Below are 45,723 nucleotides of genomic sequence, written 5' to 3'. Positions count from 1 at the left end.
GGAAAATCTCGTCCCGCGCGTCGATCTCGTCAATCACACCGGCCAGCTGTTTGCACGGCACCGTGGTGACAAAGGAGATACCGTTGGCGACAAGATCATCCGTGATCTTTTTGTCTATGTTCATAGCAGAGGAGGCCTTTCTAGGTTTGGGAGGAGCGCAATGTCAGGAAGACGCGCGATGTACGTGAACGGCGCAACCGGCATGACGCACGACGCGTGATGCGGTTGAACCAAGGAAATAGTCGGACAGCCCCGGCTTGTGAGATCCGATCACAATACAGTCGACGCCGTGAGAGGCGGCATAGTCGATGATCGTGCGAGAGGAATGCCCTTTGACGATTACGGGGGTCACGTCCGGGTGGTCTGACAACTTGTCCTCCAGCTCGGCGCGCGCCTTGTCAAAACCTGCAGCAACGGTTGCTTCGTCCAGATAGGCGCTCACGGACCCTTGCGGAGCTTCATGAACATGCAAAGCGATGATCTCGCCACCGCTGGAACTCAAGGCGTTTGCAATCCCAAGCGTGTGGGTCGAAACGCCGTGATCCAGCGCCATCGGAACGAGGATTTTATTGTACATGTTGCGTCTCCAAACGGATTGTTGCTGTTGTCATGCCCACGGGTCCAGAATGATCTTGGGCGCCGCCACAGCGCCTGCGCGCAAGGCCGCAAAGGCTTGGGGGCCGTCCGTCAGGCTGCGCTGTTCGGTCCAGTCGAGCGGTCCAAGCGATCCGTCGAAGATAGCGGCACAGGTGTCGCGAAAATCCTGGGATGTGTAGGTGTAGGTCCCGATAAAAGTGATTTCCTGCAAAGTCATGCGCCGGACATCAAGACCACCAAGATCTTCGCCCAGCCCTATGTGGACGATCACACCGCCGGGGCAGCATCGCTCTGACGCGATGGCGCGGGTGGCGGCATAGCCCACAGCGTCAATGACAATGGCATGGCTGCCCGTTCCGACCGCCACGGCATGTTGCCCGCACCGCTCGATCAGGTAGGCGCGGCGCGCATCGTTGGGTTCGGCGATGGTCACGTCTTGGATGCCTTGCGCCTTGAGCGCCAAAGCAGCTGCCAATCCAATCGCACCCCCTCCGATCACCAGTGCACTTTGTCCCAAACCATGATCCATCGCCTCAAGCCCCAGACGCACCGAATGCCAGCTCACGGCCAAGGGTTCAGCCAATGCCGCCCTTTCCAGCGGCACATGGTCTGGCACCACGATCAGATTCTCGTCACGCATCGCGACATATTGGGCAAAGGCCCCCTCGCGCGGTGGCATCGAAATAATCAAACGCTCTGGGCAAAGATTTTCGCGCCCTGCACGACATGCGGTACAGACACCGCAATTGACCAGCGGATTAATCGTCACCCTGACACCTTCGCGGGGGCCCCCTTCGATGACACCTGCGGCCTCATGACCAAGGATCAGCGGCGCGGGCCTGCGTGCATCATGACCCAGATATGCATGCATATCCGAACCGCAAATGCCCGAGGCAGCGATGCGGACCAATGACTGGCCATCGTGCAAGTCGGGCATGGGCACATCTCGTACCCCCAGCGTTTCAACGCCTTCATACACCAGTGCTTTCATTTTGCTGTGAACCCTCCGTCAACCATCAGCGTTTGGCCCGTAACATAGCCAGAGGCATCCGAGCACAAAAACAGAATGGGTCCGTCCATATCTTCGAGCCGCCCGTTGCGCCCAATACAGGTCTGCGCCGCGTTGCGTTTTGCGCGCTCGGGGTCAGAAAACACAGCGTTGGTGAGTTCGGTTGGAAAAAAGCCAGGGCCAATGGCATTGGCGGTGATCCCATGAGACGACCACGCCTCAGCCATGGCGCGGGTCAGCTGTGCAATGCCTGCTTTGGTCGTGCCGTAAGCGATGCCGCCCGGGAAAGCCCGTGTCGTTTGCAGCGAGGCAAAGTTGACGATCCGCCCCCACCCTTTGACCTTCATGGCTGGCACAAGGGCCTGGCTCAGGAAAAACGGGGCCGAGATGTTGAGGGCGACAGTCTGATCCCAGCCTTCGGGCGTGACGTCATCGGCGGCTTGGCGTGTGTTGATACCTGCCGCATGGATCAGGATATCAGGACTGCCAAACGGGACTGAGATAGCCTTGGCCAACTCTGGGATTGCGTCCCGGTCCGCCACATCCGCGACAACCGCCGCCGCCTGTGCGCCGATTTCATTCGTGAGACTATCGAGTGCTTCTGCGCGCCGCGCGACGCCCACGACGTGCGCTCCGGCCGCAGCAAGAACGAGGGCCGCCCGCCGTCCGAGGCCGGAACTGGCCCCGGTGATGCAAGCAACCCGACCTGTTAAGTCAAAGATATCGCGTGGATCAGCCATTCGCAGTCAGATCAAACTCTTCATCGGGGAAGTATTTGGCCAGACGCACATCTGCGGCCCGAGCATGTCCTTCCATCCCTTCGAGGCGCGAGATGCGGGCGGTGGCCTCGGCCACTTGTTTGGCGCCATCACGGGTGGCGCGCTGCCAAGTGACAATCTTCATGTACTTGTGGACAGACAGACCACCGGTGTAATTGGCGGCTCCGGATGTCGGCAAGACGTGGTTCGTTCCTGTCGCTTTGTCGCCGTAAGACACAGTCGTCTCTTCCCCCAGGAAAAGCGAGCCGTAGCAGGTCAACCGCTCCAACCACCAATCGAGGTCGTCGGCTTGCACCGTCAGATGCTCAGGGGCGTAATCGTCAGAACAGGCTGCCATTTCTTCGCGATCTGCGCATAAAATCACCTCGGCATAATCGCGCCATGCGGCAAAGGCGTTTTCGCGGTTCACATCTGGCAGATCATCGATCAGGCCCGGAACCAAGTCCATCACCTTTTCGGCAAGATCGCGGTCATCCGTGACCAGCCAAACGGGCGAGTTGTAGCCGTGTTCAGCCTGGCTCACGAGGTCGGTTGCCACGATATGTGCGTCTGCAGTTTTGTCAGCCAGAACCAGACTGTCTGTCGGGCCGGCAATCATGTCGATGCCGACGCGGCCAAACAGGATCCTCTTGGCTTCAGCCACGAATTGGTTGCCGGGGCCCACAAGGATGTTGGCCTTGGGCAGGCCAAACAGGCCGAAGGTCATCGCAGCAACACCCTGAACACCGCCCAATGCCATGATCTTGTCGGCACCACACAAGTGCGCCGCATAGATGATAGCGGGCGCTACGCCTACGCCCGGACGGGGCGGCGAACATGCGGTGATGTGACCACACCCTGCCACTTTGGCCGTGGTGACCGTCATGATGGCGGATGCGATGTGACTGTAGCGTCCACCGGGCACATAACAGCCCGCAGCATCCACCGGGATCGCTTTCTGGCCTGCAACCATACCGGGCACGATCTCGACTTCAACGTTAGATACAGTGCCTTTTTGAGCCTCAGCAAAGCGTTTGACATTGTCATGGGCGAACTGGATGTCGGCCTTTAGCTTGTCTGGAACAAGCGCTGCGGCTGCTTCGATCTCTTCGGCCGTCAGCATGACGTTGCCTTCGTAGCGGTCGAATTTGGCGGCATATTCCTTTGCCTTGGCGTCCCCACCCGCCTCGATATCGGCAAGGATGGTCTTGACGGTTTCATGGACTTCCGACGCATCAGATTTGGCCGTCAGGGTCGCTTTCTTGAGGTATTCGCGTGTCATTGTCTTGAGGTCCTACTGGTAGATTTCAGGCAGGAACGTCGTCGACAGCGCTGGCACATAGGCAATCAGCAGCACGACGAAGAACATGCACAGAACGAAGGGAACGGCGCGGACGGCGATCTTGAGAATAGATTCTCCGGTGATGCCCGACACCACAAAAAGGTTGAGCCCAAGGGGCGGTGTAATAAAGCCAACTCCCAAAGCGGTGATCATCATGATGCAGAACTGGATTTCGTTCATGCCGATGTTGTCTGCCAGCGGCTTTAGGATCGGCGCAAGGATCACGATGTTCGGCGTTGTTTCCATGACGCAGCCCGCTGCGATCAGGATGCCGATCATCAGGAGGATCAGCAGCCAAGGTTCGTCCGTGAGGCCCGTCACCGCCGTGACAAACCCTTGCGGTACGCCCATAATGGCCAAGGCCTCGGCCAAAGGTGCCGAAAAGGCGATAATGGGCAGGATGACACCGTTCACTTTGGCTGAACTGACCAGCATGGCCGGGAAGTCCGCAAAGCTGAGGGTACGCAGGATAAAGCCCATCAGGATGGTCACCACCACGGCGGTTGCACCCGCCTCGGTCGGCGTCAAACGGCCTGAGAAGATGCCGTAAAAGATAATGCCGGGCACGATGAACGCGTACCAACCTGATTTCAGCGACCGACCCAGATTACCCAGCCACTCGCTGAACGTCATCTGACCGCCGCCTTCATAGGAATAGATGCGATTTACGATCAGGTTGGTGATCAGGATCGAGATCAGGATGCAAAGCCCAGGAATAAGCGCGGCCAAGAACAGGGTCGAGGCGGATATGCCGAGCACAAGACCGATGATAATGTAGGCGATGGAGGGCGGGATCAGGATGCCGGTACAGGCACCCGCGGCAACCAGTGCGCAAGCGTATGGTCGGGGGTAACCCGACTCAACGAGACGCGCGATGGTCATGCGTCCGACCGCAGCCGCACCCGCAGCATCAGAGCCGGAGATCGCAGCGAACATGCCGCAGACAAGAACCGTAGCTGACCCAAATCCGCCCTTGGTAAAGCACGTCAGAGCCTCAGCCACATCGAGGAATTTTCGACTGAGCCCGGTGCGCACAAGCACATCGCCCGTCAGGATAAAGAGGGGGATGGCCGTCAGTGCAAAAGCGTCGATGCCGGTAAACAGCTTTTCGCCGACGAGGCTCAGAGGCAGATCACCCGACATCACCAGCATCATGATCGCGGAGGTTCCAATGGCCGCCCAGACGGGCACAGCCAGCGCAATGAGGGCAACAAAAATGATGACCGGAAGGTAAAAGTCCCAGCCAAGTTCGACCGTTTGTTCAAAGGTTTGCCAAAGCATCTAAATCAACCTTCTTCAAACAGTGTGTCGCCTTCAAACACGGGCTTGCCCGTACGAAGACAGTGAAAATCACGGATCATGGATTGGATCAGTCGGAACACGATCAAGCCAAAGCCCAATGGTACAGCCATCAGGAACCAAACCTTGGAGACGCGTAGCCCGTCTGTTACCGAGCCGAACTTGGCAGAGACGTGAACCGCCTCGTATGACCAATAGAGCGCGATGACGGCAACGCCGAACATCACAAGATCGCCAATGATATACAGCAGCGCCTTTGGTCGCGGACTAAGGTAGTGCATGATCACGTCGATACGGATGTGCGCACGTTCCTTTACAGCGGCCGCAGCCCCTATCCACGCCAGATAGATGAATGAGTAGCGGACAATCTCTTCGCCCCAGATTGAGGAGAATGAGAATATTTCGCGGCGCAGCACTTCGATGGCCATTGTGATGACCAGCATCACGTAGAAAACCAAAAGCAACCAGCGCTCGGCATCGCGATCAATTCGGCGCAATAAATCCATATTGGAACCTGCTGACTAGCCGAACAGAACAATCACGCCTCGGCGCGTATCTCATTCTGTGGCGGAAAAGGGATGTCGGGCGCCCGCGTGGCGCGCCCGATCTGGCAGCTTACGCGTCGTGCACGTAGTACTTGCCTTGCGTGCCTGCGGCTTCTTCCATCTTGGCGAAGTTGTCCATGGAACCGGCAAGCTCGACCTTGAACTCGTCCCATTCGGAACGCTGATAGCCACCTGCGGCTTTCCATTCGGCCAACTGGTCTTCGCTCAGCGAGTGGAACTCGACGCCTGCCTTGACCAGTTCCGCCATCGCATAGGCGCGGGCCGAAGGTACTTTGGCAAGGTTCTGGTGCGCGGTCATTTCTGAGCCCCACATGATGCCTTCCTGCACGTCTGCTGGCATTGAGTTGAACCATTCGAGGTTGCAGGAATAGACTTGGCTGTCAGGCACGGCTTGCGTGAAGGTTACGTGGCTTAGGATGTCTTTGAAGCCAAAGACTTCCAGCGCACCAACCGAAGGATCCAATGCATCGGCAACGCCCTGTTTGATGGCCGATGGTGTCTCACCCCAGGCCACTGGCGTCGGGTTGGCTCCAACCATCCGGTAGTACTGTTGCAACATTTTGGAACCGGGCACACGGAACTTCACGCCTTCCAGATCGGACGGTGTGATGACAGCGCCAGCGCCGCCTTTGCGCACAGCGACGACGCGCGGATCGATGTTCACGTAGAAAAGCGCCTTGAAGCCGTTTTCTTCAACTTTGGGCTCCACGGCTGTTTTCCAGAATTCGGAATTGACGAGGTTGGTGAAGCGTTGGTTCGAGCCGCACAGATAAGGCATGTTGATCAGGTCAACGGTGGACGCAAAGGGTGCGAAATTGGACAGAGAGTGTTGCGCTGCCTGGATCGTACCGCCTTGGACGGCCTGAACGAGGGCACCGCCTGCACCGAGCTGACCGCCGGGGGCGAGCTTGACATAGACTTTGCCGTTGGTGGCGTTCTGGATGTTCTCTTTGAGGTCCAGCTGCATGATCGGGTAGCCGCGTGATGCGCCGACAGGGTAAGCCGTGGCCAAGACCATGACGTGTTCGGCCGCGGCCTCGCGTGCGCGTTCTTCATTCGCGCTTTGGGCTGCGGCTTTGGATGACCAAAGCATACCACCGGCCCCAGCGACCATGGCTGCAGTAAACCCGCCTGTCGCTGTCAGTTTCAGAAAATTCCGGCGCTCGGCCGACGCAAGTTCCTTGCGGTCTTCGTTCATTTGGTTTCCTCCCAGAAAGTCCTTAACTGCCGTTTTTGTTATTTCGGTCAGCTTCTTTTTGAAGAATGGCGACGACAAACAGGATCGACGCGGCAAACAGAACCAGCATTTCACCGACATCCCCCAGAAATGCGCTTGAGGCATATGCCCCGAGAGCGACGTTGGCGAAGTACACGACAAAGACGATCAGGGAAGCGACAAGGAACATGAGAGAAGGCCCGAAATGATTATTGTTCTGACGCTATTGTAAGCGCTTACATTTGATTCGTGCAAGCGCTTACATATGAGATGAACTCTTTGACTTTTTGAAAGATTGCGTTCAAGAAAACTGAAACCCAGACAGGCGGGATAATGTCCACGACTCGAACCGTTCCAACGCTAGACGATGTCGCTAGAAAAGCAGGCGTGTCGACCGCCACGGTATCGCGCTGTCTGAATACTCCGGAACGGGTTGTGGAGCGCACCCGTACTCGGGTGATGCGTGCGGTTGAGGAACTCGGTTACACGCCGAATTTCGGTGCGCGGGTCATGGCCGCCAAGCGTACTTTCACGATTGGGGCCATTATCCCAACCATGGAGAACGCCATTTTCGCACGTGGGTTACAGGCTTTTCAGGAAGAGTTGCATGCACGCGGCTACACACTGCTGGTGTCCAGCACCTCGTACAAACCCGAAATCGAGGCCGAGCAAGTGCGCGCACTTGTGGCGCGCGGCGCTGATGGCTTGTTGCTGATCGGATATGCCCGCAACCCCGATATCTATGACTACCTCGGCCAGCGCGCGATTCCTGCCTTACTTGCCTGGGCGTTTCTACCTGGCGCTGAACCGGCCTGTATCGGTTTCGACAATCGCAGATCAATGCAAGCCTTGGCGAACAAGGTGATTTCGATGGGTCATCGGGACATAGCGGTCATTTCCGGCATCGTTGAGGGCAATGACCGCGCCGAGGGTCGCCGACAGGGCATCATGGATGCAATTTTGGAAAATGGCCTCGACCCCGCAAAGATTCCAATTGTCGAAACCCCGTACGATATTGAGAATGGGGCACTGGCCTTTGATCAGTTGATGGAAGGCGAAACACGACCGACGGTCGTGATGTGCGGCAATGACGTTCTGGCCGCCGGTGCAATGCGCCGAGCACGCGAACTGGGCTTTTCCATTCCGGAAGACATTTCAATAACTGGGTTTGACGACATTGAATTGGCCCGCATTCTCACTCCCACCTTGACCACGGTACACGTCCCCCACCGGGAAATGGGACGCCGCGCCGCCGCCGAACTGGTCCGCATGGTCGAGCAACAAAGCAATGGCCTGTCCGAACAGTTGGAAAGCTCTCTCGTGCTGCGTGAGTCCCTCAAGGACCTAAACTAATCTTGCAGAGTTGATGCAGCTCTGAGTGCTCAATTTGATTGTCCTATCGGGAGCTGCTGAACGTCGCTTCGTTTGGTCTCTCGCACTTTGGCGCCGCAGCTTCAGCTCCCCAATCGATATCGTCGACGTCGAAGTTATGGTTTCATGTACCCGTAACAGCGCTGCATGACTTGGGCAAAAAGTTCAAAGAATTTGGGGTAAAAGTAAATGCAAAGTTGCGCACCCAGGTCGCATTGGAAATGCAAGCCATGAAGGCTGGGGCATTCTTCGGCTAACCGTTTTCTTGCTAACCCGCTTTCGGTGGAACCGCGCCGTTTTGGACAAACCATGACGCATCTACGCTCAATCCAACCACTGGGAAGCCACCAGCAACAATTGAGCCGAGCCTAAACACATTCGGAATGAACCACCACTTATTAGTAAGCTGCAAATCTCGTCAGCGGAGCAATCGAGCGCTCATTACATTCCGACCGTTCATCGATTGACTTGTCACTGCACTGCGGCCAACCGCAAGCCGCCTTTGGTGGTGGATGAGCCTCCCCCTTAATCTCCGAAACACGTAACGCGGCGTTCAGTGCGCTCTTTCGTGAAATACGCGTCGCAAGCTTGCACAAAGTGCTGGACGATGCGCCTCGGCTGCGCCCGATCGTACCCGACGGCAAGGGTCAATGGGCGCAGCGGGTCTGATATCGGCCGGCTCACCACTCCAAGACCGCTGTAAGCTTCTTCTGTTAGCGGCCGCATATTGAGAACTGCACAGCCATGGTCTTGGCTCACCAGGCTTCGAACCATCTCTGTCGAATTGGCGTAGGCGGCTATTTTGATATCAGCTCCAAAATCCTTGAAGAGCTTTTGATAATAGGACGCAACCACGGGTCGGTCGAGAACGACGAGTCGCTCCTGCGCAATCTGCGCAAGGCTCACAGTATCCTTGCAGGCCAAGGGATGTGACGTGGGAAGCAAGCAGTACGGTGGTGCCTCGATCAGAACATCGTAGTCGACAGACGCCTTTGTCCCTTCCGTGACAAAAAGAATGACGTCGAAATCGCCGTTTAACAGCCCGTCCTGCGCTTGATCGTTGTCGCATTCCTGAAGATGCAGAATTGCGCCGCTGTTCTTGGGCAGGAATTTCGCAAAGATATCTGGCAGAAACGCAGGCGCAACAGGCGCGTAATAGCCAACGCGCAAGTCGCCTCCGAGAGATTGTTTCAGTTCTGCCCCCTCTAAAAGGATAGACTGGTAGTCCTCCAGAAGCCGGTCGAATTTTTGAGCGATCAAACGGCCGTTGGTGTTCGCAGTGATCCCACGCGATCTTTGCCGGGTGACCAGCGTCAACTCGAAACTTGCCTCAACCTGATCGATGGCTGCGGACACAGCCGAGGCGGCGATGTTCAGCTGTGCAGCAGCTTTTGAAATGCTGCCAAGCGACACCGCTGTGCTGAAATACTGCATGGATTTAAGAGAAACAGACGTCATTCATCAGAATTTCCGAGCTACTTCGTAGATTAATTCTGTTTGCTGCAGGAATGCGGTCGTGTCAATGTTGCGCAAACAACCTCAAAGGCGACGGCATGTCCGAAGAGCAACTCAAAGGGTGGAACCATCTGCCCGAACTCCCGTTGAAAACTTCTCCGTTTTTCATCTGGCCGCTGAACCTGATTGAGATGTTCAAATGGGTCTGGAATTCCTGGTTTCTGATCACTGAAAAGCTGATCATCGTAGGGATCGCCTTTGTCTGCTACATCTGGTTTCAGCCTTCGCTGGAGACGGTTCAAACCTTCGAATGGGGTTGGGTCGCTCAGATGTATCTCCGCAACATCGTACTGACCCTGCTGGTCGCAGGATCGTTGCACTTGTGGTTCTACACCTACTCCGCTCAAGGCAAGCAGCTGAAGTTTGATCCGCGTCCTCTGATGATCAACGGGCGTCAGTTCACTCTAGGCGGTCAGGTTCGCGACAACATGTTCTGGACGCTCGGCACAGGCGTTCTGATCTGGACAGCCTTTGAGGTTCTGCTGTTCTGTGCGCTGGCAAACGGCCACATGCGCTTGATTACTTTTGAGGCGAACCCGATTTGGTTCATTGCAATCTTCTTTCTCATCCCCATTTGGGAGAGCTTTTATTTCTATGTCATCCACCGTGCCCTGCATGTCCCGTTTCTGTACAAGCACGTCCATTCACTGCATCACCGCAACATCAACGTCGGGCCATGGTCCGGCATGTCGATGCATCCGGTCGAACAAATCGTTTTCCTAGGTTCGGTATTCGTGCACCTGATAATCGGGGCGCATCCGGTGCATATTCTGTTCCACCTGCAATATTATTTCCTGACTGCCATTACGACACACACAGGCTTTCAGGGGCTACTTGTAGGCGACAAGAATCGGCTCGCCTTGGGCACGTTTCACCACCAGATGCATCACCGCTATTTCGAGTGTAACTACGGCAGTCTCGATATCCCCTGGGACAAGTGGTTTGGATCGTTCCACGATGGGACAGTTGCCGCCAACGAAAAGATGCAAGAACGGCGAAAAAGGATCATGGGCAAATGAACGGATCGCTCACCATCATGGACCTGCGCGCTCTCAAGGGCGTTCGGCAGATCAGTTATGTTCAGGTGGCGCGTGAGGAAGAGGCGATTGCCGCAGCCGAAGCAGGCATGGACATGATCGGGACGGCTTTCGTTCCCGAACGTGCGCATTTCGCCAAAGCTGTGCCTCAGACCCATTTTCAGTTTGGCCTGCCGTGGGGCAAACATGCCGACGCCACAGAAGCGTTGCGTGACGCCATGGCCGCAATGCAAGCGGGCGCGCAATCGGTTTATTGCGGCTATAGTCCGACCTTGGTTGAGGCGCTGGCGCGTGAGGGTGTACCGGTCATCTGCCACGTGGGTCTGGTGCCGCCCAAGGCCACGTGGACGGGCGGTTATCGGGCGGTAGGAAAGACCTTGGATCAGGCTCAGTCGATATGGCAGTCGGTTCAGGACTTTGAACAGGCGGGTGCGTTTGCTGTGGAAATGGAAGTGGTCGCTGCCCCCCTTGCCGCTGAAATTACCAAGCGCACGTCGATGCTGACGATCTCGCTGGGCTCCGGAGGCGGCTGTGACGCACAGTACCTCTTTTCGGCGGACATCCTGGGTGAGAACCGCGGCCATACCCCCCGCCACGCGAAGACCTACAGAAACTTTGCGGCTGAGCGCGATCGGATGCAGACTGAACGAGTCGCGGCCTACAAGGAATTCATCGCGGATGTGAACTCGGGCGCTTTCCCGGAAAACAAGCACAGTGTCGGCATGGACGAACAGGTTCTCAAAAAAGTTTGGAACGGCCAACCAAACTAAACTCGCACCCAATTCGGCCGAAACCCTATCCATTTCCCGCCAAGAACAACATTGGCGCCTCGTGCTGCATATTATGGAATCGAATGAGTGCAATGCGGACACAACATCTTGTTGCTACTTCAAAGACTACTCTTACCGCTTTGCACCTCAGCCGCCCTTGAATCTTCCACTGCATCGCGACCGGCTTTAAAGATGCGGACGCTCGATCCAGTCGCCAAAGACCGAACTGACGCTACGACGCTGATTAAAACAGAGATTTCAGCAATTCTGTGGTGTTTTCTTTGTTCATCCCAATCGGATTTCCGCCCGTGCTCGGATCAGCCAGAGCGCCCGCAACGATGCGTTCGATATCCGGACTTGTGACGCCAAGGTCTGTGAGAGTTTTTGGCACGCCAAGCCGAGCATTCAACGCGTCAACATAAGCGCAGAACCCATCAAAACCGCCCGCAATGCCCAAATAGTTTGCAGCATCAGTCAGAACGCCAGTGATGGCCGGTTTGTTGAATTGCAGAACGGCGGGCATGCAGACTGCATTCGTTGTGCCATGATGGGTGTGATAGATCGCACCAATTGGGTGAGATAAAGCATGAATCGCGCCCAGACCCTTTTGAAAGGCTGTGGCCCCCATCGCAGCGGCCGACATCATGTGCGCGCGTGCTTCCAAGTCACTCCCATCGTCATAGGCACGCGGCAGGTATTCTTTCACAAGCCGCATGCCTTCCAATGCCATGCCTTGAGACATCGGATGATAGTGCGGCGAGCAGAATGCCTCCACACAATGCGCAAAGGCGTCCAGCCCTGTGCCTGCGGTGATGAACTTTGGCATACCAACGGTCAGTTCCGGGTCACAAATTACCACTGCCGGCAGGAACTTGGGGTGGAAGATTATCTTTTTTTCTTCTGTTTCCGAGTTGGTAATGACCGACGCGCGGCCTACTTCGGACCCTGTTCCAGCCGTTGTCGGCACCGCCACGATGGGCGCGATGGCACTCGCATCAGCGCGGGTCCAATAATCGCCAATATCTTCAAAATCCCAAAGCGGTCGGGTCTGTCCAGCCAGAAACGCAACCAGTTTCCCAAGGTCCAACCCAGAGCCGCCGCCGAACGCGACCACCCCGTCGTGTCCACCGTCTTTGAACGCCTGAACGCCAGCAGCGGCGTTCTTTTCGTTTGGGTTCGGATCAACATCGGCAAATATTGCGCGGCCCAACCCGGCGGCCTCCAGCAAGTCGAGCGTTCTTGAGGTAATCTCCATTTCAGCCAAGCCGCGGTCCGTGATCAGCAGCGGGTTTTTGATTCCGGCGGCCACGCAAGCATCACCGATTTCCGAGATACGCCCCGCCCCAAAACGGACAGCAGTTGGGTAAGACCAATTCGCGATAAGAGACATGGGATTACCCCTTTTTGAGATGATAGGATTTTGGGCGCGTCAGGTTGTGATAACCGATGACGGACAGCCCACCGCCACGCCCGGTGTCCTTGCACCCGGTCCAGCATAGTGCGGGATCAAGATAGTCGGCACGGTTCATAAATACTGTTCCCGTCTGAATCTGATCTGCGATGTTTTCGGCCCGCGCGACCTCTTGTGTCCAGACTGATGCGGTCAAACCAAACTGGCTGTCATTCATCAGCTCAATCGCCTGTGCGTCATCCTTCACAGGCATGATACCGACAACAGGCCCAAAGCTTTCGTCGCGCATCACGCGCATATCGTGGCTCACGTTCGTCAAAATTTGCGGCGTTAGGTACGCGCCGCCGTCGTCCTGAGCAAAAGTTTCGATGTGGGCGGTTGCACCGGCTGCTATGGCCTCCGCAATTTGTGCGCGCACCTCATCGGCAAAGCGTTTGTGTGCCATCGGTCCAATCGTGGTCTCAGCATTCAGAGGATCACCAAGTGTATAGCCGTTGACGATCTTGATCGCCTTTTCAACGAATGCATCAAAGTGGCCTTCAGCCACATATATGCGCTCGATCCCGCAACAGCATTGACCCGAGTTGAACATCGCACCGTCGATCAAAGTTTCGGCCGCAGCATCGACGTCTGCGTCGTCGCAAACATAGCCCGGATCTTTCCCGCCCAGTTCAAGCCCGAGCCCGGTGAACGTACCTGCGGCGGCGCGTTCGATCGCCTGACCGCCTCCAACCGAACCTGTGAAATTCACAAAACCAAACGATTTGGCGGCGATAAGGCCCGCGGTCGTTTCATGATCGAGGAATACATTCTGAAACACGTCTTCCGGTATACCTGCGGCATGAAACGCCTCGGCCAAGTGTTCACCAACGAGCGGCGTTTGGCTTGCATGTTTCAGCATGACTGTGTTGCCCGCAATCAGGGCCGGCGCGACTGTATTGATCGCAGTCATATATGGGTAGTTCCAAGGTGCGACGACCAGAACAACGCCATGTGGCACACGTTTGATCACACGGTGGAACGCATCGCTGTCTTCTATTGTGATGTCCGCCAAAGCCTCGGTTGCGATGTCGGCCATATAGCTGGCACGCTCCTCAAAGCCACCGAACTCACCGCCGTAACGCACTGGTCGCCCCATCTGGCGCGCCAGATCCGGGACGATGCGGTCATTCATATCGCCGATAATCGCGACCGCAGCACGCACCAGCGCAATGCGGTCGTCTAGCGGCCGCGCTGCCCAGTCGGATTGTGCGGCGCGAGCGCGTTCGGTTACAGCTTGGGCCGCCTCATAACACAGTGTTTCGCGTTCGGCAAAAACGCTGCCGTCGATGGGTGAAATACAGCGGATCATGTCAGGCCCTTTCAAAACCACGCGCGATTTCCCAATCGGTCACGACGCGGTCATACTCTTCTTGTTCCCATTCAGCGCAACGGGTGTAGTGGTCAATCACAGCGTCCCCCATCGCTTCGCGCAAGAATTTGGAATTGCGCAACGTTTCCGTCGCCGCGCGCAATGTCTGTGGGATGTCAGCAGCTTTGGAAGCTTCGTAAACATCGCCTTTGGTTGGTGGTGCCAGTGACATTTTGTCTTCGATCCCCTTGATGCCGGCAGCCAGCATCGCGGCTTGCGCCAGGTACGGGTTCAAATCCGACCCACCAATACGACACTCAACGCGCACGCCTTTGGTCCCGTCCCCACACAGACGGAAACCGGCCGTGCGGTTGTCTACGGACCAAACCGTTTTTGTCGGGGCAAAGGTGCCTTTGGCGAAACGCTTGTAGCTGTTGATATAGGGAGCCAGAAAAAACGTGTAATCTGGCGCATAGGAAATCAACCCGGCCATGTAGTGTTGCATCAACTCTGACATGCCAAGGTCAGCGTTCTCGTCATAGAACATCGGCTTTCCGTCTTGCCACAATGACTGATGCACGTGGCTGGAACTGCCGACTTTGTCGTGGTGCCATTTGGGTAGGAACGTCGCGGCATGGCCCTGCTGCCACGCGATTTCCTTGATGCCGTTTTTGGCGATCGTGTGGTGGTCTGCGCAATCAAGTGCGGCGCTGTAGCGGATGTTTAACTCTTCCTGACCGGTCTCTGCTTCGCCTTTTGAGTTCTCAATCGGCAGACCCGCATTGAAAAGGTGATTGCGGATCGGACGCATCACGCCTTCTTCTTTTGTGGTCTGCAAAATAGCGTAGTCTTCGTTGTATCCGCTGATCGGGACTAGATCCCGAAAGCCGCCTTTTCGGATGTCGTCAAAGGAGTGTTCGAACAGGAAAAACTCAAGCTCGGTCGCCATCATCGCATCAAACCCAAGCTCTTGCAGGCGGGCTATTTGCGCTTTGAGCACTTGGCGAGGAGAGTGCGGAACAGGTTTATGTGTGTGATGATCCAGAATATCGCACAGAACCATTGCTGTGCCTTCCAGCCAAGGCAACACCCGGATCGTATTCAGGTCTGGCGCCATGATGTAATCGCCATAGCCTTTTTCCCAGCTGCTTGCGGCATATCCATCCGGGGTGGCCATCTCTAAATCCGTTGCCAGCAGATAGTTGCAGCAATGGGTTTCCTTGAACGAAGTTTCGACGAAGTTCACCGCGTGAAACCGCTTGCCCATAAGGCGACCCTGCATATCGGGGAAACAGACCAGAACGGTATCAATTGTGCCGTCGCCGACGCGGGACCTCAGGTCGTCAAAACTCAGTTTGCCTTGCATGGTACTCTCTCACTTCAGAACGCGGGGACGACGCAACGCCGTCCCCACTTGTTGTTTAACCGTAGCGATACGGGCGGCCAGCTTTGACCATGTCTGCGTTGTACTTCTTAAAGATTTCAACGACTTTGCGCTTGGTGTCGCTTTCGGATGCGATTTCTTCCCAGAAGACTTGCGCCGCGTCTTCGACTTGCGCCCATTCTTCGTCGGGAATTGTTGTCAGCTCCATTTTGGGGCCATTCACACGCAGGTCGGCTTCGCCACCCCAGTACCAGTGCTGGCGATAGTAGTGCGATTGCTCGCAGCACACCTGGAACAGAGTTTTCAGATCTTCTGGCAGTTCGTTCCAGCGGTCCATATTGGCAAAGAAGTGACCGATCCAGGCGCCCGAAATGTTGTTGGTCAGGAAGTAATTCGTCACGTCTGCCCAACCCACAGTGTAGTCTTCTGTGATGCCCGACCATGCGATGCCATCAAGCTCTCCGGTTTGTACCGCAACTTCGATATCTTCCCATGGCAAGTTCACAGGAACCACACCAAATTGGCTGAGGAAGCGACCAGCCGTCGGGAACGTAAAGATCCGCTTGCCCTTCAAGTCCTCAAGGCTGCGGATTGGATCTTTGGTTGCAAAGTGGCAAGGGTCCCAAGCGCCAGCGCTGACGTGTTTTACACCAACAGCGGCGTATTCTTCGGCCCAGATTTCATTCAGGCCATAACGGTTGAACAACACCGGCACGTCGAGAGAATAGCGCGATCCGAACGGGAAATACCCGCCGAACACGGTCACTTCAGTAGGCGACGCCATCGAGTCATCATCGGATTGCACCGCATCAATTGTTCCTCGCTGCATCGCTTGGAACAATTCTCCTGTGGGCACCAGTTGATCCGCATAGAACAGTTCAATCTGCATGCGGTCGCCTGCAATCTCGTTGAACATCTTGATCGCAGGGTCAATGACTTCGGCGGCCAAAGCGGCGCCAGCGTATGTCTGCATCCGCCACTTGATCGTGCTTTGTGCCAGCGCCGGGGCGCCCAATGCAGCTGCCGGGGCCGCGACTGCGGCACCTTTAATAAACTTACGTCTCGTCGTCATTTAAGTTCTCCTTGTTGATTTAGTGCCGGTTGGCCCGGCTTATGAGTTCATTTGCCGTAAACATAGTCGGGCAACCAAGTCGCCAAACCTGGGAAGACCATCACGAGCGTCAGGGCAAAAACCATGACCAGCACGAATGGAGTGATGGAACTGTAGATATCACGCAGCGAAATTTCGGGCGGAGCCATGGCCCGCATCAGGAACAAATTGTACCCAAATGGCGGCGTCATATAGGCGATCTGGGTCGTGATCGTGTAAAGGATTCCGTACCAGATCAGATCGAAGCCAAGTGCACCCACCAACGGCACATAGAGAGGCGCGACAATCACCAGCATAGCTGTATCATCCAAAAATGTCCCCATCAGGATAAAGCTAAGCTGCATCAAGATCAGGATCATCCACGGGCTGAGATTCAGCTTTTCTGTGAACAGGCCTTCGATTGCCTTAACCGCGCCAAGCCCGTCAAAAACGGCCCCGAACGCCAAGGCTGCAAGGATAATCCACATGAACATGCAGGTGATGCCCAGTGTATTGCGGACGGAGTTTTCGAACACTTCGCGGGTCATGCGCCCTTTGACGACGGCCGCGAGAAACGCCGTGATTGCGCCAATGGCAGAACTTTCGACCAGCGAAGTCCATCCATTCACAAATGGCACCATCATGGTTGCAAAGATGACCAGCGGCAAAAGCCCGGCACGCAAAAGCCGCAGCTTTTCAGCCCTTGGCATATCGCGATCTGCATCGTCCAGCACCGGGCCAAGTGCGGGGTTCAAGCGGCAGCGCACAGCAATGTAGACGATGAACATCGTGGCCATCATCAGACCCGGTACAATCCCAGCCAACCAAAGCTGGCCAACGGGTTGACGCGCGATCATCGCATAGAGCACCAGCACAACAGAAGGTGGAACAAGGATACCCAGAGACGAACCCGCCTGGATAACTCCAGTCACCATGCGTTTGTCATATCCACGCTTCAAAAGTTCAGGCAGCGCGATCGTTGCGCCAATGGCCATACCCGCAACGCTCAAACCATTCATCGCAGAAATCAGAACCATGAGCCCGATTGTCCCAATCGCCAAGCCGCCTCGCAGCCCCCCCATCCACACATGGAACATGCGGTAAAGATCATCAGCGATCTTCGATTCCGACAACACATAGCCCATGAAAATGAACATCGGCAGCGTCAGCAGCGGGAACCATTTCATCAGTTTCATGGCCGCAGCAAACCCAAGGTCAAACCCGCCTTTGTCACCCCACAGGAACAAAGCTGCCAAAACGGCAATGAACCCAATCGCGCCGAATACTCGCTGACCCGTCAGCAGCATCAACATCATGGTCGAAAACATCAAAGTGGCGATAACTTCGTAAGACATCAGACTTCGCCCCCTTTGAGACGAATGATGTCTTTGAACAGCTCTGAAACGCACTGCAGGATCATCAAAAAGAAGCCGAGGATCATGACTGCTTTGACGGGCCACAGATATGGGCGCCACGCAGAAGAAGATCGTTCCAACCGGCCAACCTCTTCGCTCCCGGTGATGAGCCCGGCAAAGAACGAGAAAGGTTCCGTTTTCCAATATCCCAGCGAATAGGCCGTCGAACTGACCGACCCGTAAAACAAGACGCACAGATAAAAAATCAGGAGCAAGATTGTGACGGTATCAAACCAAGCTTTTCGTCGCACACTCCAGTTGCCGTAAAGCAGATCCATCCGCACGTTTGAACCGAGTTGAATGGAGTACGGCCCGCCGAGAATATAGTATCCGACCATCACAAATTGTGCCATTTCAAGCGTCCAAAGCGTTGGCAAAAAGAATGTCTTGCTGATGGAAGACCAAAGCAGAATGCCCATAAGCACAAAGATGCCGTACATCATCACGCGGCCAAGCCGAAAATTCACAGCATCCACGCTGCGAATATATCCGCGCATCACGCCTTGCATGCGACAACCCCTATTTGGCTCAGAGCCTTCGCAAGCCACGCGGCAAGCACCATGCCCATTGATGATTGGTCATCTTCTGTTTGGATAAGGTCGTTGCGGATTTCGATCATGACATTCAGATGCCCATTGGCAACTCCGTGCACCTTGAGCGTATGTGTGACGCCATCGTCTGGCCCATAAGGAGCGTTACGCTGCACGTTGTAACGATCCGCCTGCGCAAGAATTGCATCTGCAAGCCGCGGATCAGCGTCGTGCAATATCCCGATTTCGACCTCACGGGCAGAGCCGTTGTAGACGGGCGTAAAGCTGTGGATCGTTACGATGACGGGTTGCGTCTTTGATGATACTTGCGCGGCAAGTGTCCGTAGAAACGGTTTGTAATATGTCTCGGTCCGTGCCGTTCGATCTGCGGATGTGAGCGCCTCATTCCCGGGAATTTTGTAAGCCTCATTCTCGGCCGGCATCGCATCTTTTGCCTCGGGTGGACGGTTACAGTCATAGACAAGGCGCGACACTTTTGAGCTTACCAGCGTTGCATCCAACTCTTTTGACAACTTGCGCGCAACACCAAGTGCCCCTGGGTCCCAAGCAATGTGACTGTACCTCGCCACTTCGTTCAGACCCAAATCGTCCAGCTCTGACGGGATGTGGTGGCTGGCATGTTCACAAACCAACAGGACAGATGACGCGCCGGATGCACGCGAAATAGTCATAACATCTGTGTCGTCTTGATTGTCCATGGCACTCCTTCAGACACAAGCTGCTTGCCAAAACCGGCAACTGTCAACAGAATTGTGAAAATTTTATCACAAACCACGAGCGGCTGATAATTTTTTGAACATTTGAGGTGAGGCATGGCAAACACGGAACGAACGATCTCAGACCTCATTCATAACATGCTGGACGATTTGACACGTGCCGAACGCCAATTGGCCCTGTCGGTTCTGGAAGATTACCCGGCATCTGGCCTGGGCCCGCTAAGCGCATTGGCCAAGGATGCAGGTGTATCGGTGCCAACGGTTGCACGCATGGTGCAAAAACTCGGATACAAGGGATATCCTGAGTTTCAAGCAGGCCTGCGCGAAGAGCTTAAAGCGACGGTTAAAACCCCAATTGCCAAGCATGATAGCTGGGCCGAAGCAGCCCCCTCAGGACATATCCTGAACCGGTTCACAGAAGCCGTACTGGAAAACATCCGCCACACGTTGGGTCAAATTGACCCCAACACATTCGATCACGCGTGCGACTTGATGGCCGATAGAGAACGTCACCTGTATATTGTCGGCGGCCGGATTACGCACACTCTGGCGGAATACTTCTTCCTGCACATGCAAGTCGTCAGGCCAAATCTGACACATGTACCGTCGACATCAAACACATGGCCGCACTATCTGCTCAATGCGGAGGAAGGCGACGTTTTTGTGATTTTCGATGTACGCCGTTATGAAAACAACACGCTGAAACTCGCCGAAATCGCCAAGTCTCGCGGCGCAAAGTTGATATTGATCACGGACCAATGGCGTTCACCGATTCATCAGATGTCAGACATTTGCTTTAGCAATCGGATTGGGGCCCCCTCTGCTTGGGACTCCATGGCAACGATCATGTTGTTACTCGAGACGATGATCTCCGCGGTTCAGACGTTGAATTGGAGCGAAACCAAAGAGCGGATTGAAGGTTTGGAGGATATGTTCGACCAAACAAAACTCTTTCGGAAGTTCACTTGAAGGCGTCTCTTGAATGGGCACGCTAGGTTAAACGCTTCTGACCAGCTGCGTCGAACTTCGCAAAAAACCTTTCCGTAGCAAGATCGCATCGTTTTGCATTATTGATGAATAAACGGCGGCTTTGCCGGGTACGCGACAACATGAAAAGTGGCACGTCTCCTGCATTTCGTGCGCTACAAACGCACTCTGCCAAAGTTGAATCTGTCTACTGAGAACGCAAAACCTTCTTGCAGTGATGCAGACACGAGAGGAACACTGGGCAGTTCAGAACATTGGCTTTGTTCTTTAAGGTCAGGATGGTCGCGCGCTACCCGTTGCCCCAATGACTGCTATTCGGATGAGTTGACGCCAATCTAAATTGAACAAACACCTGCTTTGACGCGCCACTGCTATCCGGGTGGCCATAGTCTTTGTATTGTGTTTTTAACCAAATAGCGCAACGTTGGCCGGGAAACATCCGGACAACGCTAACAGAACTTTACGGTGGGGCAGGTACAGCATGACTTCGAGATTGTCGGTTCTTTTTCTGACGGTGGTGCTCAGCGTCACAAGCATGAGCGCGGGGCTCTCCTTGGCGCAGGAACAGTCCACGCCAGCGCCTAAGGTCGTCATATCTGCCGCCTACAGCGAAGAGCTTTTGAGCGAGACCACATTTGTTGGTCGCGGCGAAGCTGCAGCGGTTACGGATCTGGTCGCGCGCGTGACGGGGATCGTTACCGAAATTGTCGCCGAAGAAGGTTCCTTGGTCAAAACAGGCGATGTGATTTTTAAGATCGAACCAGACACCTATGCAGCGGAAGTGGCAGGACAAAAGGCCGCTGTGCAGCGTGCTGAGGCCAACGTAAAACTTGCCGAGATTGAGCTGGTTCGAAAAACTGAGCTGTTCCGCCGCGACACCATTGCGGAGTCTGAAAAAGACATCGCAGAGGCCAATGCCTCAGTTGCAGAAGCCGATTTATCCTCTGCGCAAGCTTCTCTGAAGGAAGCTGAACTCAACCTTGAACGTACCACAATCACGGCCCCGTTCGACGGGCGGATTGGTCGATCAAATATCAGCCTTGGCGCTTTGGTGGGGCCTTCGACGGGTCCCTTGGCGACAGTGGTGCAAGAAACCCCAACATATGTGACCTTTTCGCTTTCGGAGTCTCAACTCTTGGGCGTTCTGGATCGTCTCGACAAAGGTGTGGATGATTTGGTGAACGACGGTGAGTCACCCAATGTGTTTGTTAAGCTGCCCAACGGCACCCTTCTGGACGAGCCGGGCGAGATCGTGTTCATCGACAACCAGATTGACCCCTCGACCGGGACAATTTCGCTACGTGCCGAATTCAAAAACGACCGCAGGATGATCCTCGACGGTGGATTCATCTCAGTTGTGATTGAGGCTCTGGAACCGACTTTGAGCGTGCTCATTCCGCAAAATTCGGTTCAACGCGACCAGCGAGGCGATTTTGTGTTGGTGGTGACCGACAAGCAGTTGGTTGAACAACGCTATGTAGTTCTTGGTGCTCAGCACGAAATTGACGTGGTCGTAACGGAAGGTCTGCGTGAGGGCGAAAGCGTCATCGTCGAAGGGTTGCAACGTGTTCGCCCCGGCGTCGAAGTGAATGCGGTTCTGGCTGGCACGGCCGAGGGGAACTGAATTCATGCTCTCCACGGTATTTATCAAACGGCCCAAGATGGCCATCGTCATTTCGACCGTCCTTACGATCATGGGGCTGATCGCCTATGCCGTGATCCCGGTCGAGCAATTCCCAAATATCACGCCTCCGGTCGTGAACGTTACAGCATCGTATACAGGCGCCAATGCGGAGACCGTGGAAGCAACGGTGGCTGCTCCGATCGAGGCTGAGGTCAACGGCGTTGAGGACATGATCTACATGTCTTCCGACAGCTCAGACACCGGATCGTATTCCCTGTCGGTTACATTCGAAGTCGGCACCGATCCGACAATCGCGACTGTGAACGTGCAAAACCGCGTGGCACAGGCCACCAGCGGGCTACCTGTAGAAGTCACCTCAACCGGGGTATCAACGGAAAAATCGTCCACCAGCATGCTGTTGGTTGCGACACTGTATTCGCCCGAAGGAACCTATGACGAGGTATTCCTGTCCAACTATGCCTCTATCAATCTCAAAGATGCGCTTGCACGCGTACCCGGGGTCGGCAAAGCCGAAGTCCTGACGGATTTCGCCTACGCTATGCGGATTTGGATGGACCCGGATCGCATGACAGGGCTCGGCGTCACGCCCGCCGATGTGATCGCGGCTATTCAAGAACAAAACATCATTGTCTCCGCAGGCCAGATTGGGGCGCCCCCTGCCCCTGATGGGCAACAGTTTCAATACTCTGTCACAGCGCAAGGTCGCTTGTCCCAAGCCTCGGAGTTTGAAAACATCATCGTGCGCACCGGAGATTCCGGTAGCGTTTTGCGCCTCGGAGACATTGCCCGCATTGAGTTGGGTGCCAGCTCTTACGGAGTGTCCGGGCGCTATCAAGGCCAGCCCGCAACAGTGCTGGCTGTCTACCAGGCACCCGGTGAAAACGCTTTGGGAGTCGCCCAAGGCGTCTATTCCGAACTGGAACGTTTGTCGGCCGCTTTCCCGCAAGACGTCGAATATGAGGTCCCGTTTGACAGCACTGATTTTGTCGAACAGTCGCTGAATGACGTGGTTTCCACGCTGATCCTGACCTTCGTTCTCGTGATGTCGGTCGTATTTATTTTCCTCGGAAGTGCGCGGGCGACCGTCATCCCCGCCGTGGCCATTCCAGTGTCTCTGATCGGGACCTTCGCCTTTTTGCTGCTGATGGGAATGACGCTGAATACAATCTCGCTGTTCGCTCTGGTTCTGGCCATCGGCATCGTTGTTGATGACGCGATTGTCGTTGTCGAAAACGTGGAACGCATCATTGCTGACGAGGGCCTCAGTCCGCCAGAAGCGACCGCCAAAGCCATGACGCAGATCACAACCCCGGTGATCGCCACAACGCTCGTCTTGTTGGCCGTGTTCGTTCCCGTGACTTTCATGCCGGGCATTTCCGGTCAGCTGTTTTCACAGTTCGCCGTGACCATCTCTGTGGCTGTGGTGATCTCATCGATCAACGCGCTGACGCTGTCACCTGCGCTGTGCGCGATCGTTCTGAAAGCCCGGTCCGGTCCGCCCAAAGGTCTGTTGGCGGTGTTTGAACGCCTCATCGGAGGGTTGCGCGACGGCTATGCCGCGATTGTCGGGCGTTTGATCCGCATTCCCATCATAGGACTGGTTATCCTCATTGGCCTCGGCGCCGGTTCCGGAAGTTTGATGAACATGTTGCCCCAAGGGTTCCTGCCATTGGAAGACAACGGGTATGTTTTTGTCGATGTGCAATTGCCTGACGCTGCGACTGTCCAACGCACCGAAGTGGTGTCAGAGCGTCTGAATGAACAAATTTCGAAAATACCCGGTGTGGCAAATACCGTTCAGGTCAACGGGTTCAGCCTGCTGAACGGCGCCGGCTCGAACGGGGCGATGATTATCGTCAACCTGAATAACTGGGAAGAACGTCCCGACGAAGAGCAAAGTGCCAACGGTATTCTTGCCCAGATTTTCGGTATCGCAGCACAAGAAGCGTCGGCCAAAGTCATCGCGTTCAACCCGCCCCCGATTTCTGGTCTGGGTGTGAGTGCGGGCGTAGAAATGAAAGTTCAGCAAACAGGCGGTGGCTCGGCCAGCGACCTTTCTGCCGCCATCAATTCACTTGTTTATGCGGTGAACCAGCGCCCCGAAATTGCGCAGGCTTACACCAGCTTCAGTGCGAATGTGCCCAAGCTGTTTGTTGATCTCGACCGAGAGAAAACGCGCACCCTTGGCATCCCTGTCAGCGATGTGTTCCAGACGTTGCAAGCGCATCTGGGGTCGATCTACGTCAATGACCTCAACCTTTTTGGCAAAGTGTATCGGGTGATGATTCAGGCCGACGCGGATTATCGCGATACGGTAGAAGACATCGGACGCTTGCACGTACGCACTGCTGACGGGCAGATGGCGCCGCTTGCGACACTCATGAATGTGGAAAAGGTGTTAGGCCCAGTTCTGTTGAACAGATACAACCTCTTCCGCGCGGCAACTGTTACAGCAGTTCCCGCCGCAGGCTTTTCGACCGGTGACGCCATTGCCATCATGCAAGAAGAATCCCTGACGGCCCTGCCGCCCGGCTACAGCTACGAATGGACAGGCACGGCCCAACAGCAACAGGACGCGGGCGGAACAGTCGTCTTCGTCCTCATCGCTGCAATTGTGTTCGGATACCTTTTCCTCGTTGCCCAATACGAAAGTTGGACAATGCCCTTCGGCATTCTGCTTTCGGTTACAGTGGCGCTTTTTGGCGCTTTGGCGGCAGTACTGGTCACCGGGGGTGATGTGAATCTCTACACCCAGATCGGCATGATCATGTTGATTGGTTTAGCATCCAAAAACGCAATTCTGATTGTTGAATTTGCAATGGAACAGCGGTCGAAAGGGGCCAGCATCCGCGCTGCCGCGTTAGAAGCAGCGCGCCAGCGGTTCCGCGCTGTGATGATGACGGCTCTTTCTTTCTTGTTGGGCGTGGTACCTTTGCTGGTCGCATCGGGTGCTGGCGCCGCCAGCCAGAAAGCGATCGGGATAGCCGTATTTGGCGGCATGCTCGCCGCAACAGTTATTGGAGTTGTGATTATTCCAATCCTATACGTGTTGCTGCAATCCCTTCGAGAGCGTTTGAAAAGCGGTGTACCTGTATCAAACCAACCCGCCGAGTGATCCTGTTATCTGTCTAAGTACGCAATCAACACGGCTTCCGGAAATTACGTAGCCAAAGGTCTGGGTACAGGCTCGCAATAGGATGCTTCAACTTCTGCAAACGACGCGAGGCGCAAGGTAACTTCATCAGTATCCCGCGCAACCGTCGCCACAATCATATCCGACCTGACGTTTGACAGATTGGTCTTCTCAAGGGTGGTGGGAAAACTACCAAGCTGAGCAACGTCACAGGGTGGATTTAATGCTCGGCATCTTCAGTCGCGACAACAGGAATGGCGTCAGGTACATCGGGATTTGGTAGCAGCCGACGAAGATCATCAACGGCGCGGCTATCTCGTCCGGCAGCATGATCAGGAACAGAGCGATATTGCGATTGCCGGCGTAGATGGCGGTCGGCACCGCCATTGCCAAACGCGCCCGGTTGAACAGTCGCAAGGTCACAACCACGAGGCTAAAGTTGATCGCAAGGGCCGCGAGTAGCCACAAAAGCAAGGCCAAAGGATCATTGCGCAACAGCGGGCCAATTGCACTCATCAGGCCAACGACCACGATGGCCAGAAGAAGCGCCGCGCACCCATCCAGCGCACCTTGCATCTGTTTTTCAGCCAACCGGGGCACCAAGTGCCTGATTGCAAATCCGACGCCGACTGACGTCAGGATCGCCAGCAGCAGGCCCAGCGACAGGTTGATCCCACTGATGACGCCTCCGCCTGCCGGATCAAGGATCAGGAAAACCGGGAATGCCGTAAGCGGAAACAGGGCCGTTCCCATCACCAGCAGGCGCATTCCGGGCGCTGGATCCAGCCCCATCATGATGGCAAAGTTTGGCGCACCCGTCAGCGAAGGCGCCGCGAGCATCAAGGATACAGCGATAGCCAGTGGATAGTGTGATAGACCAGCGAAGGCAAATGCGGCAATGACGATCAGCGGCAATACGGTTTGAAAGGCAGCGATGCGCAGAAGCGTTGGCCAAAGGTCGCGACGCTCACCAAAGGCCTGACGGGCACCTATGCGGATCCCAGTAACAAGCAACAGCAGTGCCACAAGCGTCCCGATCCATGGACGGATCACCTCGGCCAGCCCGGGCGCCAGAAGGCCAAGGCAAAGACCGACAATCAGGCAATAGCGTCCCTGCGCTCCGATCCACGACAGAGCACTGAGCATCCGTCAGGGAGCCTGTCGCATGTTTTCCGGTAACCACATCGCAATATCAGGGAACCAAATGAGCACAAAGCACATCAGCACCATAATCATGAACATCGGAAAGGCCGCTCGGGTAATGTACCCCATTTCATGTTCCGTCATGCCCTGCAGCACAAACAGGTTGAACCCGATGGGCGGTGTAATTTGCGCCATCTCGACCACAACAACCACAAAGATTCCAAACCAGATCAGATCGATTCCGGCCTCGCGTACCATTGGTTCGACCACGGCCATGGTCAATACAACAGACGAGATGCCGTCGAGGAACATCCCCAACACGATGTAAAACACCATCAGGATCATCAGCAGTTCAAACCGCGACAGGTCCATAGTCGCGATCCCGTCAGCCAGTGCACGCGGCAGGCCGGTAAAGCCCATAGCCAGTTTCAGGAACGCCGCCCCCGCAAGAATGAGCGCAATCATGGCAGATGTGCGCGTTGCCCCCATCAGGCTTTCGGTAAAGGTGGACCAGTTCAACGACCCCTGACTTGCCGCCAGCACAAGCGCGCCAATCACTCCGATAGCGGCGGCTTCGGTGGCAGTGGCGTAGCCCGCATACATCGACCCGATCACCACAAAGATCAGGCACAACACCGGGATCAGAAAGCGCGAGTTCTTCAGTTTGTCGCCAAAGCTCATTCCGGTCTCTTGCTTCGGGTTCCAGTTGCCCGAAAACCACGAATACATTGCCACATAACCCATAAACATCAGCGCCAGACACAGACCCGGAAACACGCCAGCAAAGAACAACTGTGTAATGCTTTCATTCACCGTCACGCCATAGACAATCAGCGCCAAAGAGGGCGGGATCATCAGACCAAGCGTTGCCGCCCCGGCAAGCGTACCGATCACAATCCGCTCTGGATAATCTCGCGCCCGCAACTCGGGTATGGACATCTTGCCCACCGTGGTCAGCGTCGCCGCAGACGACCCTGACACAGCCGCAAACACTGTGCAGCCCACGATATTGGTATGCACCAACCCGCCCGGCAAACGCGCCAGCCATGGGGACAGACCGCGAAACATATCCTCGGACAATCTCGTTCGAAACAGGATCTCTCCCATCCAGATGAACAAGGGCAGCGCGGTCAACGTCCAGCTGGAGGACGACGCCCAGATCGTTGTGATCATCGTGTCGCCGACCGGTCGGGTGGTGAACAACTCCATCCCAACCCAGGCCACACCCATCAGGGCCAGCCCAACCCAGACCCCCGTGCCCAAAAGCAGGAACAGGACAAACAGGAACAGGGTGATTGCATAAATTTCTTCCATCACGCTACTCCGCGAAACTTTGATCGACGAGGTCGCGCTGAATGCGGTGATCCCCTCGGAAAATGACGTGTACCAGATGGTCGGTGAGTGAGATGGCCAGAATGCCGCCGCCGATGACCATAACCGATTGTGGGATCCACAAAGGCGTGGCGTCTTGTGCCTGGCTGAGTTCGTTGAACTTCCAAGACCAGTAGGTGAACCAATAGGCGTAGTAGGTGAAATACCACATCACGGCCGCCGCAATGCCAAAACACCAGATCTCCATGAACCTGCGAAGTTTTATTGGCACTGCATTCAGCAGGATCGACACCCTGATATGCGACCCTCGGTTCAGGGCATTGGCAAAGGCAAAGAAACTGGCCGCTGCCATCGCGTAGCCCGCATAGTTGGCGGCGCCGGGAAAAATCTCGCCTGTCCAGCGGGCAACCATCTGGGCCACAATCAACAACAGGATCGCAATCAGGCACAGAGCAGCCAGAATACCTGCGGCAAGATACAGAAAATCAAGGAAGCGGCGCAGACCGCGCAGGGCACCCGTCATAGGTCAGTCTCCGGGGCTGGAAAATGCCCGGGCCGCACAAAAGCAGCCCGGGCCATTCGTGCTTATTGAGCAGCGTTGTAAGCGTCGAGGATGGCCGCGCCAGTTTCGCCGGCAGCTTCGAGCCATTCGGCAGACATGGTTTCACCCACAGCGCGCAGATCGGTCATCAACTGATCACCTGCAGCGCCAACTGTCATGCCACCTTCTGCAAGACCCGCGAGGGTAAAGCCGGTGTATTCCTTGGCGCGCCACGTGCCCGCATACTCGGCCATTGCGGCACAAGCGTTGATCACGTTCTTGTTCTGGTCAGACACATCTGACCAGACATCGTTGTTGATCAGCATATAGTTGCGGGGCAGCCACGCATCGACGGAATAGAAGTGGCTCAGGCTTTCCCAGACCTTGCGGTCGTAACCCGTCGCACCGGACGACACCATGGATTCAGCAACACCCGTGGCAAAGGCTTGGCTGATCTCAGCCGCCTCGATGGATACAGGCAACATCTTGGTCAGTTCCGCCATCCGAGCCGTTGCGTTGTTGTAGGACCGGAACTTCAGGCCTTCCATATCGGCGACAGAGTTCACTTCCTTGTTGAAATACAGCCCCTGCGGCGGCCATGGCACAGAATAGAGCATGGTCATATTTTGCTCGGCCAACAGCTCTTGAACATGGGGCAACGCAGCTTCGTACAGCTTCTCATGTTCGTCAAAGGACGACACAAGGAAGGGCACGGAATCCCAACCAAAAATGGCGCTTTCGTTCTGGTGACCTGACAGCAGACGCTCACCGATTGGCACCTGCCCTGTCTGAACCGCGCGTTTAATGTCTGCGCCCGCATACAGCGATCCAGATGGGTGCGTCGTGATCTCGATGTCGCCACCTGTCCCGGTGGTCACGCATTGGGCGAACTCTGCACCTGTCACCGAGTGGAAATTGGAGCCGGAATAGGCCATGGGAAGGTCCCACTTTTCTTCTGCCGCCGCAGGCATCGCAAGCATCGTGGCTGCCGCAAGGCTGGCGCATAGTGTTGTAGCTTTTGTCATTTTAGTCTCCCTGGTGGTCAATTCTTTGCGGACTCATGCAAAACGCATGGGATCAAATGCACCGATGTCGGTGTTGACAGGTTGCTCCGCGACAAGACCTGCCACGATCCTTCCCGTTTTTGGACCACCGGTCAATCCAATGTGTTGATGTCCAAAGGCTGTAAACACGCCTGTATTCCGGACTTCACCGATCAAAGGCAGACTATCGGACGGCGCGGGCCTGTGTCCAAGCCATTCGATCTCTCCCTTGTAGGAAAGGTTTGGAAAGGCCGCTTTGGCCTGTTTTCGCAGCAGATTCAGAGGCGCCTTGGACGGTCCCGCCTCCAATCCGCCAAACTCAACAACCCCGGCACAGCGCAGGCCAGCAGCCATGGGTGTGGCGACAAACTTGCCACTTGCGACCATAACCGGGTGCGAAGGCCCCCCTTGGGCGTCTTCAAAGATGACGTGGTATCCACGTTCCGCTTCGATCGGGATCGACAATCCCAGTTTCTTCATTAACGGTTTTGACCAAACCCCGGTCGCCAGAACCGCCTGATCGCAAGGTTGACGCCCCTCTGACGTCGCAACAGCAGTCACCTTGCCGTCGGTCATCTCGAAATCCTTGATTTCGGCCTGCAAAATTGTGCCGCCCAACCCCTCAAAGACTTTGGCCAGCGCCTTCACATACCCACCCGGGTCACGGATGTAGCCATGATCGCTCATCGTCGCGAGCAACCCTATCGACGGAGAAAGCTGCGGCTCATACTCTCGCGCGGCCTCGCCCTCGCGCAGCAAAGGTTCAAATCCTGCTTCGCGGCGCAAACCCCACGTGTAGCTGTCCGCCTCAAACGCCGCGCGATTAGTATAGGCAAAGGAATAGTCGCTTTCAGTGACCCAAGAAGCCGCATCCGTATCTGTCACCAGCGACTTATGCTGATCGACACTGTCCGCGACGATAGTAACCAAACCACTGGCAATCCGACGCGTGTCAGCGTCATTTGCGGTTCCCAGATACTTGATCAACCACGGTAGCAACTTTGGGAAATACCCCCAGCGCATAAACAGAGGAAAGTCCGGGTCCATCAGCATCTTGGGTGCCTTGCGGATCAAACCCGGTGCGGTGACAGGGGCAATGGCGCAGGCGGCGAGTACACCCGCATTCCCATGTGATGTTCCTTCTCCTGGCGGCAAGCGATCAATGATCGTGACCTCTGCATCGCAAAAGCGGCGCAGCCAGATGCCCGTCGAAACGCCGACGATCCCGGCTCCGGCAATAATCACGTGTTTTGACATCGTCGCGTCCCCCAAGAGCATCTTGATCCATTTACCAAACTTCGGCCGAAGCAAGGCACAGCCTTGTGCGCAACGCAAGTGCCGCGCTAGCGTGTGGCCAACAGCGCTGCAATCCTCGCCCCAAAGAAAGACCCAACATGACAACACTTGGCGGCAAAACAGTTTACGGCGCCTCTGTCGGCATCCTGATGCTGAACACCCGCTTTCCCCGCATCCCGGGCGATATCGGCAACGCGGGTACATGGCCCTTTCCCGTGCAATACAAGGTTGTCCGCGACGCCACGCCTGACAACGTGGTGCGCGGAGACGCGACACCGTTGTTGGGCGCCTTCATCGACGCGGGTCGTGAGTTGGTCGAAATGGGCTGCGACGGCATCGCCACCAATTGCGGCTTCCTCGTTCCGTTCCAGACAGAGATGTCGCGCGCCCTCGGAGTGCCCATTGCCTCTTCGTCGCTGTTACAGGCAACTCTGATCCGTCAGACACTGCCTGCGGACCAGCAACTGGGCATCCTGACAATTTCATCCGAAACGCTGACCACTGCCCATCTTGACGCCGCTGGCATTCCACACGACACGCCCGTCGGCGGTACCGGTGCCGCCTCTCATTTCACTGCGCAAGTGCTCGGCGACGCCGACAGCATCGACTTCGAACAGGCCCGCGCTGACAACGTCGCGGCAGCCAAGCAGTTGGTGTCAGATCATCCGGATATCGGTGCCATCCTGCTCGAATGCACAAACATGGTGCCCTATGCCGCCGACATCCGCCGCGCCACAGGCCGCCCCGTATTTTCGATCTACACGTACCTGCTGTGGTTTCAATCCGGCCTGCTACCGCGCCGTTTTTCGTCCGACCTTGACGACATCCCGCGTGCAAATCCATGAGCGACCACCGCATCATCGCCCTGCGGGTTCATTGCGTGGAAATCCCGGCGAAGGCGGTCCATTCCCACGGGTCCGGTGACGTCGGCAATATCAACGCGGCCCTGTGCGAACTGACAACCGACACCGGCCTCACCGGTTGGGGCGAGGCGTCCCCCTGGCCCGTCTTTACCGGAACGCTTGAGGCAAACGCAGCGGCGCTGCATGTCCACTTGCGCCACTGCATCATCGGCCAAGACCCCACGCTTGTCGAACCCATCGTGGCGGCAGCCGACCGCACTCTGGTCGGTCATCCCGAGGCAAAGGCGGCACTTGAATGCGCCCTGCTGGACATCACCGGCCAGATTGCAAATCTGCCCATCGCCGAGTTGGTTGGTGGCCGACACCGCACTGAAATCCCGCTTAGCTTTTCTATCGCCAACCCGGACTTTGACGCCGATCTGGACGACATTGCCCGCATCTGGGGCGACGGTGTCCGCATCTTCAAACTCAAAACTGGGTTCGCCGATCACGCCTTTGACCTCATGCGGTTGGAAAAACTGCGTGCCAAATATGGTGACGCCATTCGGCTGCGCATTGACTATAATCAAGGGCTACCCGCCTATGACGCGATCCGGCACATCCGCGATCTGGAAGCCTTCCGCCCGGACTTTGTCGAGCAGCCTGTGCTCATGCACGAACGCGAAGCGCTTGCCGATATCACCCGCGCAGTGGACGTGCCGATCATGGCAGACGAGTCGGTCTTTAATGTGCGCGAGGCGCTGCGCGGTGCAAACACAAAGATGGCCGACATCTTCTCGCTCAAAACAGCCAAGTCAGGCGGCATTCGGCGTTGCATCGAAATCGCGGCCATCGCCCGCGCCGCCGGGATCGAAGTCTACGGCGGTTGTATGTTCGAAACTTCCATCGCGCATATGGCAGGAGCACATTTGATGGCAGCCATCCCCAATCTTACGCTGGGATGCGAGTTCTACATGTCCACCTACTATGCAGAAACAGACCTTGCCACCGTCCCGTTCCCAATCAAAAACGGCCATGTCCACGTCCCCTCGACACCGGGTCTTGGCACCACGCCCGACCCGGAGAAACTAGACCGCTACCGCACGCATCTTCTGGAGGACAGATAATGGCTGAGCCCACTCGTATGAACGGTGCACAGGCTCTGTTGCGCATGCTCGAATTGCATGAAGTCACCCACGTGTTTGGTCTGCCGGGCGAAACCACCATCGGCTGGTACAAGGAATGGCGCGCCCATTCGAACATCGAATTTGTGCTTACCCGAGACGAACGCACAGCTTCTTATGCGGCCGAAGCGTACGCAAAGATCACCGGCAAACCCGCCGTTCTTGAAGCCCCAAGCCCCGGTGTCACCCATTGCACGCCCGGCATCACCGAGGCTTTCCTCAGCTCTGTTCCCGTCATCTTCTTTAGCTCGGATATTCCCATCAATCAGGACAAGAAACACGGACTGACGGGTGTCGACCAGACCGGCCTTTATGAGAGCATCTGTAAGGAATCCTTTGTTGTCACAAAAGTCGCCGAGATCCCTTTTCTGCTACGCCGCGCTTTCCGTGTGGCGACTTCGGGCCGTCCGGCGCCTGTCCATATCCGCGTGCCAATCAACATCTTCGGCGAAGAGGCAGAATTGACGGATCTATATGCAGAGCCGGAATACAGCACATATCCCGCGCACCGCCCCGTGGCCGACCATGGAAAGATACGGGCAGCGATTGATGCGCTGCTTATAGCGGATAAACCTGCGATTGTTTGCGGACAGGGCGCGCTGATTTCCAAAGCCTCGGACGTCATCATCGAACTCGCTGAACTGTTGCAAATCCCCGTCGGCACAACGACTCCGGGCAAAGGCACCATCCCTGAAAACCACCCGCTTGCCTTGCGGGTCATCGGCGGGCGGGGTGGGATGGAATATTCCAACCAATACATGCACGACGCTGATCTGATATTCTTTATTGGTTCGAACACCGACAGCGCCGCGACCGATCATTGGAAGCTTTATGGCGATCCGGACACCACGACCTTTCTGCACCTCGACATCGCCGAGGCGCACATAGGAAACAACTTCCCCGTAAAGGTCGGGCTTGCAGGCGATGCATGCGCCACCATAACCCATATGGTCGAAATCCTCAGATCCGAACACCCCGATCTGAACCGTCCGCAAATTGATCTGACGCAGATGAAACAGACCGCGTTGGACAAGGTCTTTAACGCGAATATCCCGATGCCCGAAAGCACAATATCTCCTGTAAAACTGTCTCAGGCCCTCGACCGTCTTATGCCCCAAAATGCAATCGTCACATCCGAACCCGGCGTGAGCGCCATCTATCCATCGGCACTATTGACGTTTCGCGAAGCCGGTCGGCGCTATATCACCAACTATTCCATGGGGGCCTTGGGTTATTCGGTTCCGGCAGCTCTGGGTGCGTCCTATGCGAGCGACGGGCCCGTTATCAGCCTGACCGGGGACGGGTCTTTTGGGTTCGTGATGGGCGACATGGAGACGATAAAGCGCTCCGGCAAGAACGTGACGATCATTCTCAACCGCAACGACAGTTTCGGCTGGATCCGGGGCGAGGCGATCCTGCTAGATGATGTTGACGCACCATGGTCGACCGATTTTGGCGCGGTGGACTACCTAAAAATCGCCGATGGTTTTGGCTTTGAGACCGCCCGCATCACATCTGACGCAGACATCGAACCGGTGCTCAAACAGGCAATTGCAAACCCCGGCGCGAACTTCATCGAAATCCGGGTTCCGACGCAGGATGAAATCGTGCCCTTCGTTCCCAACTGGGTTCGCGCAGCCAGAGCAAAGAACCTGCCTCACTTTTACTGATTTCATGACCAGGGTCCGGCAAAGTTTTCAGGTGATTGGTTTCGCGTATCACTCGTCATTATGACAAAGGCATTTTCGAACAATTCAACAATTTTTGCTGACAGACCATGCACATCCCTCAAAGACCCGAAAGTATTGTGGGCATTGCGTAAATCACCTTGATTGCACCTTTTTTCTAATGCCCCACCCAAAAAGGTTATTTCACCAAACAGTGCAAAACGTAGCTGACCTGATCACCAGCCCTGCGTTTATCGGCTACAGAAGTTGGCCGAAAATTACCATTTACCGGTCTAACCAAATGCTCGCATTCTGCAGTGTTTGGGCAGCAATTTGACCCGAAGACCTTTGTGGGTTCCAGATTAAGCCCTGCAACTTCGCAAGCGAACTCCAACGCCTTTTTGATTTCTGTGCCAATGGGATTTGTTAGACTAAATGCCACGCGCCGGGGGCGCTGCTATTAGCTCCGACGCACAAAAAATAAGAATTTGAGAGCGACCTGTTGTCTACCTGACTTGGTGATGGTGGCAGAATACCTGAAGGCTGCGACACAGAACAAAGCGCCCTGGGTCGCCTAATTTAGGCACGGTCGGAATTTTGAAACCGCCTGTTCGCACCAAGCCCAACAACGCTCTTCTTGGGCTCCTTGCAAACAATCCACTACTGGGCATTTCATCTTCGAAGACCTGCTTCGCAGACTTGTCCGATGCAAGACCAAGCGATAGCATTTTTCAAAACCCGCTTGGGGAGACGGAATGAAACTCTCAGACAAAGAAATGGCGATGCAGGCTGGTGAGTTTGGACCGGCGTGCCAATGGGCCATCGACCACCAAACACAGGTTGGTCGAATGTTTGATGCAGGCGATATGGTTGAGGTCAGCCAAGCACATATGATGGCCGACCCGGAAAGCCTTGGGGATGCAGGTGTTTCTTTCGTCGAAGAGATTGCGCAGAATGGCACCAGAGTTGCCATTCCCATGATCACTGATCCGCGCGGAGTGGATCTGACCTACTACGAACCGCTTGGACAGACAGAAGAGATGGCCAACCTTGAACGGCGGTTCATCGCTGCATGTACAAGCATGGGCATCATGATGACCGACACCTGTATCAATTATCAGACCATTATGCCGCCCGTCCGGGGGGATCATGTGGCCTATGGCGACACTGGCGTGGTTATCTATTCGAACTCTGTATGCGGGGCCCGCTCAAACTTTGAAGGTGGACCGTCTGCCCTTGCCGCAGGGTTGACGGGTCGCACGCCGCGCTATGGCCTGCATCTGGATGAACACCGCCGTGCAACCAGACGGTTTGTGGTCGAGTCCCAGCCCAAGGATCTTATGGATTGGGGCGTGCTGGGCGCCACGATCGGTCGAAAGTCTGGCAGTTATTGGGAAGTGCCGGTGATCGAAGGGATCGACAAGCCACCAACTTCCGATGAGATCAAGCACATGGGCGCTGCCATGGCGAGCTATGGATCCACTCCGCTGTTCCATGTGGTTGGCATTACGCCCGAATGCAGCACACTGGCTGATGTAGAGGGTGAGGGGCTGACACCTGAAACTGTTACAAAGGACGACATTGCTGATCTTTATCGCCCCTTTGGGGCGAAGGGTGAAAACGTGGATGTTGTCGTGTTCGCAGCACCGCAACTCAGTCTGGTCGAAATGGGTCAGGTCGCCTCGCTTTGCGAAGGGCGACATCGATCTGAGAAGACAGACCTGATCGTGTGCACGCCAGCGCAAGTCTATGTGGATGCCAAACGTATGGGGTTCATTGATGCGATCGAAGATTTCGGGGGCAAAGTTTTGACCGGCACGTGTTTCTACCAACAATACGCCCGCGAGATCGGTGAGGCGAATGGCTGGAAACGCCTGCTCAGCAATTCTGCCAAAATCGTCAACATCCTCGGTGGTTACGGGTATCAGCCCGCGCTTGCGAGCATGGAAGACTGCGTCGCCTCAGCGGAAAAAGGACGAATTATCTGATGCCTGTGGAGTTGAAATGCCATGTTGGGATCGGCCCGACTGTGCGCGGTAAAGCATTGGTCGCGGATGACAATTTTTCTGCTCGGTATGATTTGGATCGTATCAACGGAGTGTTTTCAAGACCGCAACACAAACTGGTCGGACAAAGCTATCGCGATGTTATTCTTGTCCTGAACACCGCAAAAGGCGGCGTTGCAACAGCTTGGATGCTACATGAAATGACTGCGCGCAATATTGCACCGAAAGCAATCCTGTTTAACTCAGCAAATACAATCCTTGCACAGGGAGCAGCCCTGGCAGATTTGGCAATGTGTGACCGCTTTGTAGATGGCGATATCACACAACTTATTGAGACCGGCGATGAGGTCAAAGTTGATCCGCTAGCGGGGATCGTTACCATATTGAATAAGTAGTTGGCCTGCGTAAGAATATACTTCTAAACGAAAATCCGGCTATATTTGATCAGGCTACCAGGCTCAGTTAACAGATTTATGGCGCCAACGCAGTGTGCAAGCCGGCGGATTGTGGTTTTGGTTACCAGGCTTTCACGACCTGACAGCGAGAACGAATTATAGTAAGAGTTTGGGAAAATAAGGTTAGACGATTGAAACGTTTGAAGATCTTGGTACTTTTTGCGCTGTGCGCCTTCCTGTCGGCGTGTGGCCGACCACCGGAGCTTATCGGAATAGATAACGCGGAAGTTCCCGTTGCTTCTGTTCAAGCCGCTTCAAAACACAAGATTTTTCTCGCTTCGACGCGTCAGGCCAGTGAGACGGTAGGCGCGTTTTATTCTACGGAACGCGCGCCCGAGCTGGGCCTAGCTTCCGTGGTCGTATCCGTGCCACCAACCCATGTTGTCGGTGAGCTCAATCGACCCAAACGGTTGCCACCAGACCCGCGAACGGAATTTGCGATTATCGAGCCTACAATTTATCAAACTGACAACGCATTCGTAGCCTCCATCAACAGGCAATTAGCCATGCGACCCCGAGGAAGCCGCGATATTTTGTTCTTTGTCCACGGCTACAACAATACAACGAGCGATGCCCTTCTAAGGCTCGGACAATTCGTCGAAGATACGAATTATCAAGGTGTTGCCGTCCTGTTCGATTGGGCTTCTGCGGCTAAGTTGAGCCGTTATGTTTATGACCTGAACAGCGCCCTGATTGCGCGGCCACAGATCAACAAAATTAGCAATTTAATGTCGCGCACCAATGCCGAAGGGTACAGTGTTTTTGCCCACTCGATGGGGGGGTTTCTGATTATGGAGGCCGTCAAAGATCAGGTGGCAAAAGGCCGCTTCAACTCGGCAAACCGGATACAGAACATTATCCTAGCGTCCCCTGATATTGATATAGATCTCTTCAAAGCCCAGCTGGAGGAAATTGAGATCGGCAAAGACTTTTTATTTGTTTTGATATCCGAAGATGACAGTGCCCTTCGAACTTCCAGACGCATTGCTGGCGGAGTTCCCCGGGTCGGGGCAACTGATGCCAACCAGCTTGCGGACCTAGGTGTGGTTGCAATCGATTTGTCCAAAGTCGATGACTCTGCCTCCGGGAGCCACTCCAAATTCGCTGGATCTCCTGAAGTTGTCCAACTGCTTGGACGTGGATTGAATAATGCTGGAACTTTCAAACGCCATGCTAGGAACAGTCTTTTGGGCGAGTTCATTGCAGGCGCACCGATAACTATCGCCTTCGAATAACGATCCTGTGCGCAAAGTGCGGCAGCAATTTTGCATGCATGTGCACCATTTCGAGGTGCTGTCTTGCCCGACACTCATTGCGCCAATCCGGCAAGAGGTTCTGTACGCCGCATCAGAACATGAACGTATCCACCAACAGACCATAGTCCCCGTCCGAAAAGTCGTGGTTGGTCTGTAGGATCACACTTTGCCCGAAGCCGAGTTTCAATAGCACGTCATTATCGTCAGTCTGCGATAAGCATTTATCTTGCCACGCATCGGTGCTCCCATAGGATTCGAGCAGCAAGAAGTCAGTGAGATCAAGGCTGTCCGCCGTATCCCCATAGCAATTAAAATCCAACACGGTGTCATGATGTGAGCCATTGGCAGACAGGAAAACAAATGTGTCCACCCCTGCACCACCAGAAATCATGTTGCGGCCTGCACCAGCCTCGATCACATCATCGCCAGCGCCACCAAAGATTGTGTCGGTCCCCGCGCCACCAGAGATCGTATCCGCACCCGCGTCGCCATAAAGTGTATCATTACCTTGATCACCGTTGATTTGGTCATTGTCTGAGCCACCATGCAATTTATCGTTGCTGCTGTTGCCTGACAGGAAATCTTCTCCGCTGCCGCCTTGCAAAAGGTCTTTGCCGCGTCCGCCCAGAAGCACGTCACTGCCTTCTTCGCCGCTCAGGGTATCGTTGCCTGACCCACCATCCAACTGGTCCGCGCCGGCGCCTCCATCAAGAACGTCATTTCCGGTGCCACCATCCAACTGATCAGCATCCGCGCCCCCGTCCATTGCGTCGTTTCCAGAGCCACCGAAAAGCTGGTCTTCTCCCTCATCACCAAAAAGCTGGTCGCGACCTGCACCGCCAAACAACTGATCCGCACCCTCATTCCCCGAGAGTGTGTCATTGCCAGTTTCACCGTAAACCACATCGGCGCCGGATCCGCCCAGCGCAAGATCGTTGCCACGCCCACCATTCACCTCGTCCGTGTCTTCGCCGCCATACAAGCTGTCATTGCCAGAGCCGCCAAAGAGGTGATCGAGCCCGAAGCCGCCGAAAATCAGATCCTGACCCGCTTCCCCGTTCACTGTGTCGTCACCGATCCCACCATTGATGTCGTCGTGACGGCCTCCGCCATAAATTTCGTCGTCGCCGTCGCCACCAAAGATGACGTCATCCCATCCTTCCCCTTCCAGTTCCGCCACCACAATATCCCGCATCAACACGTGGGCGGTGGCATCTATCTCGGCGAACGGATCGTTCCCGCGCGGGTCAACCGCGCCGTCATTGTTGCCGGTTGTCTGAGCTGCCGACATGAACACAGCTTGTGCGTATTGGCCGGTTTCACCCACGTCGATCCGGTAAATTCCGCCTGATTCAGGGGTGCCTTCCTCCAGATCATGATCACCCGAATTTAGCCCGGCATAGAGATTACCCGTACCGTCCACGAAAACGGCCCCATAAGCTCCTTTGGCCATGCCGGGCAGCGTGACTCCCTCAACAAAGGTCTGTGTGATTGGGATCTCGGAAACGGTCGGTACGCCGCCGTTTTCGACATCAGCCAGATCGATGACCAGAATCTTTCCGTCTTCGCCATTTGATCGGGGCGCCACAACGCCATAGAACAGGCCAGTTTGGTGGTTGTAAGCGACGTCATAGATGTTGCTGGTACTCAAACTGGTTGGCAGCGCAAAGTTCTCTATCGCGGGGTTGCCCTGAGCATCCAGTACATTGACATCAATCTTGGTAACGCGATCCAGCGAACTGTCAAAAGTCCAAAGATTGCCTGCGTCGTCAAAGTCGCCGACGAAGTCCGCGTATTGCCCATCGCCAAGTTTGTAGATTGCACCGGTGGCATCCATCATCACCAGACTGTTCGGCGATACCGAGACACCAAGCGCGTCATTACCGTCAGCCTTTGCGTAGCCGTAGATCAAATCGTCCTGAATGTTCAGTCCGATCGCATTTACTCTGACCCCGGTCTCGGGCCCAGCGGCAGTGTAACTTTGCGTGACGGTATCAAAAATCTGCAATTGACCAGAGATCACCTGCAACAACTTGGACTGCCCCGGAGCAAAGCCAGACACAGTGATGTCTCCGTCCCCAAGATCAACCGTCTTTTCATAAGAATAGATCGGTCCGCTGGTGTCATAGATCGAGGCTGCGGGTGTGTCAGGATCAGCGGTGCGTATCGCGATCCCGGTGCCAGCGCCGATGCCCTGTACTTCGTAGGTCAGAGTACGAAACTCGCCGCTGTCCACGTCGATCTTGTCGATGACCTGATCATTCCACAGAACCTCAACGGCGCCAGATGTGAAACCACCAGCAAAGTTGGCAGCAACATCAATGCTAACTTTGTAGGTTTTTTCGGATTGTGTATCGATGACTTGAGCCATCTCGGTCTGGCCTGTTTCACTGTTCTGGGTAACAATCCAATCCGCACCCTCGAACTGTGCGACAGAAAGACCGACAGACGTGTCCTCACCTGCCAGCAAATTGTCAGGCAGTTTGTCGCCGTAGATGACATCGTTTCCTATGCCACCGTCCAGGGTGTCTTCGCCGGCGTCGCCCACGGCATAGTCATTGCCTTCGTGCAGGTTGATCTGGTCGTCTGCCGCGCCCCCATATGCGACGTCATGCCCGAGTCTGGCGTTCAGGATGTCATCGCCTTCCTCCCCACGTAACAGATCGTCTCCATCATCACCTTGCAGCAAGTCGTTGCCGGTCCCGCCGCGCAAAGCGTCTGCGCCAGCGCCGCCGTAAAGCACATCGGCTCCGGCTTCGCCCATGAGAACATCGCGCCCCGTTCCACCAAGAACCTCGTCGTTTCCGGTGCCCCCATAGAGGCTGTCATCACCATCAGATCCGTAAAGCAGATCCGTGCCGCCATCGCCGTAGGCCACATCGTTCTGCGATCCACCGTCAAGCGTGTCGTTGCCGGTCCCGCCAAAAAGTTGATCGGTATCCTGGCCGCCATGGGCGTAGTCGGCCCCCTCTTGCCCATAGATCACGTCAGAATCGCATTGGCCAAAAAGCCGATCGTTGCCCGATTGGCCATGGACCTCGTCCGTGCCAGACCCGCCCCAAATTTGGTCATCGACGCCGCCACTGCCCTGCGCTGGCGCGTTTGAAGCCAGAACGTCGCCACCAAAGAGAGCATCATCGCCAGATCCACCATAAATCCGGTCTGATCCATAGTCACCGTTGACCGTGTCATCACCGCTGCCCGCATAGGCGAGGTCCTCACCTCCGCCCAGCGACACAACGTCCGCGCCGCCCTTGCCAAACACTTTGTCCTGGCTGCCGGCAGTCGAGACAATGTCATCTCCGTCCTTGGCAAAAACGATATCCTTGCCTGCGCCGCCGTTCAGATCATCGTCTTGCGACGTACCATAAATTTTCCGTGACACCGCTCGTACCTTTTACTCGCAAACTTTGGCAAGCAATGGACGGATCATGTCCCCTCGGCATCTGCCATTAAGTCTACTGCGAGACGCAAAAGGATAGGGGGCATAGACTTTCGAAAAGATGCGGACGGAAGAATAGCCCAGATGTTTCAGCCAAGAACACGGGGCGACTGGCCAGTCGATAACCGATGGTCCAAACGAGATGGTGCGTGGAAAAGCAAAACTTTGGTCGCCTGCACCGACAAAAAACCAATCAGTAAGCCTCTCAACACGGCCTTGATCCAAACTGAAAACTGCGAGCGGTTGAAAAAGTCGAAGACAGAGAACGTGCCAATCACAAGGCCACCCGCACAAGGCCCGATCTGAAATCGCACACGAGATTAGATGTTCTGGTGCAGCCGCTTACCAACCAACCGGACTCAAAGCTTAGGATCGACACTAGAGCCATGCAAATCTCACCATCATCAGGGACTTGCGTTGGTCGAGCAAAGCGGTTTGTGTTGGTTGATTGCGCGACAAGTGTGGCATCCGGCGCAACTCAGCAGCCAGGAGTACAGAATGACACTTCAATCGACCTATCGCATCAACGTTGTGCTGCGGGCATTGGGCCTGATGCTTTTCACCCTGGTGCTTCCGCCCCCCCTGCACGCGCAGGAGGCCTCAGTTGATCTGTCCGCCGACCTGTCCGATGCCGAATTTCAGGCGATGTTGGGGCGGTTGAGCGATGAACAGGTTCGCGACATCCTGATTGCTGAATTCGCGGCCCGCAGATCTGAAGAAGCTGCGCAAAGTGAAGGTCTGCTGACCAACAGTCGTGACATCGGCGAAACCCTGACCACCAACACCGCCGCGCTCCTTGCCAAACTGCCCGAACTTGGGGCGGGGATCGGCGCGATCTTCACGCGATTGTCCGAAGCGGGCGGCATAGGACTTGCATTTCTGGCTCTTGCCATAAGCCTCGTGGCAGGCGGAATTGTCCGCCACTACTGGCGCAGGCGAGGTGCTGCACGACAGTCAGTCATCGGTGAACGCAACCTTGGCAAGGGCGCCTACGGCTCTGTGTCGACAATCGTCGATGCAATCTTCGTTCTGATCATTGCGCTTTCCGGATCAGTGGCCTTTGCCGTGACAGCCATGGCGGTGCTCTACCTTTTCTTCCACAATCCGGACATTCGCTTTTTTGTCTCCAGCTACGTGGCCGTTGTCACCGTTGTCCTGATTGTCCGATCCGTTGTAGACATCCTACTCCCCCGATCGTGGCCAATGTACCGGCTGGTCGCGCTGAGTGACGAGGCGACACGTCGCGTGCATTGGGTGGTGCTCGGGCTCTCTGGCTTGTGGATGTTCGAGACTATCACATCAGATGTTATGGCGCAGTTCGGCGCGCCCGCAGGCACTCCGGATTTGCTGACCCTGCTACTCGGCCTGTGCTGGATTAGTATGGCGCTCGTCGGGACCTACTGGATCCACCGCGCGACGATTGATCTGCTGCCACCATTGGAAGAACGTTCGTTCGTGGCCATGCTCTCGCGCAACTGGGCCGCGATAGCGGGTGTGACGTTCCTTTTGACGTGGATCCTCTTCACCGGAGGTGCGCTGGTGAGCGGTAATGTGGATGTCGTCGCCGCAAATATCTTTGCCACCATGCTCGTGTTCCTCGGGCTTTGGGTCAGCTACCGCGTTCTGGTGCATTACCTGCGTGCACAGAACATGGACAACGCCATCAAACTGGCAATCGGCAACGCCGCGAGGGCGCTTTTGTTCGCCGCTGGATTAATCATTGTCTTATCGACCTGGGGGCTTGACCCGACAACGCTAGCCGCAAGCGGATCAACCGGACGAACGCTGCAAACCGTGATCAACGTCTTTCTGACAGCGATCATTGGCTGGGCCATCTGGGACTTCTTGCGCACGATCATCGACGTTCGAGTCGCTGCCGAGAACCCGGCGGCGACTGACGAAGAGAGCGGTGACGCGGAAGGAGGCGTCGGCGCAAGTCGAACGGCCACGCTGCTGCCTCTGCTGCGCTCAACCGCCCTCGTCGTGATTGGCGTGACTTGTCTTTTTGCCGCTCTCTCCAGCCTTGGGGTAAACGTTGGCCCACTCGTGGCCGGTGCTGGCGTGATCGGACTGGCCATTGGGTTTGGCGCACAAACGCTGGTCAAGGACGTGGTGTCAGGGGTTTTCTTCCTGATCGATGACGCGTTTAGACGTGGCGAATACATCGACCTCGGATCCGTAAAAGGCACGGTCGAACGCATCTCTGTTCGCAGCCTGCAGTTGCGCCATCACCTTGGTGCCGTTCACACCATCCCCTTTGGCGACATCGCTGCTCTGACCAACTACTCGCGCGACTGGGTCATCATGAAACTGCCCCTGCGACTGACTTTTGATACGGATCCGCAACAAGTCAAAAAGATCGTCAAACGGATCGGGGCCGAGTTCATGGAGGACGAATTGGTTGGCGATGGTCTGCTGGAGCCACCCAAGTCGCAGGGTGTGATCCAGATGGAAGACAGCGCCATGATCTTGCGGGTCAAGTTCAAGGCTGTGCCCGGCAAGCAGTTCGTCATTCGCCGTGAACTACTGCACCGCATCCGGGCTGCCTTTGAAGAGGCGGGCATTCGATTTGCCAACCGCGAAGTCACCGTACGCGTGAACGAAGATGCCACGCCCACAGAGCGACAAGATGCCATCAACGCTGCGGCATCAGAAGCCGCATCAGCTGAACAACCCGCGACCTGAGGCACAAAACCTCGCGCCGTCAGAAGGCACGCATCGCGTTTTTTTGCGCTTGAGGGGCAGTCTGTATCACTAGGCGACCCGCATGGGCTTGTCTGGCACCAGATCAAGGCGGATCACACGCTCGAGGTTTTCGGCGCGGACATCGATAAGGATGCTGAGCATCGACTCGAGAGTGAAGTAAGCCCGCAGAACTCGAAAGATGAGGTATTCAGGCAAGGCGATAATTCCACGTGGTACGCCATTCAGAAGCGATGCGATAACCGCCATTATCGCAGGTGCGCCTGTCGTGACGGCAACAATGGACTGCCAAACAATCGGACTGTCAGCATTGAATGCGAGACCCCATTCAAGCCCGCCAAATATGATCAGTGGCACCAGCATCGCACGACGGGCCGAGTTGATAAGCATATATGGCAAGATCACTTTTCCACGCAGCGTTTTGCCTTCGCCATAGATGAGATCCCGGCAGCGCGAAGAGATATGGTAGATTGATCGGAACCACCGCATGCGCTGTTCGCGCATATGGCTGTATGACGATGGGACTTCGGAAACGTAGCGCAGCTTGGGATCAACAACCGAGTGAAATCCCAATTCACCAATGCGCAACGAAATGTCGGTGTCCTCTCCATTCATCCCTTCAACAAAGCCACCCAAGTAGCGCGGATGGTGGGTACGGTAGACGACAAACATGCCGGGAATACCCACAACACCATTCACCGCGCCCATGGCGACCGAATAAAAGCCGTGCTTCACCAGAACCTCGAGTAGGCGCGCACGATCAAAAAGTGCACCACCGGGTGGGACCGGAACACCGCCAACCACTCCCACACTAGGATCGGTTAAGTATGGCATAGCGCGGGAAAAGTTATCTTCACCCACCAAAGTGTCGGCATCGACCCGGACCAGGAAATCTGTCTCGCAGGCATCCAGCCCTGCGTTCAGGGCGTTGGACTTGCCCGGTTTGGGCACATTGATCACACGACCTTTTGCGGCCTTACATGCGGCCAGAGTTTCGCGCGCAATTTCTTCGGTGTCGTCGGTGGAATTGTTGTTCATGATCAGGATGTGCACTGCACCGCCATAGTGCGCGGCAGCCCGGTCCATTGCGTTGATCGTATCCTTGATGATATAGGATTCGTTGTGAGCCGGCACAATGACCGAAACGGGCGGCGTGAATTTCCGCTTTTTGGCGGTGATCACGTCATAGATGGCCAGCAGGTAAAGTTGGGCAAAGAACACCGGCAGGAACAGAAATACCCCCGGACCTATACCGCCCAGCAAAGTCCAGCTGCGCATGACCTGAACAGCTTTTAGATCGAGACGGCCAACCCAGATTGCAATCGCAGCCGCGATCGCAATCGTGATACCAAGGCGCAAAAAGGCTCGCATCTGGCTGACGGGAATGTGCTCAATCCGGATGCGAGCAGGCATAAACCCGCGTTCAAGCAGTTTGAACGAGTAGACGGCAAAGCCAAACAAGCCCGACGCAATAGCGCTAAAGTGCAGCGAGAATGACTGTCCTAGGAAATAGTGTGCCTGGGCATTCGCAAGGTCAAAGACGGCACAGCCCGCAAGGAAGGTCAAAACGAGGTCGAGACCGAAAAGGATCCGCTCCTTTGTCCCACCATTGCTAAAGGCCGCAAACGTCACAAAGAACGAGATGAGAAA

36 protein-coding genes and 1 pseudogene (1 of these 37 running past the window's edge) are annotated in these 45,723 nt (G+C 55.6%); 13 read left to right on the top strand and 24 right to left on the bottom strand.

The genetic code is table 11. The features are described 5' to 3' along the window. From ABJD00_RS14780 to ABJD00_RS14740, 9 genes and pseudogenes are all read right to left on the bottom strand, one after another. Window positions 1–124: pseudogene (locus tag ABJD00_RS14780) on the bottom strand (sulfopyruvate decarboxylase subunit alpha); the annotation flags it as partial. 39 nt (window positions 125–163) lie between these two features. After that, window positions 164–577 (bottom strand): universal stress protein, encoded by a 414-nt coding sequence (locus ABJD00_RS14775; protein WP_413836169.1) that lies wholly within the window; start codon window positions 575–577, stop codon window positions 164–166. 30 nt (window positions 578–607) lie between these two features. Next, window positions 608–1,588: an alcohol dehydrogenase catalytic domain-containing protein gene (locus ABJD00_RS14770; protein ID WP_413836172.1), complete on the bottom strand. Its 981-nt coding sequence runs from the start codon at window positions 1,586–1,588 to the stop codon at window positions 608–610. Next, the gene (locus ABJD00_RS14765; RefSeq protein WP_413836174.1) at window positions 1,585–2,346 is read right to left on the bottom strand and encodes an SDR family NAD(P)-dependent oxidoreductase; all 762 of its coding nucleotides are present in this window, start codon (window positions 2,344–2,346) and stop codon (window positions 1,585–1,587) included. Before ABJD00_RS14765 ends, ABJD00_RS14770 begins: the two co-directional genes overlap by 4 nt. After that, window positions 2,339–3,646 carry a histidinol dehydrogenase gene (gene hisD, locus ABJD00_RS14760; protein WP_413836177.1) on the bottom strand — a complete coding sequence of 436 codons (1,308 nt, stop codon included), beginning with the start codon at window positions 3,644–3,646 and terminating at the stop codon, window positions 2,339–2,341. The genes ABJD00_RS14765 and hisD overlap by 8 nt, the downstream gene beginning before the upstream one ends. A 12-nt stretch (window positions 3,647–3,658) precedes the next feature. Beyond that, complete coding sequence (locus ABJD00_RS14755; RefSeq protein WP_413836180.1) at window positions 3,659–4,987, bottom strand: TRAP transporter large permease; 1,329 nt, start codon at window positions 4,985–4,987, stop codon at window positions 3,659–3,661. Window positions 4,988–4,992: 5 nt separating this feature from the next. Beyond that, the gene (locus ABJD00_RS14750; protein ID WP_413836183.1) at window positions 4,993–5,511 is read right to left on the bottom strand and encodes a TRAP transporter small permease; all 519 of its coding nucleotides are present in this window, start codon (window positions 5,509–5,511) and stop codon (window positions 4,993–4,995) included. A gap of 109 nt (window positions 5,512–5,620) precedes the next feature. Then, window positions 5,621–6,769: a TRAP transporter substrate-binding protein gene (locus ABJD00_RS14745; protein WP_413836185.1), complete on the bottom strand. Its 1,149-nt coding sequence runs from the start codon at window positions 6,767–6,769 to the stop codon at window positions 5,621–5,623. Window positions 6,770–6,791: 22 nt separating this feature from the next. After that, window positions 6,792–6,977 carry a hypothetical protein gene (locus ABJD00_RS14740; protein ID WP_108839179.1) on the bottom strand — a complete coding sequence of 62 codons (186 nt, stop codon included), beginning with the start codon at window positions 6,975–6,977 and terminating at the stop codon, window positions 6,792–6,794. A gap of 143 nt (window positions 6,978–7,120) precedes the next feature. On the opposite strand from ABJD00_RS14740, the gene ABJD00_RS14735 reads away from it, so the two are divergent. After that, complete coding sequence (locus ABJD00_RS14735) at window positions 7,121–8,140, top strand: LacI family DNA-binding transcriptional regulator (RefSeq protein ID WP_413836188.1); 1,020 nt, start codon at window positions 7,121–7,123, stop codon at window positions 8,138–8,140. A gap of 543 nt (window positions 8,141–8,683) precedes the next feature. On the opposite strand, the gene ABJD00_RS14730 is transcribed toward ABJD00_RS14735, so the two are convergent. Beyond that, window positions 8,684–9,616, bottom strand: coding sequence for a LysR substrate-binding domain-containing protein (locus tag ABJD00_RS14730; RefSeq protein WP_413836191.1), 933 nt, complete (start codon window positions 9,614–9,616; stop codon window positions 8,684–8,686). 95 nt (window positions 9,617–9,711) lie between these two features. Between ABJD00_RS14730 and ABJD00_RS14725 the strand changes: the two genes are divergently transcribed. Together ABJD00_RS14725 and ABJD00_RS14720 are read left to right on the top strand one after the other, a co-directional pair. Next, complete coding sequence (locus tag ABJD00_RS14725; RefSeq protein ID WP_413836193.1) at window positions 9,712–10,692, top strand: sterol desaturase family protein; 981 nt, start codon at window positions 9,712–9,714, stop codon at window positions 10,690–10,692. Continuing rightward, on the top strand, window positions 10,689–11,480 hold the full coding sequence (locus ABJD00_RS14720) for a 3-methyl-2-oxobutanoate hydroxymethyltransferase (RefSeq protein WP_413836195.1): 792 nt from the start codon (window positions 10,689–10,691) through the stop codon (window positions 11,478–11,480). Before ABJD00_RS14725 ends, ABJD00_RS14720 begins: the two co-directional genes overlap by 4 nt. Before the next feature lie 244 nt (window positions 11,481–11,724). Here ABJD00_RS14720 and ABJD00_RS14715 read toward each other — a convergent pair whose 3' ends face one another. Genes ABJD00_RS14715 through ABJD00_RS14685 form a run of 7 tightly spaced genes read right to left on the bottom strand, consistent with a single transcriptional unit; the run spans window position 11,725 to window position 19,380 of the window. Further along, on the bottom strand, window positions 11,725–12,870 hold the full coding sequence (locus ABJD00_RS14715; RefSeq protein WP_413836198.1) for an iron-containing alcohol dehydrogenase: 1,146 nt from the start codon (window positions 12,868–12,870) through the stop codon (window positions 11,725–11,727). 4 nt (window positions 12,871–12,874) lie between these two features. Then, a complete protein-coding gene (locus ABJD00_RS14710) occupies window positions 12,875–14,242 on the bottom strand; it encodes an aldehyde dehydrogenase family protein (protein WP_413836201.1) in 1,368 nt (455 codons plus the stop codon). A gap of 1 nt (window position 14,243) precedes the next feature. Next, window positions 14,244–15,608 carry a glutamine synthetase family protein gene (locus tag ABJD00_RS14705; protein ID WP_413836204.1) on the bottom strand — a complete coding sequence of 455 codons (1,365 nt, stop codon included), beginning with the start codon at window positions 15,606–15,608 and terminating at the stop codon, window positions 14,244–14,246. 55 nt (window positions 15,609–15,663) lie between these two features. Then, window positions 15,664–16,698 carry a TRAP transporter substrate-binding protein gene (locus ABJD00_RS14700; RefSeq protein WP_108838003.1) on the bottom strand — a complete coding sequence of 345 codons (1,035 nt, stop codon included), beginning with the start codon at window positions 16,696–16,698 and terminating at the stop codon, window positions 15,664–15,666. 47 nt (window positions 16,699–16,745) lie between these two features. Further along, entirely contained in the window at window positions 16,746–18,071 is a 1,326-nt protein-coding gene (locus ABJD00_RS14695) for a TRAP transporter large permease (RefSeq protein ID WP_413836208.1), read from the bottom strand. Beyond that, window positions 18,071–18,640 carry a TRAP transporter small permease subunit gene (locus ABJD00_RS14690; protein ID WP_108838005.1) on the bottom strand — a complete coding sequence of 190 codons (570 nt, stop codon included), beginning with the start codon at window positions 18,638–18,640 and terminating at the stop codon, window positions 18,071–18,073. Before ABJD00_RS14690 ends, ABJD00_RS14695 begins: the two co-directional genes overlap by 1 nt. After that, window positions 18,628–19,380 (bottom strand): N-formylglutamate amidohydrolase, encoded by a 753-nt coding sequence (locus ABJD00_RS14685; protein ID WP_413836211.1) that lies wholly within the window; start codon window positions 19,378–19,380, stop codon window positions 18,628–18,630. Before ABJD00_RS14685 ends, ABJD00_RS14690 begins: the two co-directional genes overlap by 13 nt. Before the next feature lie 114 nt (window positions 19,381–19,494). Between ABJD00_RS14685 and ABJD00_RS14680 the strand changes: the two genes are divergently transcribed. The 3 genes from ABJD00_RS14680 to ABJD00_RS14670 all read left to right on the top strand — a co-directional run bounded on the left by ABJD00_RS14680 (window position 19,495) and on the right by ABJD00_RS14670 (window position 25,145). After that, window positions 19,495–20,367 (top strand): MurR/RpiR family transcriptional regulator, encoded by an 873-nt coding sequence (locus tag ABJD00_RS14680; RefSeq protein ID WP_413836213.1) that lies wholly within the window; start codon window positions 19,495–19,497, stop codon window positions 20,365–20,367. A gap of 499 nt (window positions 20,368–20,866) precedes the next feature. Continuing rightward, window positions 20,867–22,009 carry an efflux RND transporter periplasmic adaptor subunit gene (locus ABJD00_RS14675; protein WP_413836215.1) on the top strand — a complete coding sequence of 381 codons (1,143 nt, stop codon included), beginning with the start codon at window positions 20,867–20,869 and terminating at the stop codon, window positions 22,007–22,009. A gap of 4 nt (window positions 22,010–22,013) precedes the next feature. Beyond that, window positions 22,014–25,145, top strand: a complete 3,132-nt coding sequence (locus ABJD00_RS14670; protein ID WP_413836217.1) for an efflux RND transporter permease subunit — start codon at window positions 22,014–22,016, stop codon at window positions 25,143–25,145. Window positions 25,146–25,370: 225 nt separating this feature from the next. Here ABJD00_RS14670 and ABJD00_RS14665 read toward each other — a convergent pair whose 3' ends face one another. The 5 genes from ABJD00_RS14665 to ABJD00_RS14645 all read right to left on the bottom strand — a co-directional run bounded on the left by ABJD00_RS14665 (window position 25,371) and on the right by ABJD00_RS14645 (window position 30,479). Then, entirely contained in the window at window positions 25,371–26,309 is a 939-nt protein-coding gene (locus tag ABJD00_RS14665) for a hypothetical protein (protein ID WP_413836220.1), read from the bottom strand. Window positions 26,310–26,312: 3 nt separating this feature from the next. Beyond that, a complete protein-coding gene (locus ABJD00_RS14660; RefSeq protein ID WP_413836222.1) occupies window positions 26,313–27,620 on the bottom strand; it encodes a TRAP transporter large permease in 1,308 nt (435 codons plus the stop codon). Window positions 27,621–27,624: 4 nt separating this feature from the next. After that, a complete protein-coding gene (locus ABJD00_RS14655; protein WP_413836225.1) occupies window positions 27,625–28,161 on the bottom strand; it encodes a TRAP transporter small permease in 537 nt (178 codons plus the stop codon). A gap of 62 nt (window positions 28,162–28,223) precedes the next feature. After that, on the bottom strand, window positions 28,224–29,204 hold the full coding sequence (locus ABJD00_RS14650; protein WP_413836227.1) for a TRAP transporter substrate-binding protein: 981 nt from the start codon (window positions 29,202–29,204) through the stop codon (window positions 28,224–28,226). A gap of 33 nt (window positions 29,205–29,237) precedes the next feature. Beyond that, window positions 29,238–30,479 carry an NAD(P)/FAD-dependent oxidoreductase gene (locus tag ABJD00_RS14645; RefSeq protein ID WP_413836230.1) on the bottom strand — a complete coding sequence of 414 codons (1,242 nt, stop codon included), beginning with the start codon at window positions 30,477–30,479 and terminating at the stop codon, window positions 29,238–29,240. Window positions 30,480–30,616: 137 nt separating this feature from the next. Here ABJD00_RS14645 and ABJD00_RS14640 point away from each other — a divergent pair, with 137 nt between their 5' ends. From ABJD00_RS14640 to ABJD00_RS14615, 6 genes are all read left to right on the top strand, one after another. Continuing rightward, window positions 30,617–31,363, top strand: coding sequence for an aspartate/glutamate racemase family protein (locus ABJD00_RS14640; RefSeq protein WP_413836233.1), 747 nt, complete (start codon window positions 30,617–30,619; stop codon window positions 31,361–31,363). Continuing rightward, on the top strand, window positions 31,360–32,487 hold the full coding sequence (locus ABJD00_RS14635) for an enolase C-terminal domain-like protein (RefSeq protein WP_413836236.1): 1,128 nt from the start codon (window positions 31,360–31,362) through the stop codon (window positions 32,485–32,487). Before ABJD00_RS14640 ends, ABJD00_RS14635 begins: the two co-directional genes overlap by 4 nt. Continuing rightward, window positions 32,487–34,214, top strand: a complete 1,728-nt coding sequence (locus ABJD00_RS14630; protein ID WP_413836238.1) for a thiamine pyrophosphate-binding protein — start codon at window positions 32,487–32,489, stop codon at window positions 34,212–34,214. Before ABJD00_RS14635 ends, ABJD00_RS14630 begins: the two co-directional genes overlap by 1 nt. Window positions 34,215–34,966: 752 nt before the next feature. Next, a complete protein-coding gene (locus tag ABJD00_RS14625; RefSeq protein WP_413836241.1) occupies window positions 34,967–36,199 on the top strand; it encodes an aconitase X in 1,233 nt (410 codons plus the stop codon). Then, entirely contained in the window at window positions 36,199–36,612 is a 414-nt protein-coding gene (locus tag ABJD00_RS14620; protein ID WP_413836244.1) for an aconitase X swivel domain-containing protein, read from the top strand. Before ABJD00_RS14625 ends, ABJD00_RS14620 begins: the two co-directional genes overlap by 1 nt. 191 nt (window positions 36,613–36,803) lie before the next feature. After that, window positions 36,804–37,907 carry an alpha/beta hydrolase gene (locus tag ABJD00_RS14615; protein WP_413836246.1) on the top strand — a complete coding sequence of 368 codons (1,104 nt, stop codon included), beginning with the start codon at window positions 36,804–36,806 and terminating at the stop codon, window positions 37,905–37,907. Between the two features lie 112 nt (window positions 37,908–38,019). Here the strand turns inward: ABJD00_RS14615 and ABJD00_RS14610 are convergent, their stop codons facing one another. Next, window positions 38,020–41,313: a calcium-binding protein gene (locus ABJD00_RS14610; protein WP_413836248.1), complete on the bottom strand. Its 3,294-nt coding sequence runs from the start codon at window positions 41,311–41,313 to the stop codon at window positions 38,020–38,022. Between the two features lie 555 nt (window positions 41,314–41,868). On the opposite strand from ABJD00_RS14610, the gene ABJD00_RS14605 reads away from it, so the two are divergent. After that, a complete protein-coding gene (locus ABJD00_RS14605; protein ID WP_413836250.1) occupies window positions 41,869–44,055 on the top strand; it encodes a mechanosensitive ion channel family protein in 2,187 nt (728 codons plus the stop codon). Window positions 44,056–44,124: 69 nt separating this feature from the next. Here ABJD00_RS14605 and ABJD00_RS14600 read toward each other — a convergent pair whose 3' ends face one another. Further along, window positions 44,125–45,723: the 3' portion of a glycosyltransferase gene (locus tag ABJD00_RS14600; RefSeq protein ID WP_413836252.1), read on the bottom strand. It continues 237 nt past the right edge of the window; 1,599 of the gene's 1,836 nt are visible here — the last part of the coding sequence; its start codon lies off the right edge, out of view — the gene reads right to left on this strand; its stop codon occupies window positions 44,125–44,127.

Source organism: Tateyamaria sp. (assembly GCF_039945315.1).
Classification (GTDB): domain Bacteria; phylum Pseudomonadota; class Alphaproteobacteria; order Rhodobacterales; family Rhodobacteraceae; genus Tateyamaria.
The sequence above is the reverse complement of the archived record's forward strand: the minus strand, read 5'-3'. Positions and strand labels throughout refer to the sequence as shown.

What these genes read in the sequence shown, in the direction of transcription:
- ABJD00_RS14775 (WP_413836169.1), bottom strand. Translation starts at nt 577, where the DNA reads ATGTACAATAAAATCCTCGTTCCGATGGCGCTGGATCACGGCGTTTCG.
- ABJD00_RS14770 (WP_413836172.1), bottom strand. Translation starts at nt 1,588, where the DNA reads ATGAAAGCACTGGTGTATGAAGGCGTTGAAACGCTGGGGGTACGAGAT.
- ABJD00_RS14765 (WP_413836174.1), bottom strand. Translation starts at nt 2,346, where the DNA reads ATGGCTGATCCACGCGATATCTTTGACTTAACAGGTCGGGTTGCTTGC.
- hisD (WP_413836177.1), bottom strand. Translation starts at nt 3,646, where the DNA reads ATGACACGCGAATACCTCAAGAAAGCGACCCTGACGGCCAAATCTGAT.
- ABJD00_RS14755 (WP_413836180.1), bottom strand. Translation starts at nt 4,987, where the DNA reads ATGCTTTGGCAAACCTTTGAACAAACGGTCGAACTTGGCTGGGACTTT.
- ABJD00_RS14750 (WP_413836183.1), bottom strand. Translation starts at nt 5,511, where the DNA reads ATGGATTTATTGCGCCGAATTGATCGCGATGCCGAGCGCTGGTTGCTT.
- ABJD00_RS14745 (WP_413836185.1), bottom strand. Translation starts at nt 6,769, where the DNA reads ATGAACGAAGACCGCAAGGAACTTGCGTCGGCCGAGCGCCGGAATTTT.
- ABJD00_RS14740 (WP_108839179.1), bottom strand. Translation starts at nt 6,977, where the DNA reads ATGTTCCTTGTCGCTTCCCTGATCGTCTTTGTCGTGTACTTCGCCAAC.
- ABJD00_RS14735 (WP_413836188.1), top strand. Translation starts at nt 7,121, where the DNA reads ATGTCCACGACTCGAACCGTTCCAACGCTAGACGATGTCGCTAGAAAA.
- ABJD00_RS14730 (WP_413836191.1), bottom strand. Translation starts at nt 9,616, where the DNA reads ATGACGTCTGTTTCTCTTAAATCCATGCAGTATTTCAGCACAGCGGTG.
- ABJD00_RS14725 (WP_413836193.1), top strand. Translation starts at nt 9,712, where the DNA reads ATGTCCGAAGAGCAACTCAAAGGGTGGAACCATCTGCCCGAACTCCCG.
- ABJD00_RS14720 (WP_413836195.1), top strand. Translation starts at nt 10,689, where the DNA reads ATGAACGGATCGCTCACCATCATGGACCTGCGCGCTCTCAAGGGCGTT.
- ABJD00_RS14715 (WP_413836198.1), bottom strand. Translation starts at nt 12,870, where the DNA reads ATGTCTCTTATCGCGAATTGGTCTTACCCAACTGCTGTCCGTTTTGGG.
- ABJD00_RS14710 (WP_413836201.1), bottom strand. Translation starts at nt 14,242, where the DNA reads ATGATCCGCTGTATTTCACCCATCGACGGCAGCGTTTTTGCCGAACGC.
- ABJD00_RS14705 (WP_413836204.1), bottom strand. Translation starts at nt 15,608, where the DNA reads ATGCAAGGCAAACTGAGTTTTGACGACCTGAGGTCCCGCGTCGGCGAC.
- ABJD00_RS14700 (WP_108838003.1), bottom strand. Translation starts at nt 16,698, where the DNA reads ATGACGACGAGACGTAAGTTTATTAAAGGTGCCGCAGTCGCGGCCCCG.
- ABJD00_RS14695 (WP_413836208.1), bottom strand. Translation starts at nt 18,071, where the DNA reads ATGTCTTACGAAGTTATCGCCACTTTGATGTTTTCGACCATGATGTTG.
- ABJD00_RS14690 (WP_108838005.1), bottom strand. Translation starts at nt 18,640, where the DNA reads ATGCAAGGCGTGATGCGCGGATATATTCGCAGCGTGGATGCTGTGAAT.
- ABJD00_RS14685 (WP_413836211.1), bottom strand. Translation starts at nt 19,380, where the DNA reads ATGGACAATCAAGACGACACAGATGTTATGACTATTTCGCGTGCATCC.
- ABJD00_RS14680 (WP_413836213.1), top strand. Translation starts at nt 19,495, where the DNA reads ATGGCAAACACGGAACGAACGATCTCAGACCTCATTCATAACATGCTG.
- ABJD00_RS14675 (WP_413836215.1), top strand. Translation starts at nt 20,867, where the DNA reads ATGACTTCGAGATTGTCGGTTCTTTTTCTGACGGTGGTGCTCAGCGTC.
- ABJD00_RS14670 (WP_413836217.1), top strand. Translation starts at nt 22,014, where the DNA reads ATGCTCTCCACGGTATTTATCAAACGGCCCAAGATGGCCATCGTCATT.
- ABJD00_RS14665 (WP_413836220.1), bottom strand. Translation starts at nt 26,309, where the DNA reads ATGCTCAGTGCTCTGTCGTGGATCGGAGCGCAGGGACGCTATTGCCTG.
- ABJD00_RS14660 (WP_413836222.1), bottom strand. Translation starts at nt 27,620, where the DNA reads ATGGAAGAAATTTATGCAATCACCCTGTTCCTGTTTGTCCTGTTCCTG.
- ABJD00_RS14655 (WP_413836225.1), bottom strand. Translation starts at nt 28,161, where the DNA reads ATGACGGGTGCCCTGCGCGGTCTGCGCCGCTTCCTTGATTTTCTGTAT.
- ABJD00_RS14650 (WP_413836227.1), bottom strand. Translation starts at nt 29,204, where the DNA reads ATGACAAAAGCTACAACACTATGCGCCAGCCTTGCGGCAGCCACGATG.
- ABJD00_RS14645 (WP_413836230.1), bottom strand. Translation starts at nt 30,479, where the DNA reads ATGTCAAAACACGTGATTATTGCCGGAGCCGGGATCGTCGGCGTTTCG.
- ABJD00_RS14640 (WP_413836233.1), top strand. Translation starts at nt 30,617, where the DNA reads ATGACAACACTTGGCGGCAAAACAGTTTACGGCGCCTCTGTCGGCATC.
- ABJD00_RS14635 (WP_413836236.1), top strand. Translation starts at nt 31,360, where the DNA reads ATGAGCGACCACCGCATCATCGCCCTGCGGGTTCATTGCGTGGAAATC.
- ABJD00_RS14630 (WP_413836238.1), top strand. Translation starts at nt 32,487, where the DNA reads ATGGCTGAGCCCACTCGTATGAACGGTGCACAGGCTCTGTTGCGCATG.
- ABJD00_RS14625 (WP_413836241.1), top strand. Translation starts at nt 34,967, where the DNA reads ATGAAACTCTCAGACAAAGAAATGGCGATGCAGGCTGGTGAGTTTGGA.
- ABJD00_RS14620 (WP_413836244.1), top strand. Translation starts at nt 36,199, where the DNA reads ATGCCTGTGGAGTTGAAATGCCATGTTGGGATCGGCCCGACTGTGCGC.
- ABJD00_RS14605 (WP_413836250.1), top strand. Translation starts at nt 41,869, where the DNA reads ATGACACTTCAATCGACCTATCGCATCAACGTTGTGCTGCGGGCATTG.